50 protein-coding genes (1 of these 50 cut by a window edge) are annotated in these 57,671 nt (G+C 65.0%); 33 read left to right on the forward strand and 17 right to left on the reverse strand.

Annotated features, from left to right (window positions below; all coding sequences use genetic code 11):
• Positions 1-16 precede the first annotated feature (16 nt).
• Entirely contained in the window at positions 17-808 is a 792-nt protein-coding gene (locus tag HV753_RS28665; RefSeq protein ID WP_175177955.1) for an AraC family transcriptional regulator, read from the forward strand.
• Between the two features lie 125 nt (positions 809-933).
• Positions 934-1,452, forward strand: coding sequence for a hypothetical protein (locus HV753_RS28670; RefSeq protein ID WP_175177956.1), 519 nt, complete (start codon positions 934-936; stop codon positions 1,450-1,452).
• Between the two features lie 571 nt (positions 1,453-2,023).
• On the opposite strand, the gene HV753_RS28675 is transcribed toward HV753_RS28670, so the two are convergent.
• The 6 genes from HV753_RS28675 to HV753_RS28700 form a co-directional block, all read right to left on the reverse strand.
• Positions 2,024-3,019, reverse strand: coding sequence for an ABC transporter ATP-binding protein (locus tag HV753_RS28675; protein ID WP_175177957.1), 996 nt, complete (start codon positions 3,017-3,019; stop codon positions 2,024-2,026).
• Positions 3,016-4,068 carry an ABC transporter ATP-binding protein gene (locus HV753_RS28680; RefSeq protein WP_175177958.1) on the reverse strand — a complete coding sequence of 351 codons (1,053 nt, stop codon included), beginning with the start codon at positions 4,066-4,068 and terminating at the stop codon, positions 3,016-3,018. Before HV753_RS28680 ends, HV753_RS28675 begins: the two co-directional genes overlap by 4 nt.
• A gap of 7 nt (positions 4,069-4,075) precedes the next feature.
• Positions 4,076-4,990 carry an ABC transporter permease gene (locus HV753_RS28685; protein ID WP_175177959.1) on the reverse strand — a complete coding sequence of 305 codons (915 nt, stop codon included), beginning with the start codon at positions 4,988-4,990 and terminating at the stop codon, positions 4,076-4,078.
• Complete coding sequence (locus HV753_RS28690) at positions 4,990-5,979, reverse strand: ABC transporter permease (RefSeq protein WP_175177960.1); 990 nt, start codon at positions 5,977-5,979, stop codon at positions 4,990-4,992. The genes HV753_RS28685 and HV753_RS28690 overlap by 1 nt, the downstream gene beginning before the upstream one ends.
• A gap of 139 nt (positions 5,980-6,118) precedes the next feature.
• Positions 6,119-7,690 (reverse strand): ABC transporter substrate-binding protein, encoded by a 1,572-nt coding sequence (locus tag HV753_RS28695; protein ID WP_175177961.1) that lies wholly within the window; start codon positions 7,688-7,690, stop codon positions 6,119-6,121.
• Positions 7,691-7,873: 183 nt separating this feature from the next.
• Entirely contained in the window at positions 7,874-8,380 is a 507-nt protein-coding gene (locus HV753_RS28700; protein ID WP_175177962.1) for a MarR family winged helix-turn-helix transcriptional regulator, read from the reverse strand.
• 368 nt (positions 8,381-8,748) lie between these two features.
• Here HV753_RS28700 and HV753_RS28705 point away from each other — a divergent pair, with 368 nt between their 5' ends.
• The 14 genes from HV753_RS28705 (at position 8,749) to HV753_RS28770 (ending at position 26,017) form a co-directional block, all read left to right on the forward strand.
• The gene (locus HV753_RS28705; protein ID WP_175177963.1) at positions 8,749-10,986 is read left to right on the forward strand and encodes a ferredoxin family protein; all 2,238 of its coding nucleotides are present in this window, start codon (positions 8,749-8,751) and stop codon (positions 10,984-10,986) included.
• A gap of 13 nt (positions 10,987-10,999) precedes the next feature.
• Positions 11,000-12,544, forward strand: coding sequence for an indolepyruvate oxidoreductase subunit beta family protein (locus HV753_RS28710; protein ID WP_175177964.1), 1,545 nt, complete (start codon positions 11,000-11,002; stop codon positions 12,542-12,544).
• A gap of 26 nt (positions 12,545-12,570) precedes the next feature.
• Positions 12,571-13,548: a PDR/VanB family oxidoreductase gene (locus HV753_RS28715; protein ID WP_175177965.1), complete on the forward strand. Its 978-nt coding sequence runs from the start codon at positions 12,571-12,573 to the stop codon at positions 13,546-13,548.
• A 24-nt stretch (positions 13,549-13,572) separates the two neighbouring features.
• Complete coding sequence (locus HV753_RS28720; RefSeq protein WP_175177966.1) at positions 13,573-14,892, forward strand: aromatic ring-hydroxylating dioxygenase subunit alpha; 1,320 nt, start codon at positions 13,573-13,575, stop codon at positions 14,890-14,892.
• On the forward strand, positions 14,889-15,380 hold the full coding sequence (locus tag HV753_RS28725; protein ID WP_175177967.1) for an aromatic-ring-hydroxylating dioxygenase subunit beta: 492 nt from the start codon (positions 14,889-14,891) through the stop codon (positions 15,378-15,380). Before HV753_RS28720 ends, HV753_RS28725 begins: the two co-directional genes overlap by 4 nt.
• A gap of 9 nt (positions 15,381-15,389) precedes the next feature.
• Positions 15,390-17,024 (forward strand): AMP-binding protein, encoded by a 1,635-nt coding sequence (locus HV753_RS28730; protein ID WP_175177968.1) that lies wholly within the window; start codon positions 15,390-15,392, stop codon positions 17,022-17,024.
• Positions 17,021-18,190: a thiolase family protein gene (locus HV753_RS28735; RefSeq protein WP_175177969.1), complete on the forward strand. Its 1,170-nt coding sequence runs from the start codon at positions 17,021-17,023 to the stop codon at positions 18,188-18,190. The genes HV753_RS28730 and HV753_RS28735 overlap by 4 nt, the downstream gene beginning before the upstream one ends.
• A complete protein-coding gene (locus tag HV753_RS28740) occupies positions 18,187-19,428 on the forward strand; it encodes an SDR family NAD(P)-dependent oxidoreductase (protein ID WP_175177970.1) in 1,242 nt (413 codons plus the stop codon). Before HV753_RS28735 ends, HV753_RS28740 begins: the two co-directional genes overlap by 4 nt.
• 45 nt (positions 19,429-19,473) lie before the next feature.
• Positions 19,474-20,259, forward strand: coding sequence for a cyclase family protein (locus HV753_RS28745; protein ID WP_175177971.1), 786 nt, complete (start codon positions 19,474-19,476; stop codon positions 20,257-20,259).
• A 32-nt stretch (positions 20,260-20,291) separates the two neighbouring features.
• Complete coding sequence (locus HV753_RS28750) at positions 20,292-21,020, forward strand: SDR family NAD(P)-dependent oxidoreductase (RefSeq protein WP_175177972.1); 729 nt, start codon at positions 20,292-20,294, stop codon at positions 21,018-21,020.
• 172 nt (positions 21,021-21,192) lie between these two features.
• A complete protein-coding gene (locus HV753_RS28755) occupies positions 21,193-22,344 on the forward strand; it encodes an ABC transporter substrate-binding protein (protein WP_175177973.1) in 1,152 nt (383 codons plus the stop codon).
• 93 nt (positions 22,345-22,437) lie between these two features.
• Entirely contained in the window at positions 22,438-23,478 is a 1,041-nt protein-coding gene (locus HV753_RS28760) for a branched-chain amino acid ABC transporter permease (RefSeq protein ID WP_175177974.1), read from the forward strand.
• Positions 23,475-25,268, forward strand: coding sequence for a branched-chain amino acid ABC transporter ATP-binding protein/permease (locus HV753_RS28765; RefSeq protein WP_175177975.1), 1,794 nt, complete (start codon positions 23,475-23,477; stop codon positions 25,266-25,268). Before HV753_RS28760 ends, HV753_RS28765 begins: the two co-directional genes overlap by 4 nt.
• The gene (locus HV753_RS28770; RefSeq protein ID WP_175177976.1) at positions 25,268-26,017 is read left to right on the forward strand and encodes an ABC transporter ATP-binding protein; all 750 of its coding nucleotides are present in this window, start codon (positions 25,268-25,270) and stop codon (positions 26,015-26,017) included. The genes HV753_RS28765 and HV753_RS28770 overlap by 1 nt, the downstream gene beginning before the upstream one ends.
• A 24-nt stretch (positions 26,018-26,041) precedes the next feature.
• Here HV753_RS28770 and HV753_RS28775 read toward each other — a convergent pair whose 3' ends face one another.
• Positions 26,042-26,977, reverse strand: a complete 936-nt coding sequence (locus tag HV753_RS28775; RefSeq protein ID WP_175177977.1) for a glycosyltransferase family 2 protein — start codon at positions 26,975-26,977, stop codon at positions 26,042-26,044.
• 223 nt (positions 26,978-27,200) lie between these two features.
• Between HV753_RS28775 and HV753_RS28780 the strand changes: the two genes are divergently transcribed.
• Positions 27,201-28,181, forward strand: coding sequence for a LysR family transcriptional regulator (locus tag HV753_RS28780; RefSeq protein WP_175177978.1), 981 nt, complete (start codon positions 27,201-27,203; stop codon positions 28,179-28,181).
• Between the two features lie 83 nt (positions 28,182-28,264).
• Here HV753_RS28780 and HV753_RS31310 read toward each other — a convergent pair whose 3' ends face one another.
• The 4 genes from HV753_RS31310 to HV753_RS28795 all read right to left on the reverse strand — a co-directional run bounded on the left by HV753_RS31310 (position 28,265) and on the right by HV753_RS28795 (position 30,972).
• Positions 28,265-28,393: a hypothetical protein gene (locus HV753_RS31310; protein ID WP_006226408.1), complete on the reverse strand. Its 129-nt coding sequence runs from the start codon at positions 28,391-28,393 to the stop codon at positions 28,265-28,267.
• A 198-nt stretch (positions 28,394-28,591) separates the two neighbouring features.
• A complete protein-coding gene (locus tag HV753_RS28785; RefSeq protein WP_175177979.1) occupies positions 28,592-29,524 on the reverse strand; it encodes a sugar kinase in 933 nt (310 codons plus the stop codon).
• Entirely contained in the window at positions 29,517-30,164 is a 648-nt protein-coding gene (locus HV753_RS28790) for a bifunctional 4-hydroxy-2-oxoglutarate aldolase/2-dehydro-3-deoxy-phosphogluconate aldolase (protein ID WP_175177980.1), read from the reverse strand. Before HV753_RS28790 ends, HV753_RS28785 begins: the two co-directional genes overlap by 8 nt.
• A 22-nt stretch (positions 30,165-30,186) precedes the next feature.
• The gene (locus tag HV753_RS28795) at positions 30,187-30,972 is read right to left on the reverse strand and encodes an IclR family transcriptional regulator (RefSeq protein WP_246288418.1); all 786 of its coding nucleotides are present in this window, start codon (positions 30,970-30,972) and stop codon (positions 30,187-30,189) included.
• Positions 30,973-31,212: 240 nt separating this feature from the next.
• Here HV753_RS28795 and uvrA point away from each other — a divergent pair, with 240 nt between their 5' ends.
• The 3 genes from uvrA to HV753_RS28810 all read left to right on the forward strand — a co-directional run bounded on the left by uvrA (position 31,213) and on the right by HV753_RS28810 (position 38,952).
• Entirely contained in the window at positions 31,213-36,996 is a 5,784-nt protein-coding gene (gene uvrA, locus HV753_RS28800; protein WP_175177982.1) for an excinuclease ABC subunit UvrA, read from the forward strand.
• Positions 36,997-37,001: 5 nt separating this feature from the next.
• Positions 37,002-38,138, forward strand: coding sequence for an aminodeoxychorismate synthase component I (locus tag HV753_RS28805; RefSeq protein WP_175177983.1), 1,137 nt, complete (start codon positions 37,002-37,004; stop codon positions 38,136-38,138).
• Positions 38,139-38,319: 181 nt separating this feature from the next.
• Positions 38,320-38,952 (forward strand): aminotransferase class IV family protein, encoded by a 633-nt coding sequence (locus HV753_RS28810; RefSeq protein ID WP_175177984.1) that lies wholly within the window; start codon positions 38,320-38,322, stop codon positions 38,950-38,952.
• Positions 38,953-39,033: 81 nt separating this feature from the next.
• On the opposite strand, the gene HV753_RS28815 is transcribed toward HV753_RS28810, so the two are convergent.
• Positions 39,034-39,936, reverse strand: coding sequence for a LysR family transcriptional regulator (locus tag HV753_RS28815; protein ID WP_175177985.1), 903 nt, complete (start codon positions 39,934-39,936; stop codon positions 39,034-39,036).
• A gap of 160 nt (positions 39,937-40,096) precedes the next feature.
• Here HV753_RS28815 and HV753_RS28820 point away from each other — a divergent pair, with 160 nt between their 5' ends.
• From HV753_RS28820 to HV753_RS28830, 3 genes are read left to right on the forward strand one after another with little or no spacing between them, the layout of a single operon-like run.
• Positions 40,097-41,341 (forward strand): aromatic ring-hydroxylating dioxygenase subunit alpha, encoded by a 1,245-nt coding sequence (locus tag HV753_RS28820; protein WP_175177986.1) that lies wholly within the window; start codon positions 40,097-40,099, stop codon positions 41,339-41,341.
• A 2-nt stretch (positions 41,342-41,343) separates the two neighbouring features.
• On the forward strand, positions 41,344-41,817 hold the full coding sequence (locus tag HV753_RS28825; protein ID WP_175178023.1) for an aromatic-ring-hydroxylating dioxygenase subunit beta: 474 nt from the start codon (positions 41,344-41,346) through the stop codon (positions 41,815-41,817).
• Between the two features lie 16 nt (positions 41,818-41,833).
• On the forward strand, positions 41,834-42,151 hold the full coding sequence (locus tag HV753_RS28830; protein WP_175177987.1) for a non-heme iron oxygenase ferredoxin subunit: 318 nt from the start codon (positions 41,834-41,836) through the stop codon (positions 42,149-42,151).
• Between the two features lie 22 nt (positions 42,152-42,173).
• Here the strand turns inward: HV753_RS28830 and HV753_RS28835 are convergent, their stop codons facing one another.
• Positions 42,174-43,013, reverse strand: coding sequence for a tRNA threonylcarbamoyladenosine dehydratase (locus HV753_RS28835; protein ID WP_175177988.1), 840 nt, complete (start codon positions 43,011-43,013; stop codon positions 42,174-42,176).
• Positions 43,014-43,112: 99 nt separating this feature from the next.
• Here HV753_RS28835 and HV753_RS28840 point away from each other — a divergent pair, with 99 nt between their 5' ends.
• Both HV753_RS28840 and HV753_RS28845 read left to right on the forward strand, forming a co-directional pair.
• A complete protein-coding gene (locus HV753_RS28840) occupies positions 43,113-44,060 on the forward strand; it encodes a DMT family transporter (protein ID WP_175177989.1) in 948 nt (315 codons plus the stop codon).
• Positions 44,047-44,646: a TetR/AcrR family transcriptional regulator gene (locus HV753_RS28845; protein ID WP_175177990.1), complete on the forward strand. Its 600-nt coding sequence runs from the start codon at positions 44,047-44,049 to the stop codon at positions 44,644-44,646. The genes HV753_RS28840 and HV753_RS28845 overlap by 14 nt, the downstream gene beginning before the upstream one ends.
• A gap of 33 nt (positions 44,647-44,679) precedes the next feature.
• Here HV753_RS28845 and HV753_RS28850 read toward each other — a convergent pair whose 3' ends face one another.
• From HV753_RS28850 to HV753_RS28860, 3 genes are read right to left on the reverse strand one after another with little or no spacing between them, the layout of a single operon-like run.
• Entirely contained in the window at positions 44,680-46,074 is a 1,395-nt protein-coding gene (locus HV753_RS28850; RefSeq protein WP_175177991.1) for an efflux transporter outer membrane subunit, read from the reverse strand.
• A 5-nt stretch (positions 46,075-46,079) separates the two neighbouring features.
• Entirely contained in the window at positions 46,080-48,038 is a 1,959-nt protein-coding gene (locus HV753_RS28855) for a MacB family efflux pump subunit (RefSeq protein WP_175177992.1), read from the reverse strand.
• A gap of 1 nt (position 48,039) precedes the next feature.
• A complete protein-coding gene (locus HV753_RS28860) occupies positions 48,040-49,227 on the reverse strand; it encodes an efflux RND transporter periplasmic adaptor subunit (protein ID WP_175177993.1) in 1,188 nt (395 codons plus the stop codon).
• Positions 49,228-49,603: 376 nt separating this feature from the next.
• Here HV753_RS28860 and HV753_RS28865 point away from each other — a divergent pair, with 376 nt between their 5' ends.
• From HV753_RS28865 to purU, 6 genes are all read left to right on the forward strand, one after another.
• Positions 49,604-50,812, forward strand: coding sequence for an MFS transporter (locus HV753_RS28865; RefSeq protein WP_175177994.1), 1,209 nt, complete (start codon positions 49,604-49,606; stop codon positions 50,810-50,812).
• A gap of 2 nt (positions 50,813-50,814) precedes the next feature.
• The gene (locus HV753_RS28870) at positions 50,815-51,477 is read left to right on the forward strand and encodes a gamma-glutamylcyclotransferase (protein ID WP_175177995.1); all 663 of its coding nucleotides are present in this window, start codon (positions 50,815-50,817) and stop codon (positions 51,475-51,477) included.
• A gap of 115 nt (positions 51,478-51,592) precedes the next feature.
• Positions 51,593-52,222, forward strand: a complete 630-nt coding sequence (pdxH, locus tag HV753_RS28875) for a pyridoxamine 5'-phosphate oxidase (RefSeq protein WP_175177996.1) — start codon at positions 51,593-51,595, stop codon at positions 52,220-52,222.
• A 39-nt stretch (positions 52,223-52,261) separates the two neighbouring features.
• Complete coding sequence (locus tag HV753_RS28880; protein ID WP_175177997.1) at positions 52,262-52,786, forward strand: flavin reductase family protein; 525 nt, start codon at positions 52,262-52,264, stop codon at positions 52,784-52,786.
• Entirely contained in the window at positions 52,783-53,892 is a 1,110-nt protein-coding gene (locus HV753_RS28885) for an NAD(P)/FAD-dependent oxidoreductase (protein ID WP_175177998.1), read from the forward strand. Before HV753_RS28880 ends, HV753_RS28885 begins: the two co-directional genes overlap by 4 nt.
• Positions 53,893-53,934: 42 nt before the next feature.
• Entirely contained in the window at positions 53,935-54,789 is an 855-nt protein-coding gene (gene purU, locus HV753_RS28890; RefSeq protein WP_175177999.1) for a formyltetrahydrofolate deformylase, read from the forward strand.
• A 3-nt stretch (positions 54,790-54,792) separates the two neighbouring features.
• On the opposite strand, the gene HV753_RS28895 is transcribed toward purU, so the two are convergent.
• Positions 54,793-55,695 (reverse strand): LysR family transcriptional regulator, encoded by a 903-nt coding sequence (locus HV753_RS28895; RefSeq protein ID WP_175178000.1) that lies wholly within the window; start codon positions 55,693-55,695, stop codon positions 54,793-54,795.
• Between the two features lie 118 nt (positions 55,696-55,813).
• On the opposite strand from HV753_RS28895, the gene HV753_RS28900 reads away from it, so the two are divergent.
• Together HV753_RS28900 and HV753_RS28905 are read left to right on the forward strand one after the other, a co-directional pair.
• The gene (locus HV753_RS28900) at positions 55,814-57,526 is read left to right on the forward strand and encodes an acyl-CoA dehydrogenase family protein (protein WP_175178001.1); all 1,713 of its coding nucleotides are present in this window, start codon (positions 55,814-55,816) and stop codon (positions 57,524-57,526) included.
• 47 nt (positions 57,527-57,573) lie between these two features.
• Positions 57,574-57,671 carry the start of a Bug family tripartite tricarboxylate transporter substrate binding protein gene (locus HV753_RS28905; protein WP_175178002.1) on the forward strand. It continues 883 nt past the right edge of the window, so the window shows 98 of its 981 coding nt (coding positions 1-98); its start codon is at positions 57,574-57,576; its stop codon lies beyond the right edge, outside the window.

Genomic DNA, 57,671 nt, shown 5'->3' on the forward strand with positions numbered 1-57,671 from the left:
CGCACGAACTTCCGACATGGAACTTGCCGATACCGCCCCCCAGTTGGCCGGCCATCTGCCCTACCCGCTGGCCTGCCGCATTCTGCACTTCACGCCGCATTCGAGCATGCAGCGTCACACCTCGCCTTGGGCCGAGCTGAATTTCGCGCTGTCGGGCATCATGGAAATCGGCATCAATGGCGTCACCTACCTGTCGCCGCCACAATACGCCATCTGGATACCGCCGCACGTGGAGCACTGCTGCCAGAACGAAGGCGAGGTGCATTACGCCTGCATCGATATCCCGGCCGAAGCCTGTGCCGGCCTGCCCGACACGCCCTGCACGCTGGAGATCAGCCCGGTCCTGCGAGCAGTCCTGGCCGACTTTGAACGGCGTGGCATCCGCTATCCGGCCACCCCGGAAGACCGGCGCATGGCACAGATCGTCATCGATCAGCTGCGCCAGGCGCGCGCCTACGCCAGCTATCTGCCCTCCACCACCGAGCCCGTGCTGGCCCCCATTCTCTCGGCCTTGCAGCATAGTCCCGGCGATAAACGCGGCGCCGCGCACTGGGCCGCCAGCGCCGGCATCACCGAACGCACGCTGCTGCGCCATTGCCAGCAGCACCTGGGCATGTCATTTAATGAATGGCGCCAGCGTCTGCGTGTGGTGTCGGCGCTAGGCATGCTGGAAGCCGGCCACCCCGTGCAGGACGTGGCCCGCAAACTGGGCTACAGCACCCCCTCCGCCTTCATCGCCATGTTCCAACGCCTGACGGGCGAATCCCCGGACAGCGCCCGCAAACGCGCGGCGCCCGCCGCGTCCTGAACCCCTTGTATCGTTCGGTCATCCAAGCGTCCGATGCACGGCGACGCCGATCGCGCGACAATACTGTCTGACTTTATGTATTTTGCCGTGCCGTCGCGGCTTCATCGCGCCCAGGAATCCTCTTCATGTCCGCCTCAGCAACTCCCCCCGCCTCCGTGACCCACTTCAGCGCATCCGAATTGGACATGCTGGCCAAGACCGCCGACGCGCTCAGCGCCTACCTGGGCAAGCCCGTGCTGGCGGAAGTGATCCTGGGCGATGAAGGCACCGAGTGGGTGACCTACGGCGTCCCGCTGGACGAAAACGCCCAGCCCGAAGAAGACCAGACCCACGTCCAGCTGGGCGGCCCTGGCTCCCGCATCCTGGGCAACCGTGGCGGCCTGTCCCATTCCGACGACGACAGCTACGACTGCCTTTACCTGTGGGCCGTGCAGATCTCGTTGAACGAAGGCGAGCGCTTCATCAAGCTGGACCACGACGGCGAAGAATCCGCCTGGTCCGACAATCTGGAAGATGTCCTTCCCTTCGCCTTGACGGAAGAGCCGCAGGCGGCCCCGGGTGAGGAAGAAGAGGAAGAGGACGATGAGGAAGACGACGAGGACGACGACACGCCTTATGACTCGGTGGATGAACCGCGTCATTGAATGACGGTGATGGGTTGGGGGTGTTGAGTGGTGGGGTGCTTGCTCTACGTGTGGGGTGCTTGCGTTAAGTGATGGGGTGGTTGCGTTAAGTGATGGGGTGCTTGCGCTCAGTGATGAGTTGCTTGCGCTCAGTGATGGGTTGCTTGCGCTCAGTGATGGGTTGCTTGCGCTCAGTGATGGGTTGCGCGCGTTGTTTGTCAGCTCAGTGGCTACGGCGTCCGCGCGCTACACCCATCCTACGGGGCTGCGATCGCTAGGGGACCAAAAGAGGCCGCCGGCTTTGGCGGGCCTGCAAGGCCAGGCCCCTCCCCCCGATCACGGATAGAACGCCAAGCACATGACGCGCCCCGGCATCCGTCATGCTTCACGCGATGCAGCCCGGCCAGGCGGGGGCACGCGGTGCGCGGGGAGTCGATGCGCCCGAGGGAATCTGAAGGAAAGGTCAACGGCCTGGACGAAGATGACGAAGGGGCAGTCCAGAGCGGAGGCTCTGGACCGCAATCGTTGACCCGCGCACCGCGTGCCTCCGCCTGGCCGGGCGTCTCCAGCACCGACAACGCCGAACCAGCGATCACCCCGTGATCCTCCCCTCCTGCACGGCATGGCAAGCCACCACGGACACTCCCGCCAGCATGGCAACAGGCGCCTCTGCCCGGCATCGGTCATTGACATGCGGGCAGCGAGGATGAAACGTACACCCTGACGGCGGATTCAATGGGTTTGGCACTTCGCCAGCCACCGCGGTGCGCGGCTTGCCGGCCCCGTTGATATCCGGAATCGCCTCCAGCAGCATCCGCGTATACGGATGCCGAGGCCGCGTGAACAGTTCGTCCCGTGGCGCCACTTCCACCATGCGCCCCAGATACATCACCCCTACCCGGTCGGCCACGTGGTGCACCACCGCCAGGTTGTGGGAGATGAACAGATACGTCAGCCCCAGCTCCCGTTGCAGGTCCTTCATCAGGTTCAGCACCTGCGCCTGCACCGATACGTCCAGCGCGGACGTCGGCTCATCGCACACCAAAAACTCAGGATTCACCGCCAGCGCCCGCGCAATCGAAATGCGCTGACGCTGACCGCCAGAGAACTGGTGCGGATAACGGCTCTGGTCCGCCGGGTCCAGCCCGACCTGCTTCAGCAGATCGCTGACCCGCGCCACGCGCTCGGCCGGTGTCATCCGTGTGTGCGTCAGCATCGGTTCCGCAATGATGCGGCCCACGCGCCAGCGCGGATTCAGGCTGGCATACGGATCCTGGAAGATCATCTGCAAGCGCTTGCGCAATACGCGCCCGCCCGGCTCCGACATGCGCGACAACGGTTGCCCGTCAAAACGGATATCGCCGCGCGTCAGACCGTACAAGCCCACCAGCATGCGCGCCACCGTGGATTTTCCACAGCCCGATTCGCCCACCAGCGCCAGCGTTTCACCACGCGCGATCTCGAACGAAATGCCGTCGACCGCTCGCAGCATCACCTTGGGCTTGCCGGCCAGCTTGCGTTCCAGCCATGGCGGCGACACATCGAACCAGCGCGCCGCGTCCTTTACTTCTACCAAGGGCGTGCTCATGCGGCCTCCTGTGATCTTTTGTCGCCGGGCTGCCCCAAGGCAAATGAGCCGCCTTGGGGGGCAGGCGGATGCGGCGTGGGGGCCTTTCCATCGTCATGCAACCAACAGGCCGCGCGGGACGTGCCCGCCGGCAGCAATTCGGGACGCTCCGTCGCACAACGCGGCAGCCGCTGGCCGCAGCGCGGATTGAACGCACAGCCCGGCGGAATCGCGTTCAGACGCGGCATGCTGCCGTCGATCTGCACCAGCCGTTCCGCATGGCCTTCCAGCGATGGGATCGACCCCATCAGCCCCAACGTATAGGGGTGACGCGGCTTGTGGATCACATCCGCCACCGGCCCGATTTCAGCGACGCGGCCCGCGTACATCACCGCCACGCGGTCAGCGGTTTCCGCGATCACGCCCATATCGTGCGTGATCAGCATCACCGCCGTGCCGTGTTCGCGGCACAAGCGCTTGAGCAATTCGATGATCTGCGCCTGGATGGACACGTCCAGCGCGGTGGTCGGTTCGTCGGCCACGACCAGCTTGGGTTCCGCCGCCAGCGCCAAGGCGATCACCACCCGTTGGCGCATGCCGCCGGAGAACTGATGCGGATAGTGGTCGATGCGCTCGCGCGCCGCCGGAATGCCGGTGGACGCCAGCAGATCGACGGCCCGGTTGCGCGCCTGCGACCACGTCATGTCCAGATGCGTGACGATGGTTTCCGCCAGTTGCCGGCCCACCGTGTACAGCGGGTTCAAGGACGTCAACGGATCCTGGAATACCGCCCCGATCTCGCGGCCGCGCACACGGCGCATCTGCTCGTCGGGCAGGTTGTCGATGCGGCGGCCCGCCAGCAGGATCTCGCCCGCGGCGATGCGCCCGGGCGGTTCCAGCAGGCCGATGATGGACGCGCCGGTCAGCGATTTGCCGGCGCCCGATTCCCCTACGACGCCCAGGACTTCGCCGGCCTGGATGGAAAAGGACACATCGTCCAGGGCGCGTAGCGTGCCGCGGCGCGTGGGAAACTCCACGCGCAGATTGCGGACTTCTAGAAGTGCGCTCATGGTTACCTCAATTCAGCCGCGGGTTGAGCGCATCGCGCAGCCAGTCACCCAGCAGGTTGACCGACAGCACCAGCAGCACCAGCGCCGCCCCCGGGAAAATGGTGATCCACCACTCGCCGGAAAACAGGAAGTCGTTGCCGATCCGGATCAGCGTGCCCAGCGACGGCGCCGTCGGCGGCACCCCCACCCCCAGGAACGACAGGGTCGCCTCGGTGATGATGGCGGTGGCCAGATGCACCGTGGCCAGCACCAGCACCGGCCCCAGCACGTTGGGAAGCACGTGGCGGAACATGATCACGGGCGAGGACACGCCGATCACGCGGGCGGCCTGCACGTATTCGCGGTTTTTCTCCACCAGGGTGGAACCGCGAACGGTGCGCGCATATTGCGGCCAGCCGGCCAGCGCGATCGCACCGATCAACACCGGGAACGCGATCAGCTCATGCAGCTCGCGCGGGACGGCGGCACGCGCCACCCCATCGATCAGCAACGCGATCAGGATGGCGGGGAACGACAACTGCACGTCGGCAACCCGCATGATGAAGGCGTCAACGCGACCGCCCGCATACCCCGAGATCAGCCCCAAGACGATGCCGATCAACATGGACAGCAGCACCGACGCCAGGCCAATCAGCAGCGACACGCGCGTGCCGTACAGAATGGCCGAATACAGATCCCGCCCCTGACTGTCGGTGCCCAACAGATAGGTCTGCTGGCCATTGGCCTCCCAGGCGGGCGGCAGCAAGGCGTCCAGCAATTCCACCGTGGTCAGGTCGAAGGGGTTGTGCGGCGCGACCCACCCGGCCCCGAAGGAACCAATCAGCAAGGTTGCCAGCAGCAAGGTCGCCACGATGGCCACGGGAGCCCGGCGCCAGGCCCAGGCTATATCGCTGTCCCACCAGCGTTTGAGTACGGCGCGCATCAGTGAGCCCCCCCGCCGCGAGTCAGCCCGGAGCGCAAGCGCGGGTCCACGACAAAATACAGAAGATCGACGACCAGGTTGATCACCACGAACACCAGCGCGATCAGGCACAGGTACGCGGCCATCACCGGCACGTCGGCGAATTGAACCGCCTGGATGAACAACAGGCCCATGCCCGGCCACTGGAACACGGTCTCCGTGACAATCGCAAAAGCGATGATGCCGCCCAGCTGCAACCCGGTGATCGTGATGACCGGCACCATCGTGTTCTTCAGCGCGTGGCCAAAGTGGATGGCGCGGCGCTTCAGGCCGCGGGCGCGGGCGAACTTGATGTAATCCGAACGCAGCACTTCCAGCATTTCGGAGCGCACCAGACGCAGCACCAATGTCATCTGGAACAGCGACAAGGTGATGGACGGCAAGATCAGGTGCTTCCAGCCGGTGGCCGTGAACAGCCCCGATGTCCACCAGCCCACGCTGACGGTATCGCCGCGCCCGTAGCTGGGCAGCCAGCCCAGTTGCACGGAAAACACCAGAATCAGCAGGATGCCGATCAGGAAGGTGGGCAACGACACGCCCAGCAAAGAACCCGCCAACAGCATCTGAGACACCAGGCTGTTGCGCTTGAGCGCCGTATACACGCCCAACGGCACACCCACGACCAGCGCCAGCAAGGCCGCCACCATGGATAGCTCCAGCGTGGCCGGCAGGCGGGATTTCAGCAGCGTGGAAACGGGTTCGCTCTGGCGCAGGGAAATGCCGAAATTGCCCTGCGCGGCATTGACCACGAAATGACCGAATTGAACGATGGCGGGCTCGTTCAGCCCCAGGCGTTCACGCAACTCGATTCGCTCGGCATCGGTGGCGTCCTGCCCCAGCATGATGGTGACAGGGTCGCCGACGTATTGAAAAAGCACAAAGGCCAGTAGCGCGACGGTGAGCATCACCGCTACGGCCTGCAACAGGCGACGCAGAATGAAAGCAAACATAGATGGAAATACCCCCACGCCGCGCACGCACAACGTGCTTGCTGCCGCCCCAGGGGGTGTTTTTACCTTGGGGCGACGCGGCGGAAAAAATCAAAACGGCGGGGGCCGATCAGGCCCCACGCCGTTTGGTTAGCCAGGATCAGTCAACCTTGACCCAATCGGCAACAAGGCGATTGTCGGCACGGTGGATAACCGTGACGTTCTTGCGCATCGCCCAGGGGATGACCTGGTCATGCAACGGGATGTGGCCAAAGTCCTTGGCATGGCCTTGCAGCACGGTAATGATGTCGGCATCACGCTTGGCGGGGTCGGTCTCGGTCTTGATGCGATCGATGATGGCGTCAAGTTCCTTGTTGCTGTAGCCGCCCAGGTTGTACATGCCGTCAGCGCCTTCGCCCTTGGTGCGGATCAGGTTCTGCAAGGAGTACATGGCGTCGAACGTAGGCACGCCCCAGCCGGACAGATAGGCGCTGGTGTCGAACGACTGCACCTTCGGGAAGTAGGTGGAACGCGGCATGGCGTTCATCGTCGCCTTCACGCCGACCTTGGCCCACATGCCGACCACGGCCTGACAGATGGCTTCGTCATTGATGTAGCGGTTGTTCGGGCAGTCCAGCGTGAAGTTCAAGGTGCCGTCATAGCCGGCTTCCTTCAACAGGGCGCGGGATTTTTCGGGATCGTAGGGCACGCGCTTGTGCACCGATTCCGCCCAGCCATGCACCTGCGGCGCGATCATCGTGCCAGTGGGTGCGGACAGGCCGCGCATCACGGCGCGCTTGATGGCGTCCACGTCGATGGCGCGGTACAGCGCTTCACGCACGCGGATGTCCTGGAACGGGTTCTTGCCCTTGATGTTGGAGTACTGAAGCTCCGGACGCTTCTGGTCCAGGCCCAGGTAGATGGTGCGGTATTCGTTGCCTTCCACCACCTTTTGCGCCTGGCGCAGACGCTCCAGATCCTGCGCGGCAGGGTCCAGCACGAAGTCGATCTCACCGGACAGCAGCGCGGCCGTGCGGGTGGCGTTCTGCTTGATCGGCGTGAACACCACTTCGGTCACGTTGCCGACCTTGCCGGCCTTGTTCCACCAGTCCTTGTTTTCTTCAAAGACCGTGCGCACATCCACTTCGCGCGTCTTCAGCTTGTAGGGGCCGGTGCCGTTGGTGTTGCGCGCGCCGTAGGTCTCTTCCTTGTTGACGTAGTCCTGCGGCTTGGCGATGTTGTTCTTTTCCGACCAGGCCTTGTTCATGATGAACACGTTGGTCAGTTGGCGCAGCAGCACGGGGTTGGGCGCCGAGGTTTCGATTTCGATCGTCAGATCATCGATCTTGCGCGCTTCCTTGATACCCGTCGTGTAGGCCTTGTAGTTCGACGTGGGAGCCATGGCGCGGTGAATCGAGAACACCGCGTCGTCCGCCGTGAAAGCGGCGCCGTCATGGAACTTCACGCCAGAGCGCAGCTTGAATCGATACAGCGTCGGCGACAGTTGTTCCCACTCCGTCGCCAGGCGCGGCACCACCTTGAACGTCTTGTCGTAATCCACCAGCGGTTCATAGATGTAGCTGTTGGCGGCGATCGTCATGCCTTCGTTCTGCGAATGCGGATCAAAGGTGAGGATGTCGCCCTGGGCAGCCCAGCGGAAAGTCTTGGCTTGCCCGATCGAGGGCACGGCCACGGCGGCGGCGATCGCGATAGCAATCAAAGTGCGGCGCATAGGGGTCAACTCCTGACATTAGTCTGAATACCGGCGCGAGTGTGCCTATGCGCCAGACCCCCGTCAATTCAGGGTTTATACGTACCGGAGGGGGTTTTCACAGAGAGGAAACAATGGGGGACATATATGCTTGTAACAAAATAATTGAAGCAAACAACGTTCGAGTGCGCGCCAGCAACGGACTTACTCGTCCGCGTCGATCGGCAGCTCCAGCGGCACGTGCTCCGTCATCAGCACATCCAGCATCTCGATCAGCAGCGCGGCGCGCTCTTCGCCAAACGGCGCCAGCACCGCCTTCTGATGCTGCAAGGCCTGTTCGCACAGGTTGGCGATCAGGTGAGTGCCCTTGGTGGTGATGCAGACGCGCGTCTGGCGCCGGTCGGCCCGCACGCCCGTGCGCGCCACCAACCCTTCGGCCTCCATCCGTTGCACCACCTTGCTCAAGGTCGGCTGCTTGGTGATGGCCAGCACCGCCAGCGTGCCGATGGTTTCGCCCGGGCTGCCCTCCAGGCTGGCCAGCACCCGCCATTCGGTCACCGACAATCCGGCCGCCTTCACCTGCATATGGAATTCGGCCGAAATGCGCTGGCTGGCCTGCGCCAGCAGATAGGCCAGATAGCCATCGACGAAACGCGGCCCCGCCGTGCCTCGACCTGTCAGAAGCGTTTCCCGCTGCTTGTCCAACCGCATGTTGCTTTGCTCCCACGCACCGGAATTCATGAATGGCCGACGGCCGAAAAGCGCATTGCACCACGACGGCGCAAACGCGCGCCATGATGTGCCGCAATGCTGTTGCGCAGCACAGGGTATACCCGGAATCGCAACCCGTTTTTGCACCATGACGGCGCTGAATATCCGTCATGGAGCTAGAGAACAACCAGTATATACACCCTTGTTTTAGCGTGATATTTTTTGAGTTCCATGAAATTTCATCTTTTTTGTTGACAGCTAAAACGTTGACTCCTAAAGTATTTTTCAGGCGAAGATTTCGTGGCATGACGATGCTGCATGGCAGCAAGGCTTGAGGACCGGTTTGCCGGCCCGCACAGGAGTTCGAGATGGCTGAAAGGTCTTTCAAAAAAGAAGTCCAGCAGTTGCGCATCGGCGAAGGCGAAGAGTTTCGCGGCGAGGGCATTCTTGCCGTCACCAAAGGGCTGCTGCAATCCGGCGTGGGATATGTGGCCGGCTACCAGGGTTCACCGATTTCGCACTTGATGGACGTGCTGGCCGACGCCAACGACATCCTGCAAGAGCTGGGCGTCCACTTTGAAGCCAGCGCCTCGGAAGCCACCGCCGCCGCCACGCTTGCGGCCTCGGTCATGTACCCGATCCGAGGCGCCGTCACCTGGAAATCCACCGTGGGCACCAACGTCGCCTCGGACGCGCTGGCCAACCTGGCTTCCGGCGGCGTCACGGGCGGTGCGCTGGTCATCGTCGGCGAAGACTACGGCGAAGGCTCGTCCATCATGCAGGAGCGTTCGCACGCTTTCGCCATGAAATCGCAGATCTGGCTGCTGGACCCGCGCCCCAACCTGGAAAGCATGGTCAAGGCGGTGGAAGACGGGTTTGAATTGTCGGAAGCCAGCAAGACGCCCGTGATGCTGCAACTGCGCATCCGTGGCTGCCATGTCCATGGACGCTTCATCGCCAAGGAAAACAAGCGGCCGACCTTTTCGCTGGCCGAAGCGCTGGAAAGCCCGGCGCGCGACACCAGCCGCATCGTGCTGCCGCCCGCCTCCTTCCTGCACGAGCAGGAAAAAATCAAGGAACGCTGGCCCGCCGCCATCCGCTACATCAAGGAACACAAGCTCAACGAGCATTTCGACGGCGACCAACAGGACATCGGCCTGATCCTGCAAGGCGGCCTGTACAACGGCGTCATCCGTTCCTTGCAACTGCTGGGTCTGGCCGACAATTTCGGCAACAGCCGCATCCCGCTGTACGTCATGAACGTGACCTACCCCGTCATCGAGGACGAGGTCATCGATTTCTGCCGCGACAAGCGCGCCGTGCTGCTGCTGGAAGAAGGCCAGCCCGACTATATCGAACAGAATCTGCACGCGGTGCTGCGCAAGGCCGGCATCAATACCCACCTGTCCGGCAAGGACGTGCTGCCCATGGCGGGCGAGTACACCACGCAGGTCATGCGCGACGGCCTGCGAGAATTCCTGAAACGCCAACGCCCGGAATCGCTGCAAACGCATCCGGCGGTCGCCGCGGATGCACAAGCCCAAGCCCTGGCGCATCAGCCGGAAATCACGGAAGTCTCGCGTCCGAAGCCGGCTAAACCCCCCACCCCCGCGGAACAACCCATCACCTTCCATAAGCAGGTTGACGGCCTGGCCTCGGTGGTGCCGCCGCGCCCCGCCGGCTTCTGTACGGGCTGTCCCGAACGCCCCATCTTTTCCGCGCTGACACTGGCGCAGGAATCGCTGGGGCAGCACCACATTTCCTGCGACATCGGTTGCCACCTGTTCTCCATCCTGCCGCCCTTCAACCTGGGCGCCACCACCATGGGCTACGGGCTGGGCGCCTCCAGCGCGGCGGCCTTCAACGTGCCCGCCGCCAAGCGGCCCATCTCCATCATGGGCGACGGCGGCTTCTGGCATAACGGCCTGTCCTCCGGCATTGGCAACGCGGTGTTCAACAAGTACGACGGCGTCATCGTCATCGTCGACAACTTCTACGCTTCGGCCACCGGCGGACAGGATATCCTGTCCTCGCGCGCCGACAACCCCGATCGTTCCACCAACAATCCCATCGACCACGCCGTGCGTGGCGTGGGCGTGAAATGGGTGCGCACGCTGGACCGCACGTATGACGTCGCGAAGGTGCGCGCAACCATCGAAGAAGCACTGACCACCGACATCAAGGGCCCGAAAGTCATCATCGCGCAGTCGGAATGCATGTTGAACAAGCAGCGCCGCATCAAGCCGCTGTTCAACAAGGCCGTCAAGGAAGGCCGCCGCATGGTGAAGGAACGCTTCGGCGTGGACCCCGACGTCTGCACCGGCGACCATGCCTGTATCCGGCTGTCCGGTTGCCCCTCGCTGACCGTGAAGGACAGCGGCGACCCCTTGAAGGAAGACCCGGTGGCGCACGTGGAAAGCAGTTGCGTGGGCTGCGGCAACTGCGGCGAAGTTGCCCATGCCGCCGTGTTGTGCCCGTCGTTCTACCGTGCCGACATCGTGCATAACCCGACAGGCGGCGACCGCTTCCTGGCGCGGGTGCGCGGCGCGGTCATCGGCTTCCTGCAACGCCGCCGCGCAGCGCGGTTGGCTCAATACGCCCTGTAAGGACAACCGTTTCATGAACCCGGTGGCATTGCAACAAGGCAACCCGATCAAGATCGCCATCCTGGCCATGGGCGGCCAGGGCGGCGGCGTATTGGCCGACTGGATCGTCGACATGGCCGAGCACGCCGGCTGGTGGGCGCAGACGACCTCGGTGCCGGGCGTGGCCCAGCGCACCGGCGCGACCATCTATTACCTGGAACTGCTGCCCGAAGCCGACGTGGCGCGCGCTGGCCGTCCTCCCGCCTTAGCGCTGATGCCCACGCCGGGCGATGTGGATCTGGTGGTGGCGGCCGAACTGATGGAAGGCGGCCGTGCCATCCAGCGCGGCCTGGTCACGCCGGAACGCACGGTGCTGCTGTCCTCGTCGCACCGCAGCTATGCGGTCAGCGAAAAATCCGCGCCTGGCAACGGCATTGCCGACCCCAACAAGGTGCTGGAAGCCGGCCGTGCCGCGGCCAAGCGCTTCTTGTGCTTCGACCTGCAAGACCTGGCCGACCGTGCCGGCAGCGTCATCAGCGCCAGCCTGTTCGGCGCCGTTGCAGGCAGCGGCGCCCTGCCGTTTGCCCGCGAAGACTATGAAGCCACCGTGCGCCGCGCGGGCCTGGGCGTGGACGCCAGCCTGCGCGCCTTCGCACTGGGCTTCGATACTGCCCGCGAAGCGCCCGCACAACCTGCCGCCATCGATCTGACGCGCCCGGTTCCTGCGCTGCCTGAGCGCGCCGCGAGCCCCAAGGCGCAAGCGCTGCTGGACACGATCAAGCGTGATTTTCCCGCCTGTGCGCAGCCCATGTTGGCCGCCGGCGTGCGCCGCCAGCTGGAATTCCAGGACGCTGCCTACGCCGCGGATTACCTGCGCCGCATGAAGGCGCTGCGCGACCTTGACGCCCAACACGGCGGCGATGCCCAGCAATGGGCGCTGACCTGTGCCGCCGCCCGCTACGTGGCCACCGCCATGGCCTATGACGACGTGATCCGCGTCGCCGACCTGAAAACGCGCGGAACCCGCTTTGACCGCATCCGCCAGGAAGTCGGCGCCCGCCCCGAACAGTTGGTCATGACAACCGACTACATGCACCCGCGGCTGGAGGAAATCTGCGGCACGCTGCCCACCGGGCTGGGCCGTTGGCTTGAAGGCTCCAAGGCATTCGGCGGCTTTGTCGAACGCCGGCTGGGCAAGGGCAGGCTGATGAAAAGCGGCACCCTCGGTGGCTTCCTGATGCTGTACACGCTTGCCGGCATGCGCCGCTTCCGGCGCAGCACGCTGCGCCATCAGATCGAAATGAAAGGCCTGGAACAGTGGCTGGACCTGATCGCCGGTCTTGCGCCGAAGGACTACGCGCTGGCAGTGGAGACCGTCAATTGCCGCCGCCTGGTCAAGGGCTATAGCGACACGCATGTACGCGGCGGCGGCAAGTACCGCCAATTGATCGCCGCAGCCGCGCAACTTGTGGGACGCCCCGACGCTGCCGCCACGCTGCGCGACTTGCGCAACACCGCACTGGCCAACGAGCAATGCGGCCCGATGGAACGCCAGTTGGCCGACAAGCTGGCTGCTTGATCCGAATACCGAAAGAGACAAACGCCGTGCAGACATTGAAACTGATCGTCCGGGAAGTCCGACAAGAATCGCCGCTGATCCGATCCTTCCGCCTGGTGCGCGAAGACGCCGGCCCGCTGCCGGCCTTTGGACCCGGCGCACACCTGAAAGTGACGGTGCCGGGCCTGCGCGACCCGCGCTGCTATTCGCTGGTGCAATTGGCGCCCGAGGCCGGGCAGTTTGCCCAGCCCATGGAATACCGATTGGGCGTGCGGCTGGAAGAATCCAGCCAAGGCGGCTCCCGTCACATGCACGCGCTGGCCGAAGGCGACACGCTGACCGTGGAAGGCCCCAAGAACGATTTCCCCTTGCATGAATCGCCCGCCGGGGACGAACCCGTCGTGCTGATCGCCGGCGGCATCGGCATCACCCCGGTGGCATCCATGGCCGCCGCGCTGAAGGCGGCCGGACGCGCCTTCCATCTGCATTACTGTGGCCGCAGCAAGGACCAGTTGGCCTTCGTCCCTGAACTGGAAGCGCTGGCTGGCGCCAACCTGACGCTGCACGCCGACGACGATCCCGCCTGCCGCTTCGACCTGCAAGCGCTGCTGGCGGCGGCAACGCCGCGCCAGCACCTGTATGTATGCGGCCCCAAGGGCCTGATCGACGCCGTCATCCAGCAAGCCCGCGCACGCCACTGGCCCGATGCTCACATCCATTTTGAACTGTTCGTGACCGCCGCCCCGCAAGCCGGCGACCAACCGTTTGAAGTCGAACTGCGCCAATCGGGCCGCACGCTGACCATCCCCGCCGACAAGACCATTGTCGACGTCATGGAGGAAGAAGGCTGCGACCCGATGTATGACTGCAAGCGCGGCGAGTGCGGTGTCTGTCAGGCAACCGTCCTGGAAGGCGAACCCGATCATCGCGATTACTACCTGTCGGACACTGAAAAGGCCAGCGGCAAGATCATCCAGATCTGCATCTCGCGCGCGAAGTCGGCGCGGCTGGTGCTGGACCTCTAGGGCCCCGACGACAAGGAAGCGACCATGGCCAAATACCGCGACAATCCCGACGCCATCCGCGCCCTGCTGCGCGAGACCGAAGTCCACAAGGACTTGTTCATCGACCAGGAACTGTTCGACCTGGAGATGGAGCGCCTGTACGCCAACACGTGGGTCTACGTCGGCCACGACAGCCAGGTGCCCAACCCGGGCGACTACATCACGACCACGGTCGGCAATCAGCCAGTGGTGATGGTCCGCCACAGCGACAAGAGCGTGCGCGTGCTGCACAACCGCTGCCCGCACAAGGGCACGATGGTGGCAGGCGACGCCTGCGGCAACACCGGCAAGTTCTTCCGCTGCCCCTATCACGCCTGGACCTTCAAGACGGACGGCAGCCTGCTGTCGATTCCGCTGAAGAAAGGCTACGAAAACACCGGGTTGGAGCACTGCGAAGCCAGCCAGGGCATGGCCGCCGTCAAGGATGTGAAGAACCATCGCGGCTTCGTGTTCTGCCGCCTGAACCCGGAAGGCCAGTCATTCGAGGACTTCTTCGGCGAATCGCTATCCACCCTGGACAACATGGTCGACCGTTCGCCAGAGGGCCGTCTGGAAGTCGCCGGCGGCGTGTTGCGCTACATGCACCGCTGCAACTGGAAGATGCTGGTCGACAACCAGACCGACACCTGCCACCCCATGGTGGCGCACGAATCGTCTGCGGGCACGGCGGTGAAGGTCTGGGAGCAAGCGCCGGAGGGCACGCCCAAGCCGATGGCGGTTGAACTGTTCGCGCCCTTTATCTCGCCCTACGAGTTCTTCGAGAACATGGGCATCCGCGTCTGGGAGAACGGCCACGGGCATACCGGCGTGTCGGACTCCATCCATGCGTCCTACTCCGGTGTTCCGGGGTATTGGGACGCGATGGTCTCAGCCTACGGCGAAGACCGCGCCAAGCAGATCCTGGGGGACGTCCGCCACAACACCGTGTACTTCCCCAACATCATGGTGAAGGGCCCCATCCAGACGCTGCGCATCTTCAAACCCATCGCGGCGGATCGCACGCTGGTGGAGTCGTGGACGTTCCGCCTGGTCGGGGCGCCGGACCTGCTGCTGGAACGCACGCTCATGTACAACCGGCTGATCAACGCACCGACCTCGGTCGTCGGCCATGACGATCTGGAAATGTACGAACGCGCGCAGGATGGCTTGAATTCGCGCGCGCGTGACTGGGTGAACGTCGGCCGGCTGTACACGCCGGACGAAGTCGGCCAGAAGAACGTGGCCACCAATGGCACCAATGAATGGCAGATGCGCAACCAGTACCGCGCATGGGGCCGCTACATGACCGGATCGGAGTCGGTATGAGCGCAAGCGACCGCGAGTTGATCGATTTTGTCTACGCCGAAGCACGCTTGCTGGACGAGCTGCGTTTTGAAGACTGGCTGAACCTGTACACGGAAGACGGCCACTACTGGATGCCGTTGGCGCATGGGCAGACGGACGCCAAGCTGCATGCATCACTGATGTACGAAGACAAGTTGCTGCTGCGCGTGCGCGTGGAACGGCTGGCCGGCCAGCGCACGTTTTCGCAGCAGCCCAAAAGCCGCTGCCACCATCTGTTGCAAGCGCCCACCGTGGAACACGGTCATCCGGACGCCGCGCCCGCCGACGGTCTGCATGTGGTGCGCACCGCCTTCCACTATGTCGAGACCCGGCAGGACGCGCAGACGCTGTACGCCGGTTGGACCACCCACCACCTGGTGGAGCAGGACGGCGGATTGCGCATCCGCCTGAAGCGCGTTGACCTCGTCAACTGCGACGCCGCCTTCGGCAACATCCAATTGTTCATGTAGGAGCGGCTTGTGAGCACCACTGTCCATCAGGCATTTCGCGACACGGCGTCGCGCCACGGCGCCCTGCCCTTTCTATGCATCCTGCCTGAGACGGCCGAAGTCTATGGCATAGAAGCAGGCGAGCTTACCTACGGCAAGGCCGCCGACGCCATCGAAACGCTGCGCGCGGCCTATGCGCACGCCGGGTACGGCCACGGCCACCGCGCCGGCCTGCTGCTGGAGAACCGGCCCTCGTTCTTCCTGCACTGGTTTGCACTGAACGCGCTGGGCGTGTCCGTCGTGCCGATCAACCCCGACCTGCGCGCAGCGGAACTTGAATACCTGGCGGGCCACTCGGAAATCGCGCTGGCGATCGCCTTGCCGGAGCGCCACGCCGACCTGCTGGCCGCTGCCGAACGCGCCGGCCGCGCCTTGCGCGTCATGGGTCCGGATGACACGCCGCCCGCCGCGCCCTTCGCGGCCCCCTTGGGCGATTCCGCTCCCGACGAACTGAGCGAGTGCGCGCTGTTGTATACGTCCGGCACCACGGGCCGCCCCAAGGGTTGCATTCTGCCCAACCGCTATTTCCTGCATGCCGGCGGCTGGTATGCGCGCATCGGCGGCCTGGCTGCGTTGCGCCCCGGCCAAGAGCGCATGTTGACCCCGCTGCCGCTGGTCCACATGAATGCGATGGCGTATTCGGCGATGGCGATGGTGCTGACAGGCGGCTGCCTGATTCCGCTAGACCGCTTTCACCCCAAGACCTGGTGGCATACCGTGCGCGAATCCGGCGCCACCGTGCTGCACTATCTGGGCGTCATGCCCGCCATCCTGATGAAGGCGGCGCCTGCCGACAACGACCTGCAACCGGCCATCCGCTTTGGCTTTGGCGCAGGCGTGGACCGCAAGCTGCATGCCCCCTTTGAAGCGCGTTTCGGCTTCCCCTTGCTGGAAGCCTGGGCCATGACCGAAACCGGCGCGGGCGCCGTCATCATCGCCAACCAGGAACCGCGCCACATCGGCACCAGCAGCTTCGGCCGCGAAGAAGACGATGTGGAAGTGCGCATCGTGACGGATGCCGGCCAACCCGCCGCCGACGGCGAACATGGCGAGCTGCTCGTGCGGCACGCCGGCGACGACGCACGCTACGGCTTCTTCGCCGGTTACCTGAAGGACGAGGCCGCCACCACCGAGGCATGGCAGGACGGCTGGTTCCACACCGGCGATATCGTTCGCCGCGAGGCCGACGGCGCGCTGCGCTTCGTCGACCGCAAGAAAAACGTGATCCGTCGCAGCGGCGAGAACATCTCGGCCGTGGAGGTGGAAAGCGTGCTGATGCAGCACCCGCTGGTCAAGTCCGTGGCCGTCGCCGCCGTGCCTGACGCGGTGCGCGGCGACGAAGTCCTGGCCTGCGTGGTGCCGGAAACGCTGCCCGTTGGCGACGCCGCCATGGCCCAGGCGGCACGTGGCATCGTCCAATGGTGCCTGGAGCAACTGGCCTATTACAAGGCGCCCGGGTATGTGGCCTTTGTGGATAGCTTGCCGCTGACCACCACCAACAAGATCCAGCGTGGCGAAATGAAAGCGCTGGCGCCAACCCTGCCCGGCACGGCGCGTTGCGTCGACACCACCCATCTGAAGAAACGCCAGGAGGCTCCCCGATGAGCCGCCTGGGTTATGACGGCATCGTGGCGGCCTTGCCCGTCACGATCCCCTATGAACGCTATTCCACGCATGCCGCTCACTGGTGGCTGGGCCGCGCGCTGGGCGCGCTGATTCGGCAATCCGGCGTGGCCAAGACCGATGTCGACGGCCTGTGCGTGTCCAGCTTCACCCTGGCGCCCGACACCGCCGTTGGGCTGGTCCAGCATCTGGGCATGACGCCACGCTGGCTGGACCATATCCCCATGGGCGGCGCCAGCGGCGTCGCGGCATTGCGCCGCGCGGCCCGCGCCGTGCAGGCGGGCGATGCGAACATCGTGGCCTGCATCGCGGGCGACACCAACCATGTGGATTCCTTCCGCAACACGGTCAGCCAGTTCTCGCGCTTTGCACAGGACGCCGTCTACCCCTACGGCGCGGGCGGTCCCAACGCCAGCTTCGCCTTGCTGACCACGAACTACATGCGCACGTTCGGCGCCACGCGCGAAGACTTCGGCAAGCTATGCGTGGCACAACGCGACAACGCGCTGCGCTATCCGCACGCGCTCATGAAAAAGCCGCTGACACTCGCCCAGTATCTGGAGGCCCGCGTCATCACCGACCCGATCCATCTGTTCGATTGCGTGATGCCCTGCGCCGGCGCGGATGCTTTTCTGGTCATGCGCGAGGAGCAGGCGCGCGCACTGAACCTGCCGCATGCCCGCATCCTGTCCACCATCGAACGCCACAACGCCTGGATCGACGACCCGATCCAGACGCGCGGCGGCTGGACCATGGACGTGGACGAGCTTTACGGCCAGGCCAACGCCGCGCCCGCCGATATGGACTTCCTGCAAGCCTATGACGACTATCCCGTCATCAACCTGATGCAGATCGAAGACCTGGGCTTCTGCGACAAAGGCGCTGCTCCCGCGTTTGTCCGCGACAACACGTTCACGGTGGACGGCAGTTTCCCCTTCAATACCAACGGCGGCCAGTTGTCGGTCGGCCAGGCCGGCGCCGCGGGCGGCTATCTGGGCATGGTCGAAGCCTTGCGGCAGTTGACCGGCACGGCAGGCGGCACGCAGGTGGCCGACGCCCGCCTGGGTCTCGTCAGCGGCTTCGGCATGATCAATTACGACCGCGGGCTGTGCACCGCCGCGGCCATCCTGGCAAGGAGCGACGCATGACCGAGCCGCTATCCAGGCCGCCCCGGAAGAACCCGGTTGCGCGCACCCGCCAGCCCACGCTGCCACCCGGCTGGCGCAGCCGCAGCGCGCTGGGGCTGACCGCCGCCGCCGCCCTTGGCCGCTTTGACCTACAGACCTGCGCCGACTGCGGCGCGGTGCAGTACCCGCCTCGCGAGGTGTGCGGCGATTGCCTGTCCGAGCACCTGCCCTGGCGCCCAGCCGATCCGAACGGCGTGCTGCTGGTCAGCACCACCCTGCACCACAGCAACGACCTGTACTTCCGCGAACGCCTGCCCTGGCGCGTGGGCACCGTGCGCATGGACGCCGGCCCTTCCGTCGTGGCCCACGTCCACCAGGACTGCACCGACGGCGCCCGTGTGCGGCTGACGCTGAAGCTGGACCGCAGCGGCCAGGCCGTGATGATCGCTCTGCCTGAAAGGAATACCCCGAACATGGAAGACGACAAGACCCTGCGCGAAACGTCGTGCGACCCGAAGTTCCGCCGCGCGCTGGTCACGGACGGCAAGTCCGCGGTTGGCCAGGCCGTGGCGCGCGCCCTGCTGGACGCGGGCTGCCCCACCGTATTCCTGGGCGATCCGCAAGCCTGGAAGCGCGACGACGCCTTCGAGGCCCTGGCCGCCGACCCGCGCGTGCAGACCGTCACGCTGGATGTCACCGACACGGATTCCGTTGAGCGCGTGGCCGCCTCCATCGGCGGCAAGGTCGAGATCCTGGTGAACACGGCCGACCTGGAACGCGAAGGCGGCCTGCTTGACCGCAAGGACGTCAACACCGCGCGCGACGCCATGGATGTCAACGTGCTGGGACTGATGCGCCTGGCGCAGAGCTTCGGCCCGGCCCTGTGCGGCCGCGCCGCCGATGGCGTGAATAGCGCCACGGCCTGGGTCAACGTGCTGTCGATCTACGCGCACATGAACCTGCCGTCGCGCGGCATGTGGTCGGCGTCCAAGGCCGCCGCGTTGTCGCTGGCCCAATGCTTGCGCGCCGAGATGCGCGGCGCGGGCGTCCGGGTAGTGAACGTATTTCCCGGCCCCGTGGATCACGAATGGGAACAGCGCACGCCCCCGCCGCGCGTGGCCCCGGCAGCGATTGCCGCTGCCATCGTGCGCGCATTGAAGGACGGCGTTGAAGACGTTTATGTCGGCGACGTCGCGCAGGAATTCCGCGCTCGGCTGGCCGAGAACCCCAAGGGACTGGAACGGGAACTGGGCGCCTGACGCCCCGCCCGCCCCGATCAAGCACGAACCAAGAGGAGCAACAGCATGAGCCAGAACATTCTTGCCCAATTCATGACGGAACTCGTGTCGGGCCGCATTGGCCTTGTCGACCTGACCGAGACCCTGACGCCGGAATTCCCCACCATTGTGCTGCCGCCGGAATTCGGCCAGGCCTGGCCCTTCCGCATGGAGGAAATCTCGCGCTATGACGAGCGCGGGCCAGCCTGGTATTGGAACAACTTCTCTTGCTCGGAACATACCGGCACGCACTTTGACGCGCCGGCCCACTGGGTCACGGGCAAGGACCAACCCGACAACACCGTCGACACCATCCCGATCGAGTCCTTCATCGCCAGCGCCTGCGTCATCGACTGTTCGGCCGAAGCCCGCGGCAACCCGGACTTCCTCTTGACCATCGATTTCGTGAAGGCCTGGGAAGAAAAGCACGGCCGCATTCCCGCGCGTTCGTGGGTGTTGATGCGCACCGATTGGTCCAAGCGCGCCAAGCCCGCCGAATACTTGAACATGCAGGCAGACGGCGCCCATTCGCCCGGCCCGGACGCGGACGTCGTGCCCTGGTTGATCAAGGAACGCGACGTCCACGGCTTTGGCACCGAATCGGTGGGCACCGACGCGGGTCAGGCTCATCACCTGAATCCGCCCTACCCCTGCCATTACTACATGCACGGCAACAACCGCTACGGCCTGCAATGCCTGACGAACCTGGATCAGTTGCCGCCCACCGGCGCGGTGATCTTCTCGGCGCCGCTGAAGATTCGCAGCGGTTCGGGCAGCCCCTTGCGCGTGCTGGCACTGGCGCCCAAGGCCTGACCGGCCCCGGCCTCTACGAACAAAGGGATTCCATGACACAAACGAATGTTGCCCTCGTCACCGGCGGCAGCGCCGGCATCGGGGCGGAAATCTGCCGCAGCATGCTGGACGCCGGCTATGAAGTGATTTCAATGGCACGCCGTGCGGCCGACTTCAGCCATCCCCGCCTGCACAACATGCAGGTGGATCTGCTGGACGCCGACGCCACCGCGCAAGCGGGCGCGGAAGCCGCGTCCAAATTTCCCATCAGCCACGTTATCCACAACGCGGGCGTCATCTGGCCCAACCTGCTGCCGCAGGTCACGCAGGAAGAACTGCACGGCCTGACGCAAATCCATCTGGGCGCGGCGATCAGCCTGGTTCAGGCAGCGCTGCCCGGCATGCAGGAACGCAAATTCGGCCGCATCGTGATGATGTCCTCGCGCGGCGCGCTGGGGCTGCCCACGCGCACCGCCTATTCGGCCACCAAGGCCGGCATGGTCGGCATGGCGCGCACCTGGTCGCTGGAACTGGCGCCCTATGGCATCACGGTCAATGTGGTGGCGCCCGGCCCGATTCAGACGGACATGTTCTACGAAGTGATCGAGCCCGGCAGCGAACGTGAAAAGCAGCTGGCCAACGGCATTCCGGTCAAACGCCTGGGCCGTTCGGACGATGTGGCGCGCGCCGTGATGTTTTTCGCGGATCCCGCCAACAGTTTCGTCACTGGGCAGACGTTGTTTGTCTGCGGTGGCGCCAGCGTCAGTTCCATCACCATCTAAGCCCGCATTCTCACCGCCCGTTCGGGTTTTGACGGATAGGTAAGCACGGGGACCGGGTCTACAGTGCTGAGCCTTGCCCATAGAAAGTTTAAGCAACAAGTAATTCCCGCTGTTCCCCGTTTTCTCCGTTTTCCAGCCGCACGTCCATTGCTCCCTATCCGGAGGTTTTGCCATGCTGTCGAAGAAACTCCCCCTGGTCACGGTCGCCACCGTCGCCGCCCTGTTCGCCCTGCCTGCCCTGGCTCAAGTCAAGGTTGGCGTCGTCACGTCCTCCACGGGACCGACCGCGCTGGTCGGTATTCCGCAGAAGAACTCCGTGCCGCTGCTGCCCAAGAAGATCGGCGACTTGACCATCGAGTACATCTCGCTGGACGACGCCAGTGACTCCACCAACTCGGTCACCGCGTTCAAGAAGCTGATTTCCGAACAGAACGTGGACGCGCTGATCGGCCCTTCGGGTTCGCCCAACGCCATGGGCGTGATCCAGTTCGCGGCGGAAGCCGGCGTGCCGATGCTGGCGCCGGTGGGCACGGCGGCCGTCGTGCTGCCCATGAACGACCAGAAGAAATGGGTGTTCAAGACCACGCAGAACGACGACATCATCGCCCGCGCCCTGGTGGACCACATGGTCAAGACCGGCGTGAAGACGGTCGGCTTCATCGGCCTGAACGATCCTTACGGCGAAAACTGGTCCAAGGTGTTCTCGAGCCTGGCCGCCGAAAAGGGCATCAAGATCATCGCCAACGAACGCTATCTGCGCTTTGACAGCTCGGTCACGGGCCAGGCGCTGAAGATCCTGGCCGCCAAGCCGGACGCCGTGCTGATCGCCGCCCCGGGCGCAGCCAGCGTGCTGCCGCAGACCACGCTGTTCGATCAAGGCTACAAGGGCAAGTTCTACCAGACCCACGGCGCCGCGCTGCCCGACTTCCTGAAGCTGGGCGGCAAGAAGGTCGAAGGCACGGTGCTGGCCGCCAGCCTGATGCTGGTGCTGCCGGAAATGCCGGACAGCAACCCGTCCAAGAAGGTCGCCAGCGACTACATCGCGGCCTACGAGAAGCTCAATGGCTCCAAGCCCGCCACCTTCGGCGCCAACGTCTACGACGCTGGCCTGCTGCTGGAGAAGGCCGTGCCGCTGGCGGAAAAGGCCGGCAAGCCGGGCACCAAGGAATTCCGCAGCGCCTTGCGCGATGCGTTGGAGCAAACCAAGGAGCTGGTGGGCACGCAAGGCGTCTACAACATGTCCGCCGCCGACCACAGCGGCTTCGACGACCGTGGTCGCGAACTCATCACCGTGAAAGACGGCAACTGGACGCTCGTCAAGTAAGGCCTTAACCGCGACGCGAGCGGCGAAAGCCGCCCGCGTTGCGCGGGCAGTCTTCGGGCCGCCCGGCGTTTCCCGTCCCTGTCGGAATTCCGCATGAATGCTCAGATCGCCTTGATACTTGGGCAGGACGGCATCACCAACGGCGCGATCTATGCGTTGCTGGCGTTGTCGATCCTGCTGGTCTTTACCGTTACCCGCGTGCTGTTCATCCCCCAAGGCGAATTCGTCGCCTTCGGCGCGCTGACCATGGCCGCCATCCAGGGCGGCAAACCGGTGCTGCTGGTCTGGCTGCTGCTGGCGTTTGCGCTGGCCGAAGCCGTGGCCGACCTGATGTCGCGCGCCAAGCGCCCCGGTCGCGCGCGTGGCCTCTGGCGCATCGCGGCCAAGGTGATCTATCCGCTGGTGCTGGCCGCGCTGCTGTATCGGCTACCCCTGGCGCAATTGCCCATGGCGGTGCAAGCGCTGCTGACGCTGCTGCTGGTGGTGCCGATGGGCCCGCAGTTGTACCGCCTGTTCTACCAGCCCATCGCGTCGGCCTCGACGCTGGTGCTGTTGATCGTTTCCATCGCGGTCCATCTGGCGCTGGTGGGCCTGGGGCTGCTGGCCTTCGGCGCCGAAGGCGCCCGCACCGCCCCGTTCAGCGACGCCAGCCTGGCACTTGGCCCCATCAACATCAACAGCCAGGCGCTGTGGGTGGTGGCGGTGTCGGCCGTGCTGATCGTCGTGCTGTACCAGTTCTTTGAACGCTCGATGTACGGCAAGGCCTTGCGCGCCGCCGCCTTCAATCGGCTGGGCGCGCGCCTGATGGGTATTTCCCCCATCTTCGCCGGCCGAGCCACTTTCTTCCTGGCCGCGTTGATCGGCACGGTGTCGGGCATTCTGATCGCCCCCATCACCACCATGTACTTCGACTCCGGCTTCATGGTCAGCCTGAAAGGTTTCGTGGGCGCCATCATCGGCGGACTGGTCAGCTATCCGCTGGCCGCGGCCGGCGCAATCCTGGTGGGCCTGATCGAAGCGTTTTCGTCGTTCTGGGCCAGCGCCTACAAGGAAATCATCGTATTCACCCTGATCATCCCCGTGCTGCTCTGGCGCTCGCTGAAAAGCCATCACGTCGAGGAAGAAGACGAATGAACCCCCGCATCATCCTCTTCGTGTTCCTGGCGCTGCTGGCGCTGGGCCCGCTGGCCTTGCCGCCGTTCTATGTGACGCTGCTGAACTACATTGGCCTGTACGCGCTGGTCGCGCTGGGACTGGTGCTCTTGACCGGAGTCGGCGGGCTGACCAGTTTCGGGCAGGCCGCCTTCGTGGGCGTGGGCGCCTACACCACGGCGCTGCTCACCACCCGCGCCGACTCCCTGCCCACGTGGCTGGCGTGGCTGGGCGCGTCGCCCTGGCTGACCTTGCTGGCGGGGCTGGTCTTGACGCTGGTCATCGCCTATCTGCTGGGCGCGATCACGCTGAAGCTTTCCGGCCACTTCCTGCCGCTGGGCACCATCGCCTGGGGCCTGTCGCTGTACTTCGCCTTCGGTTCCGTCGAGGGCCTGGGTGGCCACACCGGTATTCCGGACATCCCCGCCATCAACCTGTTCGGCTGGTCGCTGAACCAGGGCGGCAGCATCTATTACCTGATCTGGGCATTCCTGCTGGCGGCCGTCTGGTCCACGCAGAACCTGTTGGATTCACGCGAAGGCCGCGCCATCCGCGCGCTCAAGGGCGGTCGCGTGATGGCCGAATCGATGGGAGTGGACACCGCGCGTTCGCGCATGGTGATCTTCGTCATCGCCGCGTTGCAGGCCTGCGCATCGGGTTGGCTGTATGCACACATGCAGCGCTTCGTGAACCCCAATCCCTTCGGCTTGCAGATGGGCATCGAATACCTGTTCATGACCGTCATCGGCGGCGCGGGCCAGGTCTGGGGGGCACTGGTCGGCGCAGGCGTCTTCACGGTGCTCAAGCAATGGCTGCAAGACTGGATGCCCAAGCTGCTGGGGCAGACCGGCAACTTCGAGGTCATTGTCTTCGGCTTCGGCATGGTGCTGCTGCTGCACCGCGCACGCAGCGGCCTGTGGCCGGTGCTGACGCGCTGGATACCCGTCAAGAAGGCCGTGCGCCATGTGGACATGGATGCCGAGCCGCTGCCGCGCAAACCCATGCCGCCGCGCGGCGAGGTGGTACTGCAAGCCGTGGACGTCACGCGCAAGTTCGGCGGCCTGGTCGCCAACAACGCGATGAACCTGGAGATCCGGGCCGGCGAGATCCTGGCGCTGATCGGTCCCAACGGCGCAGGCAAAAGCACGATGTTCAATCAGATATCGGGCGTGGACACGCCCACGTCGGGACAGGTCACGCTGCGGGGCCAGCCCGTGGCGGGCGCTGGCGCGCGCAAGATCGCGCGGCTGGGCCTGTCGCGCACCTTCCAGCATGTGCGCCTGCTTTCCCGCATGAGCGTGCTGGAAAACGTGGCCATCGGCGCGCATCTGCGCGGCCATCGCGGCGTGCTGCCGGCCGCCTGGCGGATGGACCGTCCCGAGGAATCCCGTCTGCTGGCCGAGGCCGCGCGCCAAGTCGAGCGCGTGGGCCTGGGCAAACATCTGCACGACGAAGCCGGTTCGCTCGCGCTGGGACAGCAACGCATCCTGGAAATCGCGCGCGCCCTGGCGTCCGACCCTTGCATTCTGCTGCTGGATGAACCCGCCGCCGGCCTGCGTTATCAAGAAAAGTGCGAACTGAGTGAATTGCTGAAGAAGCTGCGCGCCGAAGGCATGGCCATCCTGCTGGTCGAGCATGACATGGACTTCGTGATGGGCCTGGTGGACCGCGTGGTGGTCATGGACTTCGGCGAGAAGATCGCCGAGGGACTGCCCGCCGAAATCCAGCACAACCCCGCGGTGCTTGAAGCTTATCTGGGCGGAGTGGAATGATGACTGCGAATTTGCTGGAAGTGCGCGACCTGCACGTCGCCTATGACAAGGTGGAAGCCGTTTCGGGCATCAGCCTGACAGTCGGCGAAGGCCAGATCGTGACCGTGATCGGCCCGAACGGCGCAGGCAAGACCACTCTGCTGTCCGCCATCATGGGGGTCCTGCCGTCGACCGGCCAGATCGTCTTCGGCGGCAAGGCCCAAGCGCACGCCGAGATCGAGGAAATGGTGGCGGCAGGCATGAACCTGGTGCCCGAAAAGCGCGAGCTCTTTGCCGAAATGACGGTGGAAGACAACCTGATGCTGGGCGCATTCCATCGCTTTCGCTGTGGCCTGCGCGATCAGGACAAGACGCTGGCCGAAGTCTATGAGCTGTTCCCGCGCTTGAAGGAGCGGCATGCCCAACTGGCCGGCACCCTGTCTGGCGGCGAACGCCAGATGCTGGCGGTGGGCCGCGCGCTGATGGCCAAGCCACGGCTGCTGATGCTGGACGAGCCCAGCCTGGGGCTGGCGCCACGCATCGTGCGGGAAGTGTTCCGCATCGTCGCGCGGCTTCGCGAGATGGGGGTGTCCATCCTGCTGATCGAGCAAAATGCCCGCGCCGCGCTGCAAGTGGCCGATTACGCTTATGTGTTGGAAACCGGCACCGTCACGCTGGAAGGCCCGGCCGCGGAAGTGGCGGTGGATCCGCGCGTGATCGAGGTGTATCTGGGGCTGGGCCACGGCGCACCGGCCGCAACACCCGTCTGAATCCCCCGGCGTGCGTGCGTGGCCCTAGGCCACGCCGCGCCGGCGGTCGCGGCGGTACAGCGCATAGCCCACGGGCCACATCGCCGCCACCATGAACGTCGCCCACGGATTCGTCAGGCGATAGGCCTGAACCGCCGTCGGCACACCGGAATGCTTCAGATGCAGGCGGAACCGCGTGTAGCGGGCTGCCGCCATGATGAATTCTCGCGGCCGGAAGCGGAAGAATTCCAGGTGATGCTGCAACATGTCCCAGGCCAGCAGGTACAGGCCTTGCGCATTGTTGGCCACCGAAACCGCGCCCTGGCTCAGTCCGCCCGGGGTGTCGTGATAGGTGCGCACCACGCGGTTGATGAAGCGGCTGAGGTAACCCGCGCGGGCCACGGCCCACCACACCAGGCTTTCCGGCACAAAGCCGGCCACATCTTCGGGAAACGGATATTTCCTGAGAATGTCAGTGCGCATACAGCCGAATTTCTCTCCCTTGATGCGATAGCGGAAATACACGTCCACCGCCGTGCTGTCGAATACGTCCTGCGGATAGCGGTCGCCAACGATGCTGCCGTCGGGCCGGGCACACAAGCCGGTCACGGCCACGTAGGAGTCGCGCCGCGCGGGCGGGATGGCGTCCCATGCGTCTTTGAATGTGGCCAGCGCGTCGGGCGGCATCTCATCGTCGCTGTCCAGGGCAACGATCAATTGGCCGCGCGCTTCCCGCACTCCCCGGTTGAACGCGGTTTTCTTATGCTGATTGTTCTGCCAGACATAGCGGATTGGAAAATCGGCACGCGCCTGCCAATCCAGAATGGAATCGTGGGTGTTATCCGTGGAACCATCGTCCACCACCACCCATTCAAAGTCCCTGAATGTTTGCCGAGACAACGATTCGTACACCCGGTGCAACGTGCCCGCACGGTTGTAGGTGGGCGTCAGAACAGTGAAAAATGTTGGTGTATCGGTCATGCCTGCTATGCCCCTTTGCGATCTCCGTGCCACCGCTGCGGTCTTGGTCTATCTGTTTTCGCCTGAAGTGTAGGGGATATGCCTGCGCTATCCGATGCCATCGCATTCGAATTTGCAATCAAATCTGACAACCAATGCATTTTTCAGCGGATATCCCAGAATTTTGTGCATTGGGCGGCGCGCGGGAGTGGCGTAAACTCGGGCGGCCAAATCCGGAACGCCTATGGAAGCTTCGACCGTCCAGCTCAATGACATCGCCTTGTTCGTAGAGGTTGCCAAGCGCAAGAGCTTCAGCCTGGCCGCACGCGCGCTGGACATGCCCACGTCCACACTGTCGCGCCGCATCAACGAACTGGAGCGCGCGATCGGCCTGCGGCTCATCAACCGCAATACGCGCAGACTGGACCTGACCGAAGCCGGCGCTGCCTACATGCGCCGCTGCCAAGGCCTGATCGACGAGGCGCGTCTGGCGCACGAGCAGTTGCTGTCACTGTCGGGCGGCCCGTCGGGCAACCTTCGGGTATCCATGCCATATAGCCTGGCGATCTGGCTGCTGCCGGAAACCATCAACGACTTCACCGACCGCTATCCGGAAGTGGAGTGCGAATTCGACCTGAGCATGATGACGGCGTCCGATGCACAAGGCACGCCGTTCGATGTGGTGCTGCGCTTTGGCCGCAACACCGACTATCCGCTGTCCACGGCGGACTCGGCCAATGGCAACGGCGCCGCTGTCGCGCGCAACGACGGCGCCGTGGTGCAGGAACTCGTGTCCCTGGACAACTACTTGTACGCCTCCGACCGCTATCTGGAACGCTACGGCGAACCCAAGACGCCCGCCGACCTGACCCAACACCAATGCCTGCGCACGACCATCGACGACGCACATTCGCACTGGACGCTGCACAACGGCACGGTCAGCGAACGGGTGCCCGTCAGTGGCCACCTGGCCGCCAATAACATGAGCATCGCAGGCACCCTGGCCGGCCTGGATTTGGCGATCACGCGCATGCCGCACTGTCAGGCGCTGGACCCGATCATCAAGCGCAACTCGCTCAGGCGGGTGCTTGCGGGCTGGTCGGTAGACCCGATTTCCATCTATGTGGTGTATCCGTCCAGCATCCAGCCGGCCAAGACCCGGGCGTTCATGGATTTCATCCTGCCAAAGCTGGGCCCGGCCCAGGACGCGCCGTCGCCGGGTTGAATCAGCGGCGCCAGAGCGGACATGCAAAAAAATCCCCGCCAGGCTTGCACCCGGCGGGGATTTTTTTAGATCAGAAGCGTTGATTAGACGCGCTTGATCTTTTCCAGCATCTTGAACACACCCTTGGGCGACTTGACGAACAAGCGCTTGAAGGCCTTGCCCAGGCAACGGCGTTCCAGGGTGTTACGACGTACGCGTTTGCGTTCAGCCATGTTGATTCTCCAGTTGAATTCGCGGAAATGAATTTGCGAAAAAATCGCCCGCACAACCGGAAACAGGGCTGGCGGAAAAAATTCGGACAACTTGGCATTTTAGCCTGAAATGCCAAGGCTGCGCCAATTGGGCGAAAAGCAGTGCGCAGGAAGGGAACTGCCATGCGTCCCTGAATTCCCCGGCCGCCCTTTCCGCCCTTAGCCTGCCACTGATTTCAGCCGTTCCCGGACCTGTTCAGCGCGCGGCAGCGGATCAACCGCGCCATAGCCCAACGTGGATAGCGCCGCGGCCGCGTTGGCATAGCGCACGGCGTCTTCCCAGGAATCGCCCTGGCAACGCCGGGCAAGCAGGCTGCCCGCGAAGCAATCGCCCGCACCGGTGGCGTCCACCGCCTCCACGCGCAAGGCCGCGACAGGCGTCCGGGCCTGGCCGTCGTCGATGATGGAACCGTCCTTGCCCAGTTTCAGCACCACCACGCCAGCCGCCCCGCCGTCGCGGATCCAGTCCAGCGTGCGTTCGGGATCGTCGTTGCCGGTCAGGTGCTGCATGTCGTCCATGCTGGGCAGGAACAGATCGGCTTCACGCATGGCTTCGCGCAAAGTGGCGCGGGCGCGGTCCACCGGCCACAGCCGCAGGCGCAGGTTGGAATCCAGGCTGACCTGCGTGCCGGCGGCGCGCGCCCGCGCGATGGCCGCGAACACCGTATCGCAGGCGCTGGTGCTGATCGCCATGCTGATGCCCGACAGGTGCAGGAACCGGGCGCGTTCGATCAAGCCGCTGTCCAGCAGGGCCGGCGACATCAAGCTGGCGGCGGACCCCCGGCGCAGGTAGCTGAAGGCATGGCCGTCCGGGCCATGCTGCACGAAGTACAGGCCGGTATGCGCGTCGTTGTCCGTCTGCACGCCCGCCGTGTCCACGCCTTCGGAGCGCCACAAGTCCAGGAACTGCGCGCCGAAGGTGTCATTGCCCACGCGGGTCAGGTAGGCGCAACGCGCGCCTTGCCGGGCTGCGGCGATGACTGCGTTGGAGGTGTCGCCGCCAAAACCTTGCAGATATTGCAGTTGGCCCTTCTGCGTCTGGTTCAGTTCGACCAGTGGCTCGCCCAGCGCGACGATATCGAAATCAGCCATGAGCGGCCTCGCGCGTGCGGGTGATCTGCGCGACCAGCGCCGCCGTGTCGCGCGCGGCGAATGCCGCCTTGTCGTACAGATTGCTGCCGATGCCCACCAGCCCTGCGCCAGCCGCGAAATAAGCGTTCATGTTGTCTTGAGTGATGCCGCCGGTGGGGCAGAAGATGGTGTCCGGGTAGACCGACTTCAACGCAGCCAGATGCTTGGGGCCGCCGGTGTCGGCCGGGAACACCTTCACCACGTCCACGCCGGCGCGGCGCGCGGCCAGCACTTCGGTGGGGGTGAAGGCGCCCAGCAGGCACAGGGCGTCTGCCGCATGCGCCAGGTCCACGATTTCGGTCGCCAATGCGGGCGACACCAGGAAGTCGGCGCCGGCCACCAGCGCGTCACGCGCCTGGGCCTCGTCCAGCACGGTGCCCACGCCCAGCAGCAGGCTGGGGCCGTGCTTGTCGCGCAACGCGCGCACCAGGTCGGTGACACCGGGGATCGTCCAGGTCAGCTCCAGCGTGGTGCAGCCGGCCGCCACGGCAACTTCGGCGGCGTAGGCCGCGGTGGCCGCGTCCGTATAGCGCAGCACGGGCACGACCCGGGCGGCCAACAGGGCGGATAGCTTGGAGGCGATGGGAGCGGATGCGGTCATGGAATTCCTCTGAGGCTGACGGTCAGACGCCGCCGGACGATGCCGGCAGGACGGCAAGTTTGGCCGCGGCGGCATCGCGCAGCCGCAGCAAGGGATCGATATAGGCGGCTTGCGGGTCGTCGCGCCGCCGGAACAGCAAGGTACTGACGCTGACGCCCGCCACGGGCCGGCCGGCGGCATCGCATAGCGCCACGCCGTAGCAAACGATGCCGGCTTCATTTTCCTCGTTGTCCATGGCGTAGCCGCGGGCGCGGTCTGCATCCAGCACGGCGCGCAGCGCCGGCAGGCTGGTCACGGTGCCGGGCATGCGCGCCGGCAGCGGCAAATCGCGCAGCAGGCGTTCGCGCGCAGCCTCATCCAGCGCGGCCAGATAGGCTTTGCCGACCGCGCTGGAATGCAGCGCCACTGAAGCCCCCACGCGCGACACCATGCGCACCGGGCCGGGGCTTTCCAGCTTGTCGATATAGATCATTTCCTGGCCAGCCGGCACGGCCAGGTGCACGGTTTCGCCGGTAGCGTCACGCAAAGCCTGAAGATCGGGGGCCAAGGCGGCGCGCAGGTCGAACTGCGACCAGGCGCGGCTAGCCAATGACATCAGGCGCGTGCCCAGGCGGTACACGCCGCCGGTTTCAGCCACCATGCCCTGCTCGGCCAGCGCCGCCACGATCCGATAGACGGTGGGACGGGGGTATCCGCAACCGCGCGCAAGCTGGGCGGCCGTGGGCGGGTGCGGCGCGTCGGCCACCGCCTGCAACACCGTCATGAACTTGGCAAACGCCGCAGCGCCCGCGACCTTGGTTTCCGACAAGAACGTCCCCAAATGATGGCAATCAGCCATCAACAATGAATACGCAGAATTCGCAAGGCAAACAGCGCGAATGTCAGACGAATCTGCGATACTGTTTATTTGTACAGCTACTCCGCCTATTGCTGTCCATATTATGGACAGCTGACTCACAATATAGGCAATTATTCCATATCGCCGCGCTTGAAACCAGCGAAGGGTTATCGCTCGGACAGGCACCTACCTCAGGCTACGATACCGTCCATGAGCTCCCAAATCCGCATCGTTGGCGCACGCCAGAACAATCTAAAAAACCTGGACCTGACCATCGCCACCGGCGAATTGGTCGTTGTGACGGGGGTATCGGGGTCCGGCAAGAGTTCGCTGGCCTTCGACACCCTTTACGCCGAGGGGCAGCGGCGCTACGTGGAAACCTTCTCGCCCTATGCGCGCCAGTTCCTGGACCGCATGGACAAGCCGCAGGTGGACCGCATTGAAGGCATCCTGCCGGCCATTGCCATCGATCAGACCAACCCGGTGCGCAGCTCGCGCAGCACGGTCGGCACGATGACCGAACTGAACGACCACCTGAAGCTGCTGTTTGCTCGCGGCGCGCGGCTGTACTGTCGCGGCTGCGGCAAGGTGGTGCGGCGCGACACGCCAGATTCCATCTACCACTCGCTGGCCGAACGCGCCGCCGTGGCAGGCGATCCGCGCCTGGTCGTGACCTTCCCCATTGCCGTGCCGGCCAACTTCACCGAAGAAGAAGTTCGCGGTTTTCTTGAGCAACAGGGCTACACCCGCGTGCATGCCGAAGAAACGGCCGTGCCGCGCGCGACCGCCGTGGCCAAGGGCGCCAAGGGTGCAAAAAAGGGCAAGGCCGCGAAAGACGCCGCCGAGGAACGCCGCATCCTGCATGTCATCCAGGATCGTTTCCGTTTCGCCGGCACCGAGCGCGAGCGCGTGATGGAAGCGCTGGATACCGCGCTGCGCATGGGCGCTGGCCACCTGGCTGTCTACGTTGTGGACGCCGAAGGCGGCAACGCGGAAATCTGGAAATACAGCGACCGCCTGCATTGCGCCGACTGCAACATCGAATACACCGATCCGCTGCCCAGCAGTTTCTCGTTCAATTCGCCGCTGGGCGCCTGCGAATCCTGCCGTGGCTTCGGCCGCGTGATCGGCATCGATTTCGGCCTGGTCATCCCGGACGAAAGCAAAACGCTGCTGGAAGGCGCGATCAAGCCGTGGACCACGCCGTCCTACAAGGAATGCCAGGACGAACTGCAAAAGTACGCGCCGCGCGCGGGCGTGCCGCTGGGCGTGCCCTGGAAGAGCATGAGCGAAGAGCACAAGCGCTGGGTGCTCTACGGCACCCCTGACTGGAAGGGCGGCAACGACGCCTGGAAACACCAGTGGTACGGCGTGCAGCGCTTTTTCGACTGGCTGGAAACCAAGGCCTACAAGATGCACGTGCGCGTGCTGCTGTCGAAGTACCGCAGCTACACGCCCTGCCCCACCTGCAACGGCGCGCGGCTCAAGCCCGACGCGCTGCTGTGGCGCCTGGGCACCAAGGAAGAAGCCGACACGGTGCTGCCGCCGGAAGATGGCCGCTACCAGCGCTTCATGCCGGTCGGCGCCAATTGGACGCGCGATCAGTTGAACCATCTGGGCGGGCTGTCGATCCACGACGTGATGCTGCTGCCCATTGAACGGGTGCGGCGTTTCTTCGACGAGCTGTCTTTCTCGGGCGCGCTGGACGCGGCCACCGATCTGCTCATGACGGAAGTGCGCGCCCGCCTGAAATTCCTGTGCGACGTGGGTCTGGGCTACCTGACGCTGGATCGCCAGAGCCGAACGCTGTCAGGCGGCGAAGTGCAGCGGATCAACCTGACGACCGCGCTGGGCACGTCGCTGGTGAATACGCTGTTCGTGCTGGACGAGCCGTCCATCGGCCTGCACCCGCGCGACATGCATCGCGTGGTCGAAGTCATGCATCGCCTGCGCAACGCGGGCAACACGCTGGTGGTGGTGGAACACGATCCGCAGGTCATGGTGGCCGCGGATCGCATCATCGACATCGGCCCCGGCCCGGGTGAACGCGGCGGCTACATCGTCTTCGACGGAACGCCTGCCCAACTGCGCGCAGCGAACACGCTGACGGGCAATTACCTGGGCGGCCGCCAGCGCGTGGAAGCGCCGCGTCCGATGCCGGTTGCCAAGAACACGCCCCGGCTGCTGCTGGAAGGCGTCAAGGCGCACAATCTGAAGAACGTCTCGGTGGAACTGCCGCTGGGCCGGTTGGTCTGCGTGACCGGCGTGTCCGGTTCGGGCAAGTCCACCCTGGTGCAAGACGTGCTGTACCCGGCGTTGCTCAAGCAAAAGGGCAAGCCGTCGGAAGCGCCGGGCGCCTTCGATCGTCTGTTGGGCGCCGAGCAGATCGCCGACGTGGTCATGGTGGACCAGACGCCCATCGGCAAGACGGCGCGATCCAACCCCGCCAGCTACGTAGGCGCTTTCGACGCCATCCGCAAGCTGTTCGCTCAAGCCCCGCTGGCGCGCGAACGCGCCTATACGGCTGGCACGTTCAGCTTCAACGGCGGCGACGGCCGTTGCCCCACTTGTGGCGGCACCGGTTTTGAACACGTGGAAATGCAGTTCCTGTCCGACGTGTACCTGCGCTGCCCCGATTGCGACGGCAAGCGCTTCCGCCCCGAAGTGCTGGAAGTGCGTGTCGAACACCTGGGCAAGAGCGCGTCCATCGACGAAGTGCTGGCCATGACGGTCAGCGAAGCGCTGGACTTCTTCAAGGGTCTGCGCGATGTGCAGACGGGCCTGGCGCCGCTGGCCGACGTGGGCCTGGAGTATGTGCGGCTGGGCCAACCCGTTCCCACCCTGTCGGGCGGCGAAGCGCAGCGTTTGAAGCTGGCCGGCCACTTGGCCGAAGCCGCGCGCAGCGGAATCTCCACTGCCAAGGTCGCCAAGAAGGGCAGTCTGTTCCTATTCGACGAACCCACCACCGGCCTGCACTTCGATGACGTCGCGCGTCTGATGCGCGCCTTCCGCAAACTGCTGGCGGCCGGCCACACGCTGCTGGTCATCGAACACAACCTGGATGTGATCCGCGCGGCCGACTGGCTGATCGATCTGGGCCCGGAAGGCGGCGACGCCGGCGGTCTGGTCCTGGGCGTGGGCACGCCGCAGGACTTGATGGACAACCCCAAGTCCCACACGGGCGCCGCGCTGCGCGACTATGAAGTCAGCATCCTGCCCGTCGATGTGATCGTGACCAGTGACGCCGACGCGCAGGAAGTCGAGCAGGCAGGCCTGACGGCCCGCATCGCCGAACCCGCCACAACCTATGGCGATGTGAACGGCGCCGGCGAAGGCACGCCGCTGCAATCCGTGATGCGCTCGCGCCGCCAGGGCAACATGGCGATCGAGATCCGCAACGCGCGCGAACACAACCTGAAGAACATCAGCGTCGAAATCCCGCACGACAAGTTCACCGTGATCACCGGCGTGTCCGGCTCCGGCAAGTCGACGCTGGCGTTCGACATCCTGTTCAATGAAGGCCAGCGGCGCTACCTGGAATCGCTGAACGCCTATGCGCGCGCCATCGTGCAGCCGGCTGGCAAGCCGGACGTGGATGCCATCTTCGGCATTCCGCCCACCGTCGCCATCGAACAGCGCACCAGCCGTGGGGGCCGCAAGTCCACCGTGGCCACCATGACGGAAATCCACCATTTCCTGCGCCTGCTCTACGTCAAGCTGGGCACCCAGTACTGCCCGGATTGCAACGTGGCCGTCGAACCGCAGAACACGGATCAGATCGTGGCCCGTCTGCTGCGCGACCACAAAGGCGAACACATTGGCCTGCTGGCCCCGCTGGTCACGGCCCGCAAGGGTTACTACACGGATCTGGCCAAGTGGGCGGGTTCCAAGGGCCATACGCATCTGCGCGTGGACGGCGAGTTCATCCCGGTGGCCCCATGGCCGCGACTGGACCGCTATAAGGAACACACCATCGAACTGCCCGTGGCGGACGTGGTGGTGGACCCGGCCAACGAGGCCGGCCTGCGCGCAGCCGTCAAGAGCGCGCTGGAAAACGGCCAGGGCGTGATGTCGATGGTTTGGCCCGTGAACAAGCTGCACGAAGCGCTGAACAGCGAATTGCAGCAGCAGCATTTCTCGGTCAAGCGCGCGTGCCCATCTTGCGGCACCAGCTTCCCCGAACCCGATCCGCGCCTGTTCTCGTACAACTCCAAGCACGGCTGGTGCACGGGCTGCTTCGGCACGGGCCTGCAATTGCAGGGCTTCGACGAAGAGCAGACCGGCGAGGAAACCGCCTGGAACGCCTGGTATGAAGGCGAGGCCAAGGCTTGCTCGCAATGTGACGGCCAGCGCCTGAACCGCGTCGCCCGCGCCGTGCGTTGGCGCGACAAGTCGATCGCCGAACTGGCATCGCTGCCTGTGTCGGACGCACACACCTTCTTCACCGGATTGGTGGCGCGTGGCCGCGAGGGCGAGATCGCCCGCGACATCCTGACCGAAATCCGCGGTCGCCTGAACTTCATGCAGGAAGTGGGCCTGAACTACCTGGCGCTGGATCGCGCTGCCCCGACGCTGTCCGGCGGCGAGGCGCAGCGCATCCGACTGGCCGCGCAGCTGGGTTCCAACTTGCAGGGCGTCTGCTACGTGCTGGACGAACCCACCATTGGCCTGCACCCGCGCGACAACCGCATTTTGCTGGACGCGCTGGCGCGCCTGGAAGGCAACGGCAACACGCTGGTGGTGGTGGAGCACGACGACGACACGATCCGCCGCGCCTCGCATGTGATCGACATCGGGCCGGGCGCGGGTATCCGCGGCGGCCGCGTCGTCGCGCAAGGCACGGTGGAAGACGTGATGAATGCGCCGGAGTCCATCACCGGCCGCTATTTGAAGACACCGCTTGCGCATCCGCTGCAAGGCCGTCGCCCGGTCGAAGCGGACACGCCCATGATTGAAATCCGTGGCGCGCGCCTGCACAACCTGCGCAGCGTGGACGCCAAGATCCCGGTGGGCCGCCTGAGCGTCGTGACAGGCGTATCCGGTTCCGGCAAATCCACCCTGGCCCGCGAAGTGCTGCTGGACAACCTGACCCAAGCCGTCTCGCAAGGCCGCGCGCCGGGCTGGGCGGGCTGCGAGAGCATCAAGGGTTGGGAAGCCATCGACCGCGTGCTGGAAGTGGACCAGACCCCCATTGGCAAGACTCCGCGCTCGTGCCCGGCTACCTATGTGGGTTTCTGGGACGACGTACGCAAGCAATTCGCCGATACCCGCGAGGCCCGCATGCGCGGCTGGACGGCGGCACGTTTTTCGTTCAATACCGGCGATGGCCGCTGCCCGATCTGCGAAGGCCAGGGCATGCGCACCATTGAAATGAACTTCCTGCCGGACGTGAAGGTGCCTTGCGACGCCTGCAATGGGGCACGCTTCAACAGCGATACGCTCAGCGTGCAGATGCGTGGCAAGAACGCGGGCGAACTGCTGTCCATGGAAGTGGACGACGCCATCGGCTACTTCGCCGCGCACCCGAAGATTCACCGGCCGCTGCAACTCATGCAGGACGTGGGCCTGGGCTACCTGACGCTGGGCCAACCGTCGCCCACCCTGTCCGGCGGCGAGGCGCAGCGTATCAAGCTGGTGACCGAGCTATCCAAGGCACGCCTGACCGACGGTCTGATCAAGACCGGCCGCGCCTCGCGCATCCCCCACACCTTGTATGTGCTGGATGAGCCGACCGTGGGCTTGTCCATGGCCGACGTGGAAAAGCTGATCCACGTACTGCACCGCCTGGTGGAGGCGGGCAATACCGTCGTCGTGATCGAGCATAATCTGGACGTCATCGCCGAAGCCGACTGGCTGCTGGATCTGGGCCCCGAAGGCGGCACGGGTGGCGGCAAGCTGGTGGCCGAAGGATCGCCGGAACATGTGATGACCCTGGCCGACCACTCCCACACGGGTCGCGTCCTGACGGAATTCCTGGCACATCAATCGCAGTAATACGCATGGAATGTCGTTTTGAAGACCGGCTGGCTGGCCGCGCGCTGAGACTGGAGGGCTTTTGCTCCCGCATCGAAGCGCGCGCCGCCGCCGAAGTCGCCCCCGCGCTGGCGGCCATTGAAGCCGCGCGGCAACAGGGGCGATGGGTCGCCCTGTTGCTGGACTATGAACTGGGCGAATGGCTGCTGCCCGAGGCCACCTTGCCCGCGCCGGCAGGCCCCTGGACGCCTCCGCGCAACGACGGCAAGCCCCGCCTGACCGCGCTGGTGTTTGAGCGCAACGTGGACGAAGCCCCCTGGGATACGCCGGACGCGAACAGCGCGCCTGCGTCCATCAGCCTGCCCGCGCCCCGCATGACCGAAGCCGACTATGTGCGCCAGATCAGCGCCATCCGTGGCCTGATTGGCGACGGCGAGCTTTACCAGGTCAATTTCACGCAGCCGCTGGACTTGCAGTTCCAGGGCGATCCGGCCACGCTCTACCGGCGCATCGCCGCCCGCAATCCGGTCGCCCACGGAGCGTTCATCCAGGACGGTGACCGCACCGTGCTGTCGTTTTCACCCGAGCTCTTTGTACGGCGCGACGGCCCGCGGCTGACGGCTCGCCCCATGAAAGGCACTGCGCCGCGTCACACCGACCCTGCCGTGGATGCACGCCTGGGCCAGGAACTGCTGGCCAGCGAAAAGAACCGCGCCGAAAACCTGATGATCGTGGACTTGCTGCGCAACGACCTGGGCCGGCTGGCCGAGCCCGGTTCCGTCAAGGTTGATGCGCTGTTCTCGCTGGAGCGCTACCCCACCGTCTGGACCATGACATCCACCGTCTCGGCGCTGGCGCCCACGGCCACGCTGCAAGACGTGCTGACGGCACTGTTTCCCTGCGGCTCCATCACCGGCGCCCCCAAAGTGGCCGCCATGCGCCGCATCCGCCAGATGGAGACCGCCCCGCGCGGGCTGTACTGCGGCAGCGTGGGCTGGCTGGCGCCAAATGGCGATTTTTCATTGAATGTGGCGATCCGCACCCTGGTGCTGGACACCGCCGGCCATGGCGTCTACAACGTCGGCGGCGGCATCGTGCACGACTCGGACCCCGCCGAGGAATGGCAGGAATGCCACTGGAAAGCCCGAATCCTGCGCGCGTAACACCGCAAGTCCACCGCAGGCTGGGTGAAAGACGCAAGGCCACCGTAGGATGGGTGAAGCGCGCGGACAAAAAGAAAAGAACACCGCCCTCCCAACGCGCGCAACCCATCAACCACCCCCCAGCCGACAACCGGTAGTAGCATAGAACGCGGCCCTGCCCGCCATTTCCCAAGAGAATCCCATGCAACCCGAATTGATCGAGACCATCCTGGTCGATGCCGAACAACGTGTGCCGCTGCTGGCTCGCCATCTGCAACGCCTGGAGGCATCCTGCAAGGCGTTGGGTTATGCATGGGGCGGACACTCCGTGGAAGGCGACATCATGATCGCCGCCATCGGCCTGGTCACCCCCGGCCCGCACCGCCTGCGCCTGCTGGTGGCCCGCGACGGCAGCCGCCATATCCAGACCGCCCGGCTACCGCCGTTGCCGGCGGTGCAGGAAGTCATGCTGGCGCCCGAGGCGCTGCGCTCCTCGGAACCGCTGCTGCGCTACAAGACCACGCACCGCCCCTGGTACACCAAGACCATCGAATGGCTGCCCGCGCACCCGCATATCTTCGACTTGCTCTACCTGAATGAACGCGGCGAACTCTGCGAAGGCAGCCGCAGCAATGTCTACCTGCTGATGGACGGCCACTGGTACACACCGCCGGTCGATAGCGGCTGCCTGCCCGGCGTGCAGCGCGGCGAACTGCTGGACACCGGCAATGTGAAAGAACGTGTGCTGACACTCGCCGACCTGCACGCGGCGGACGAGATCCGCCTGTCCAACGCCCTGCGCGGCTGGTTCACCGTGACGCTGCGCGACGCCTGAAGCCAACCTCCCTGCCGAGGACGGCTTTCAGCACCGCGCCGACGTCTTGCGCAAGGGCCAAGTGACGGCGGCCCGGCCGGCCTAATCCGCGAACTGCTCCACCACCACTTGCCGCAGCCATTGGTTGGCCGGCTCACGGTGGTTGCGGGCGTGCCAGAACACATTGATGACGGATTCTGGAATCTTCACCGGACAGGGCGCGGTCGCCAGTCCGAAGGGCAGACAGGCGCAATCGGCGAACCGCCGTGGCACCACGGCGATCATGTCGGTGGCTTGCAGCACCGGCCCCACCGCCATGAAATGCGGCACGGTCAGGCGCAGGCGGCGACGAATGCCGGCGCGTTCGATAACCTCGTCCACCACGCCGTGGCCCGTGCCCTCCGAAACGATGGCCACATGCTCGGCCGCGCGGAACTGCCGGGCTGACACGCCGGACGCGGCCAGCGGGTGGTCGCGGCGGAAGATGCAGACATAGGGTTGGCTGAACAAGCGACGCTGGAAGAAGCCGCTTTTCAACGCAGGCAAGAACCCCATCGCCAGGTCCATGCGGCCGCGCTCCATCTCGTCCCGGACATCGATCGACGTCGTGCGCACCGTGCGGATGGTGACGCCGGGCGCCACGCGCTCCAACGCCTGCATCAGACGCGGCAGGAAGTAGGTTTCACCGACGTCGTTCACACCAATCACGAACGCCCGCTCGCTGCGCGCCGGGTCGAACGAGACACGTGCGCTCAGGGTGCTGTGCAGCGCGCCCAGGGCATCGGCAATCGGCTGCGCCAGCGAATCGGCATACGGCGTGGGCACCATGCCGCGCGAGGTCCGCAGAAAAAGTTCGTCGTCCAGCAACTTGCGCAGCCGCCCGAGCGCATTGCTGACGCCGGGTTGCGATAGCCCCAAACTTTGCGCCACGGCGGACACCCGCCCATGCTTGTGCAATTCGTTGAAGACGACCAGCAGATTCAGGTCCACGTCTTTCAGGTTCATGCTTGTCTCCACCAATATTGATTTTGGTGATTTATCTCATCAAGCAGATTCTATTTATTTATCTCACTGCCTGCCCGATGATGGCGCTACAACTGCCAGCGCCCACGCCGCGCCTGGCGCTTTCCGGCCCCAAGAGGCCAGATCGAATCGGAGACAAGACATGCCCCTTCCCCCCACCGCGCCCTGGCAGGGCGACGGATCCCATCGCATCCCCTTCGGCGTCTACACCGATGCGGCGCTGCATCAACGAGAACTGGATCGTTTTTTTTATCGTGACCACTGGTGCTACGTGGGTCTGGAGGCGGAAATCCCGAATCCCGGCGACTTCAAGCGCACTGCGGTGGGCGAGCGATCGGTCATCTTGCTGCGCGACAACGATGGCCAGGTGCGCGTGGTGGAGAACGTGTGCGCCCATCGCGGCGTGCAGTTCTGCCGCGAACGCGCCGGCAACCGCAGCGAATTCGTCTGCCCCTATCACCAGTGGAACTACGACCTGCAAGGCAATCTGATCGGCGTGCCCTTCCGGCGCGGCGTCAAGCAGGACGGCAAGGTGAACGGGGGCATGCCGCCCGACTTCAAACCCGAGGATCACGGCCTGACCAAGCTGGCGGTGGCCTGTAGGAACGGGGTCGTGTTCGCGTCGTTCGACCACGACGTGGAACCCTTGGAAGACTATCTGGGCCCGGACATCCTGCACTACTTCGACCGCGTGTTCGACGGCCGCGAACTGGTGATCCACGGCTACAGCCGCCAGCGCATCCCTGGCAACTGGAAGCTGATGCAGGAGAACATCAAGGATCCCTACCACCCCGGCCTGTTGCATACCTGGTTTGTCACCTTCGGCCTGTGGCGCGCGGACAACCGCTCGGAACTGAAGATGGACCGGCATTTCCGTCACGCCGCGATGATCTCCACGCGCGGCCAGGGCGGCAAGGGCAGCGTCACCAGCGGCGTGTCCAGCTTCAAGGAACAGATGTCGCTGAACGACGACCGCTTTCTGGACATCGTTCAGGAACCCTGGTGGAACGGCCCCACGGCCGTGCTGATGACCCTGTTCCCCAGCGTCATCATCCAGCAGCAGGTGAATTCGCTATCCACCCGCCACATCCAGCCCGTGGGCCATGACGCCTTCGATTTTGTCTGGACCCACTTCGGCTTTGCCGACGACACGCCCGAGATGACGCGCCGGCGTCTGCGCCAGGCCAATCTGTTCGGCCCGGCCGGCTTCGTGTCGGCGGACGACGGTGAGGTCATCGAGTTCTCGCAATCAGGTTTTGAACAGAAGCCATGGCATCGCAGCGTGGCGGAACTTGGCGGCAAGACCGCCGAGAACACGGACCACATGGTGACCGAAACGCTGATCCGCGGCATGTACGCCTATTGGCGCCGCGTGATGGAGGCATGACGATGTTGGACTTTCCGCTCTATTACCAGCTGACCCGCCTGTATACCGATTACGCCGCCGCGCTGGATGCAGAGGAATGGGAAAAATGGCCGGACTTCTTCCTTGAGGACTGCACCTACAAAGTGCTGCCGCGAGAAAACCACGAACGCGGCTATCCGCTGGCGACCATGGCGTTTGAAAGCCGCGGCATGCTGAAGGACCGCATTTATGGCGCCACCGACACGATCTTCCACGATCCGTACTACCAGCGCCATGTGGTGAGCGCGCCGCGCGTGCTGTCGGTCGACGGCGACCGCATCACATCCGACGCCAACTATGCGGTGTTTCGCACCAAGCCCAACCAACTGACCACCGTGTTCAATGTGGGCCGCTATCTGGACGTGGTGCGCCCAACGCCAGACGGCTTGAAGTTTGAATCCCGGCTGTGCATCTTCGACAGCGAACTGATCCCGAATTCGCTCATCTATCCCATCTGAACAGGAGGCAGCCGCCATGACGACCACCCTGCAATGGATCCCCGCGATTGCGCGGGAAGACGTGCCCGAAGAAGACGTGATCGCGGTGCTTGCCGGCGACCGTGAAGTGGCGCTGTACGGCGTCGACGGCCAGGTCTACGCCACCGCGAACCTCTGTACGCACGGCAACGCCCGGCTTTGCGACGGCTTTTTGACTGGCCATGAAATCGAATGCCCGCTGCACCAGGGACGCTTCGATGTGCGCGACGGCCGCGCGCTGTGTTCGCCGTTACGGGAAAACGTGGCGACCTATCCCGTCAAGATCGAAGACGGCATGGTGTTCGTCGCCCTGTAGCAGCCGCCCGGCAGGCGGTGGATTACATCGCCAACCGCAGCGCTTCGTTGGCGGCCGCCATACCCATGGCAGCCGTCACCGTCACCACCGAGCCGTATCCCGCGCACGACAAACCCTGCGGGGCGATGGCCTGGCCCGACGCACCCATGTCGTCCTCGCCCTCAACCGGTCGCGTCCAGGCATCCGGCAGGATGGCGGGCTGATCGAACCACAAGGCGTGGACGCCCATCTTCGGCACCCGCTTGAGCGCGCGTCCGTTCTGGTCGGAGCCGCGTGGAAAACCGTGCTCTTTCCGCAACTTGTTGCGCAGCTTGGCCAGCAAGGCATCGTTCACGGCGGCCGACAAATCGCCCGCCCGCAAGGCCAGCGGGTCCGTCTTGCCGCCCGCGCCACCGCACAGCAGCATCGGGACGCCCAGCGCACGCGCGTGCAGGATCATGGCGATCTTGGCCGCCGCCTGGTCGGTGCAATCGATGATGACGGTGTAAGGGCCGGGCAGCACCTCCGCCACATTCTCGGGCGACACGAAATCGTCCACCCGCGTCAGCTGGCAGGCGGGATTGATCGCCAGCACCCGCTCGGCCATCGCATCGACCTTGGATTGCCCAAGCGTTGAGCTCAGCGCATGAATCTGCCGGTTGACGTTGGACTCGGCGATGTGGTCCAGGTCGATCAAGGTCAATGCGCCCACGCCGCAGCGCGCCAAGGCTTCCACGGTCCAGGAACCCACGCCGCCCAGGCCAGCGACCGCCACATGCGCGTTTTGCAGACGCGCGGGCGCCTGTGGGCCGTACAGGCGGGAAAGACCACCAAAGCGGCGGTCAAGGTCGGCGGGCATTTGCGGGTCGGCAGGACGGTTCATGGGCGCATTTTAGGGCAGACCGATGCCACCTGTTTATTTTTTAACAGTCGATATAAAATCCGATTTCCGTGACGTTCCGCATGCACCTCGCCTGAATCCATGCCCTCTTCGATCACCTCCACGGGCGGCGACACCCCGCGCAGCAGCCCCGTCGTCGCCGGAATGCTGTGGGCGTGCCTGACCATCGCGATCTTCTCAGGCTGGTTCGTGGTGACGCGGTTCAGCGTCACGCGCGAACTCAGCCTATGGGATGTGACGGCCCTGCGGTACGGGATCGGCGCCATCATTCTGGCGCCCGCCCTGTTCCGAACGAACAAACCCTTGCCAGCCGCGCAGTGGCGCGAGGGATTCCTGTACGCCGTGCTCTGGGGAGCGCCATTCGTGCTGCTGGTGGCGCTTGGCCTGAAGCTCACCTCTGCCGCGCAGGCCGCGTCTGCCGTGCCAACCTTGATGCCGGTCTGTGCCGGAATGATGGCGTGGCTGTTCCTGAAGGAACGTCCGAGCAGGATTCGAGGGCTGGGGTACCTGGCCATCGTGGCCGGGCTGACGTGCATGCTGCTGTTCGGCACCACTGCATCCAGCGCCCCCAGCGCCAAAGGCGTGATCGCTCTGTTGAGCGCCTCCGCCATGTGGTCCGGCTACACCTTGCTTTTCCGCCGCAGCCGCCTGACCGCCATTCAATCGGCGGCGCTGATCTGCTTCTGGTCCGCCGTGATCTTCGTCCCGCTCTACGTACTGTTCGGCCTTAGCCGGCTTGCCCTGGCGTCGTGGCAGGAAATCGCCCTGCAAGCCTTCTACCAAGGCATCCTGATGAGCGGCGTAGCCATCTTTTCCTTCAACCGTTCCGTCACCATCCTGGGCCCTTCCGCCGCGACCTCCCTGGTCGCCCTGGTGCCGGTGGCCGCGCTGTTGCTGGGCATCCCGGTCTTGGGAGAAATTCCATCTGTCGCCGAATGCGCCGCCATGGGGGCGGTGGTCATCGGCGTGTTCCTGGCCGCCCGGCCCGCGAAGCCCTTCCGGGCCCCCCGTCCGCATGGCACGCCCTAGAACGTTCGACGAGTCCACCGCGCTGGACGCCGCCATCCTGTGCTTCTGGTCACGTGGATATGAAGCCACGTCCGTCCGGGACCTTGCCGACGCAATGGGGATATCCGGCCCCAGTCTGTACAACACGTTTGGCGACAAGCGGGCGCTCTACCAGCGCGCGCTGGACCACTACGTGGACCGAGGATTCCGGGATCGGGTCCGGCGCTTCGAGTCGCAACTGCCGCCGCGCGAAGCGATTGCAGCGTTCTTTGACGAGATCATTGAGTTATCGCTGGACGACCCCACCCGCAAGGGATGCCTGATCGTCAACGCCGCATTGGAGCTGGCGCCGCACGATCCGGAATTCCAAAGCGTGCTGGCCGGGGTGCTGCATGACATGGAGGCCTTCTTCCTGCGCTGCGTGCAAGCTGGCCAGGATGCCGGCACCCTCAATGCCACCGTCCCTGCGGCCGACCTGGCCCGCATGCTGCTTGCCACCCTGATGGGCATGCGCGTGCTTGCGCGGGTCAGGCCCGAAGCCGAATTGCTTCGTGGCCTGCTCCGGCCGGTGATGACGCTTCTGGCGCGTCCCCACGCGCAAGGCTAAGCGCGCGTGGGGTCCGCCGCCCCTGAATCACGATCAACCGGCGGCATCATCCCCCCCCAACGCCCGATACACCGTCACCTGGTTCACCAGCCGGTTCAACTCGTTCTCATCCCTGGCGACTTCGGCCGTCCGCCGCTTTTCCTGCGCGTCCAGCCAGTCCTTCAACGACACGGCGCCCGCCCGGTACCGCACCTCGTACAAGCGCTCCGCGTCTCGCGCGGCTCGCACCGACACCGCCAATTGCTCGGCTTGCAACCGCAGCTGGGTCCGGTTCGAGAGCGCATTCTCGACGTCCGCCATCGCCTGATACAGCGACTGCCGGAAGTTGACGACCCGCTCTTCGTAGTCCGCCTTGGAAATCTTGATGTTCAGCTGCATCTGCGTCCATTGCAGGAACGGCAACGTCAGCCCCACCCCCAGCGAGGCAACGGGATTCTGCAAAATATTGGACAGCGAGGGGCTCGCGCTACCTATCGCGCCCGTCAACGTCACGGGTGGATAGAAGCTGGCGCGGGTGGCGTCGACGGTGGCCAGCGATTCGCGCAGGCGCAATTCCGCTGCGCGTAGATCGGGGCGTCGACCCAGCAAATCGGCGGGAACCCCTGCGCGGGCCTCCGGCAACGGATACTGGGGCAACCGGGCCGGGTCGGCCATGCTGCGATCCGGCGGGCCGTCGAACAGAATCGTCAGCGCGTTCGTGTATTCCACGCGCTGCTGCACCAGCAAGGCATGCGCGGCCTGCTGACTGGCCACCGTCTGTTCGGCTTCCGCCAGTTCCAACGCGGACACCCCGCCCGCGGCATACTGCGCGCGCACCAGGTCCTGCGTACGGCGGGCATAGGCGATGCTCTCTTCGCTGCTGGCGATGCGCTGGTTGATGAAGGCCGTCTGCCAATACAACGTCGCGGTGGTACCCACCAGGGACAGGGCCGCGGACTGACGGTCCTGCTCGGTGGCCAGCGCTTCCCATTGCGCCGCATCGCGCTGACGCGACAGCTTGCCCCACAGGTCCACCTCGTAACTGACGGTCAGTTCGGCGGCGTTGGTGCGGGCAATGGCGCGATCCCCATACAGGTTGCGGTTGCGCGTCACATTGGCGTCGCCGCCCAACTGCGGGATCAGCTTGTCCTCGGTCAGCCCTGCCTGGTATTGGGCACGGCGTACCCGGATCGCCGCAGCGGCCAGATCATTGTTGCGCGCCAGCACGGCATCGACCAGACCATTCAAGACTGGATCATTGAAATTGCGCCACCAGGCGCCGCCGTCGGCCAAGGGGGCTTGCGCGCTACCCGGCGCCGCGTGCGTCCAGGCGGCGGGCGCCTGGGTCAACGGCGGTTCGTAGTCGGTGCGCAGCAGGCTGCCACAACCGCCCAGCGCCAGAAGCAGCGCCAGGGCAACGGGTTTGCAGATCAGGGGAACCGCTTTCATCGTCTTCATTCCCGGGCCAAGGCCTCGACGGGATCCAGACGCGCAGCATTGCGCGCCGGCAAATAGCCAAAGAGCACACCAATCAGCGTCGAGCACGTGAATGCCGCCACCATCGATGCCGTGGAATAAATCATCTGGAACGAGCCCCCCGTGGCCTTCGATACAAGCACGCCCAGCACCAGGGACAGAATGATGCCCAGCGCCCCGCCGATCAGGCAAACCAGCACCGCTTCGATCAGGAACTGCTGCATGATGTCGCTGCGCCGTGCGCCCACCGCCATGCGCACCCCGATCTCGCGGGTACGCTCGGTGACGGACACCAGCATGATGTTCATGACGCCAATCCCGCCCACCATCAGCGAAATCAGCGCGATCAGGGACACCAGCAACGTCATGGTGGCCGTCGTGCGCTCGATGGTCTTGCGGATCGCGTCCGTGTTGAACACGAAGAAATCCTTCACCACGTGGCGGCGCATCAACACGCGCTCGATGGCGTGTTCAGCGGCAGCCGGCGGCGTGGCGTCGTTCACGCGCACCGTGATGCTCTTCAGATGCTGCTGGCCCAGCACTCGCGACAACGCCGTGGTGTACGGAATCCAGACATTCAGGGATTCCTTGTTGCCGAATACTGAGTCCTTCTTCGCAGCCACGCCAATCACGCGGGCCGGCATCGCGCCCAGGAACACCACCTGCCCGATGGGTTCCGTGTGCGAGCCGAACAAGGCCCGCCGCGTGCCCTCGTCGATCACCACTTCCTGCGCACGGCGCAGCACGCTGGTCTCGTCGAAGAATTTGCCCTGCGCAAGCTTGATGGCGCGCACCCGGAAGTACTGTTCGCCCACGCCCTGGATCGACCCGTTCACGGACACGTTGCGATAGCGCAGCGTGTTGCTGGTGGCGACTTCAGGCGTCACGCTGTCCACATAGGGTTCACGCGCCAGGGCGTCGGCATCCGCCGCGACCAGCGTGCGAATGCTGATGGCTTTTTCATCGCCGAAGTCCTTGCCGGGAAACACTTCGACGGTATTGGTGCCGATGGCGCTGATGTCTTCCAGGATCTTGCGCCGCGACCCTTCGCCCAGCGCCACCACCGACACCACGGCCGCGATGCCGATGATGATGCCCAGCATGGTCAAGGACGTGCGCAGCCGGTGCGCGTTCATCGCCAACAGCGCCATGCGCAGCGCTTCGCCGCAGCGGTCCAGGTACGACTGCCAGGCAGGCCGCCGGGGCAGTTCCGGTGGCGGATCGCGCTCGGCGTTCACGCGCGGCGCGTCAGGATTGCGCTTGTCCGCGACGATCTCGCCGTCGCTGATTTCAATGATGCGTTGCGCGTGACGCGCCACATTCATATCGTGCGTGACGATGATGATGGTGTGGCCCGCCGCATTCAGCTCTTCAAGAATGCGCAGCACTTCCTGGCCGGTGTGCGTGTCCAGCGCGCCGGTGGGCTCGTCGGCCAGGATGATGTCGCCGCCGTTCATCAACGCGCGCGCGATGCTCACGCGCTGCTGCTGGCCGCCCGACAACTGGCCGGGACGGTGTTCCGTCCGGTCTTCCAGCCCCAGCCGTTTGAGCAAGTCCTCGGCGCGCGCCATGCGCGCCTCGCGACGCTTGCCGGCGTAGACAGCGGGCATTTCCACGTTGCCCTGCGCGGTCAGATCGGACAGCAGGTGATAGCGTTGGAAGATGAAGCCGAAGTATTCGCGCCGCAGCTCGGCCAGTTCGTCCGGCCCCAGCTCGCCCGTGCTGCGGCCACTGACTTGGTAGTCGCCCCGGGTTGGGCGGTCCAGGCAGCCCAGGATGTTCATCAGCGTGGACTTGCCCGAGCCGGACGCGCCCACGATGGCGACCATCTCGCCGGCCTCGATGGTCAGATTGATGTCCTTCAGGACGGCAATGGTCTGTTCGCCTGCGGGAAACTCGCGGCGCACCCCCGAAAGCGAGATTAGCGGCCCGCTCATGTCAGGCCCCAGGCGCCGCGGCGGCCGCAGGCGCGGAATCCGCCGTCACGACCCGCTCGCCCACCTCCAGCCCTTCCAACACCTGCGCCTGCACGTTGTTGTTCATGCCAATCTTGACCTGACGCTCCTCGGTCTTGTTGTCCGCCAGCACCACGCGCACGGCATAGCGGCCGTCTTTGCCGCGCTTGCCCAGCGCCGAGGCCGGCACCACGACCGCGTCCTTGGCCTCGCCCAGCACGATGAAGACCTGGGCTGTCATCGAGATGCGCAGCTTTTCATCGGGGTTGGGCACGTCGAACAGGCCGTTGTAATAAACGGCCGCGGTGGTCGAGCTGCCGCTGGAAGACGTCAGCGACGCCGTGGCGTCATCTTTCTGGATGGAGTCCGGCGCGGGTTCCACCGCGCGCAACGTGGCCTGATAGCGCTGATCGGGCTCACCCAGGATGGTGAAGTACACCGGCAGGCCGGCCTTCACGCGGGTCACGTCCGCCTCCGAGATCTGGGCCTTGATCGTCATGGTGTCCACCTGGGCCACCTTGATGATGGTGGGCGCGCTCTGGATCGAGTTGACGGTCTGCCCTTCCTTGGTCACCACCGCCACCACCATGCCGTCAATGGGCGAAACGATGCGCGTGTAGCCCAGGTTGACGCGGGCGGTATCGACCTGGATCTCGGCCTGCGCGATCTGCGCATCCAGCGACGCGATCTCGGCGCGGGTCACGGCCAGCGTGGCCTCGGCAGTTTCATAGGCTTCGCGCGAACTGGCATCGGCCGCCAGCATCTGGCGCTGGCGCTTGAACGCCAGTTCCGCCTGCTTCAGCGTGGCGACCTTGGCCGCGCGTTCCGCGCGCCGCGTCTGCAAGGCGGCTTCGGCGTTGCGCAGTTCGTTCTGCTGGGTCAGGTCGTCGATCTCGGCCACCAACTGGCCCTTCTTCACGCGGTCGCCCAGGGCCACTTTCAGGGACTTCAACTGGCCTGTCGCCTGAGCGCCCACGCTGACGCGCTCGATCGCGTCAAGGGTGCCACTTGCCAGCACGCTGTCTTCAAGATCCGCCCGGCTGACCTCGGTCGCCGAAAAGGTAGGTGGCGCGGCCGCGGGGAAGAAAATGGCGCGCAAGGCGAACGCCCCAAGCACGACGACAACGGCGATCAGCGCATAACGCTTGAACTTGCTGCGGGACTTTTTCATTGAACCTGATCTTTGAGGCCAGGGCCGCGAGCCCCCGCCGGTATTGCGAAACATAGGTGCCCATCCTAAACGGGCATCCCGGCCAAACCATGCCCAATCTGTCGCTAAACGGTGAAAAACAGTAAAGCGGCACCGGTTCGTCAAGCCTGCAATGGATTGTTCCGTTGTGAGAACGATACAACGACTGCGGGCCATGCGCGGAACCCTGTATTGCGCACATGCCGCGAACGTGCCGCCATCTTGCGCCGTAAGCACACGACTTACCCATTAGATGGCGCCTATCTTGTCACCAAGGCTTGAAACAATTTGCGGCACTGCAAAAAATCCGCGCCTCGACATAGACCGACGATCCGCACAGAATGAATGCAGTTACGCCGTGTCTACCTCCAACAGATCCCCCTCCTCGCCTTCCAGTTCCCCAGAATTTTCCGGGGCGGTACTGCTGTGCCTGCTGGCAATGATGAATCACGTGGCACTGACGGGGGGACGGATCACCGTCTCGCTGACAGCGCTGCAAATGGGCCTGTCCACGTTCAAGGTTGGCACGCTGGTTGCCGTGTTCGCGGTGCTGCCGATGTTGTTCTCGGTGCGCGCCGGACGCTGGGTCGACCGGGTTGGCATTGTCCGCCCGCTCGTCATCGGGACCTCATTGGTAGCGATTGGCACCGCATTGCCCTTTATCTCGCAGACTCAGACCGCGTTGCTGATCGCGTCCTGTTGCATCGGCATCGGCTTCATGTTGCATCAGGTGGCCACGCAGGATTTGCTGGGTCACGCCGAACCGGCGCAGCGCTTGCGCAATTTTTCATTCATGTCGCTGGCCCTGGCAGGGTCGGGTTTCTCGGGGCCGCTCATCGCCGGACTGGCGATCGACCACCTGGGCACGCGCACCGCCTTCGGCCTGCTGGCGCTCGGCCCCTTGCTGTCGGGCATCGGCCTGTACGCCATGCGCCACCAGCTGAAAGCGGTGGACTCCCAACTGTCGGGCGCCAAGGAAGCCCAGCGCCGCCGGGTCACCGAACTGCTTGCCGTGCCCGCGCTGCGCCGCATCCTGATGGTCAACACCATCCTGTCCGGCGCCTGGGACACCCATTTATTCGTCGTGCCGATCTTTGGCGTCGCGATCGGCCTGTCCGCCACCACGATCGGCGTCATTCTGGCGTCCTTCGCGGCGGCAACGTTCGTCATCCGCCTGGTATTGCCACTGATCATGCGCCGAGTCCGCTCCTGGACCCTGGTTCGCGTGGCGATGGCGACGGCGGCGATCGATTTCATGCTTTACCCGCTGTTCACCGACGTTAGCATCCTGATCGTGCTGTCCTTCATCCTGGGGCTTGCCTTGGGGTGCTGCCAACCGAGTATGCTGTCGCTACTGCACCAGCATTCGCCGCCTGGGCGCGCGGCCGAGGCCGTGGGCCTGCGGATGGCGCTGATCAACGGGTCCCAGGTTTCCCTGCCGTTGACCTTCGGCGCGCTGGGTGCGGTCATTGGCGTCGCCCCCTTGTTCTGGGCCTATTCGCTAGCCCTGATGGCGGGCGGCTGGGTCAATCGCAACCCCCCGCTCGAATCAGACCGGAACCCGTAGTCGTGAACACGCAGTCCTCTTCCCCCGCCGCCGGCATCGCCGGCGCCAGCTTGCCCTTTCGCCTTTGGACACCAGAGGAAAGGAAAGCCTCGCTGGATCAAGCCTTGCAACATTGGCAATCCGGAGAAGACGTCTGGGTATATGGGTACGGATCACTGGTCTGGCGCCCTGATTTCGACTTCATGGAACGCCGCCTGGCGACTTTGCGCGGACACCACCGGGCGCTGTGCCTGTGGTCCCGCGTGAATCGCGGCACGCCAGAATGTCCCGGCCTGGTGTTTGGCCTGGACCGTGGCGGTTCCTGCCGGGGCGTGGTCTACCGCCTGGCTGGCGGTCAGGTGCCGACCTATTTCCCAGCCCTTTGGGAACGCGAGATGTCCACCGGCGCCTATCTGCCGCGCTGGATCAACTGCACGACCGACGCCGGCCCCGTCCGCGCGCTGGTTTTCATCATGAACCGGGACAACCCGGCCTATATCCGCGCCCTGCCCGAGGCCGAGCTGCTGGCCATCGTGCGCCGGGCTGCCGGCCGCTACGGCCCCTGCACCGACTACGTGGTCCAGACCGCCCAGGCGCTGCGCGCCGCCGGCATCCATGACGCCCGGCTGGACGCCATCGCCCGCCGTCTGGAACTAGATGGGCGGCCGCTGCCGGAAGGCGGCTGAACGCCAGCCCCCGCCCCCTGGCGGGAAACATGCCTGAGACCTGCGCGGGGTCAATAAGGGAGCGATGCCCCAAGCGGTATAAACTCCCTGTTATCAACGCTGAATCCCACGCCTCATGTCCGTCTCAGATCTGCGTCAAAGCTACGAAAAGAACGTCCTGCTGGAAAGCCAGGCCGCCGCGTCCCCGTTCCAGCAGTTTTCCCGCTGGTTCGACGAAGCCCTGGCCGCCAAGGTTCCGGAGCCCAACGCCATGACCCTGGCCACGGTCGACGCCAGCGGCCAGCCCACCGCCCGCATCGTCCTGATCAAGGGCTTTGACGAGTACGGGTTCACGTTCTTCACCAACTATGAATCCCGCAAGGGGCAAGACCTGCAAGCCGATCCCCGTGCCTGCCTGTTGTTCTTCTGGCAGCCGCTGGAACGCCAGGTGCGGATCGAAGGCGTTGTGGAAAAAGTCGCGCCCGAAGAGTCGGACGCTTACTACCTCAGCCGCCCCGTCGGATCGCGCATCGGTGCCTGGGCCTCGCGCCAAAGCCAGCCCATCACCCGCGAGGAACTGGAAGCCCGCGAGCAGGAATTCCGCGAGCGCTTCGGCGAACAGCCGCCGCGCCCGCCGCATTGGGGCGGTTATCGCCTGAAGCCCACCACTTTCGAATTCTGGCAAGGCAGGCCATCGCGCCTGCACGACCGTCTGCGCTATGTCGCCGACGGCACGGCCTGGAATATCGAACGCCTGTCGCCTTGATGCCGGGCGCCCCGCGCGCCCGCCCGAATTAACGATTGCATGCCCGCCTCCTCCCCTGATTTTGACGCCGCCTTTTTCCGTACCGCGCTGGGCCGCTACGCCACTGGCGTGACGGTCGTGACCGCCGCCGGCCTTGATGGCGCTCCCATCGGGCTGACGGTCAGCTCCTTCAACTCGGTGTCGCTCAATCCGCCGCTGATCCTATGGAGCCTGTCTCGCAGCTCGTCGTCGCTGGCGGCGTTCGAGCAATGCGAACGCTACGTGGTCAACGTGCTTAGCGCCGAACAGATCGCGCTGGCGCGGCGCTTCGCCACAGGCAAGACGCCCGACCGCTATGCCGGCCTGACCGTGCATCACGCGCCGGGGGGAACGCCCATGCTGGACGGCCATTGCGCCGCCTGGTTCGAGTGCCGCAACCGCAGCCGCTACGAGGAAGGCGACCACATCATCATGGTGGGCGAGGTCGAGCGCTGCGGCCATAGCGGCGAACCCCCGCTGGTCTTCCACGCGGGCGGCTTCGACCTGACGCCGGCCGGTTCTCGCTCTGAAAGGAAAACGCCATGAGCGTGGATGTCGATTGCGTCGTCATCGGCGCAGGCGTGGTGGGCTTGGCGATCGCCCGCGCCCTGGCGCAGTCCGGTCGCGAGGTGCTGGTGGCCGAAGCCTCCGAAGCCATCGGCACCGGCACCAGCTCGCGCAATTCCGAAGTCATCCATGCAGGCATCTATTACCCGGCGGGTAGCCTGAAAGCGCGCCTTTGCGTGCGCGGCAAGCACCTGCTGTACGCCTATTGCGCCGAACGCGCCATCCCGCACAAGCGGTTGGGCAAGCTCATCGTGGCCACAGACCGCGAACAGGCCGCCCAATTGGAAGGCATCGCGCAACGCGCCCGCGCCAACGGCGTGGACGACCTGCAATACATTTCCGGCGAAGACGCCATGCGCCTGGAACCCGCGCTGCAATGCACGGCCGCGCTGGTGTCGCCGTCGACCGGCATCGTGGACAGCCACGCGCTGATGCTGTCGTTTCAGGGCGATGCCGAAAACGCCGGTGCCCAATGCGTCTTCCATACGCCGCTGGTCTCTGGCCGCGTGCGCCCCGAAGGCGGATTTGAACTGCAATTCGGCGGCGATGAGGCCATGAAGCTGTCGTGTAACGTGCTGATCAATTCCGCAGGCTTGCAGGCACCCGCGCTGGCCCGCCGCATCGACGGCGTGCCGTCCGCCAGCATCCCCACCGATTACCTGTGCAAGGGCAGCTATTTCACGCTGTCCGGCCGCGCGCCGTTCTCGCGCCTGATCTACCCCGTGCCGCAACACGCCGGCTTGGGCGTGCACCTGACGCTGGACATGGGCGGCCAGGCCAAGTTCGGTCCCGACACCGAATGGGTCGGCACCGAGGACTACACGATCGACCCTTCGCGCGCCGACGTGTTCTACGCGGCGGTGCGCAGCTACTGGCCCGCCCTGCCGGACGATGCGCTGGCGCCCGGCTATACCGGCATCCGGCCGAAGATCTCCGGCCCGCACGAACCCGCCGCCGACTTCGTCATCGCCGGCCCCGCCGTGCATGGCGTGCCGGGCCTGGTGAACCTGTTCGGCATCGAATCCCCCGGGCTGACCTCCAGCCTGGCCCTGGCGGAAGAAACCCTGGCGCGCCTGGCCGCCTGATTCCGCCCTTATCCCTTTCTTACCTCGGCCCACTCTCGCACCATGCAGCACAACGACTACATCCTGACCCTGTCCTGCCCCGACCGCACCGGCATCGTCTACCGCGTCAGCGGCCTGTTGTTCGAATTGGGTTGCAACATCCTGGATTCACAGCAATTCGGCGACGAGGAAACGGGCCAATTCTTCCTGCGCGTGCACTTCGACCTGCCCGTCGCCGTGGCCGCGGATGACCTGCGCGGCCGCCTGAACACGCTGTCGGCCGACTACGGCATGGACCTGAAACTGCATGACGCGCGCCGCAAGGAACGCCTGCTGATCATGGTCAGCAAGCAGGGCCATTGCCTGAATGACCTGCTGTTTCGCGTGCATAGCGGGCATTTGCACGCGGAAGTGGCCGCGATCGTGTCGAACCACAACGACTACGCCAGCCTGGCGGCGTCCTACGGCATCCCGTTCCATTACCTGCCTGTTACCGCCGACACCAAGGCCGACCAGGAAAAGCAGGTGTTGAAGATTGTCGAGGCGTCGAACACCGATCTGGTCGTGCTGGCTCGCTACATGCAGATCCTGTCGGCGGACATGTGCCGCGCGCTGAACGGCCGCGCCATCAACATCCACCACAGCTTTTTGCCCAGCTTCAAGGGCGCGCGCCCGTATCACCAGGCGCACGCGCGCGGCGTCAAGATCATCGGCGCGACCGCCCACTACGTCACGTCCGACCTGGACGAAGGCCCGATCATCGATCAGGACATCGAGCGCGTGGACCACACCATGACCGCCCAGGATCTGACCCAGGTCGGCAGCGACATCGAATCCCTGGTGCTGTCACGCGCCGTGCGCAGCCACGTCGAACACCGCATCCTGCTGAACCGCAACAAGACCGTCGTGTTCCGCTGATCCTCAGCCGGCGGTGGCGACAGGCGGATACTGATGCGCCACCAATGCCATCGCCTTCTGCTGCAAGGGCGAACGCGCCTGGGCCGGCCAGATCACCTGGCTGACCGATCGGGCCTCATGCTCAAAAGCGATGAACCGCGTGCCCGCCAGCCCGCTGCGTGACAGGCAGGCCGGCACGATCGACACCCCCAGCCCTTGCGACACCAGCGACGCCACGCTTAGCCAGTGGCGTACCTCGTGCCGGATCACCGGCATGAATCCCGACCCCACGCACATCGACAGCACCGTTTCGTAATAGCTGGGAGATGCCGCGCGGGCGAAGAACACGAAATCGTCGCCCGCCAGTTCCGCCAATTGCAGCGATCCACGATCCGCCAACGGGTGCGAGTCCGGAAGACAGACAACAAAGGGTTCGGCCATCAGGTCGCGCACGTGAACCTCGTCCGGCACCGGGTTGGCGTGAATGAAACCCAGATCTTGCTCTCCGCGCCGGACGGCTTCGATCTGCTCGTGTGAGTTCAGTTCGGTCAGCACATGCTCTACGTCCGGCAATTCGGCCCGCATGGCGTTCAGTAGCGCAGGCAGGCCCCGATACAACATCGACCCCACGAAACCAATGCGCAGCCGCCCCCGCAGGCCCGCATCCACGCGCTGCACCAGCGTGCGTACCTCTTCGGCCTGGCGCAGCAGGGTCAGCGCCTCTCGGTAGAGCACCTGGCCGGCATCGGTCAGCTCCACATGGCGGCTGGTGCGCGCCAACAGGCGGGCCCCCACGTTGTCCTCAAGCTGACGGATGGCGTAGCTGAGCGGGGGCTGCGAAATATGCAGGCGTGTCGCGGCACGGCTGAAATGGCGCTCTTCGGCCACCGCGATGAAATAGCGCAGCAAACGTGGGTCCAGGTCCATTCTTTGCTCCCAGATCTATATTTTTTTTGGATTGTTCTACACGAAAACGGTATTTGCATAGATTAATCGACCCGCGCAAGATCAGCCATCTTCCCCCCGATTTCCGCAGGATGCCGCCATGGATACCCCCAAGATCGCCGCCCCGACCGCCGTCCCCTCCGCCGTCACGCCCGTTCCGGATTCCCGCGGCCTGAACCTGTTCAACGCCGACCCCTACGCGGCGGCCCTCAGCCAGCGGTACCTGCCGCCCGCGCTGCACGTCCACCTGCTACCCCATCTTGAGCGTTTGGGCGCACTGGCCGGTGGCGTCATGGACGAACTGGCCTCAACAGCGGACAAGCATCCGCCCACCCTGTCTGTGCGCAGCCGCGCCGGCACGGATGAATCCCGCATCGACAAGCATCCGGCCTATGTCGAGCTTGAGCGCCTGGCTTACAGTGAATTCGGCCTGGCCGCGCTGTCGCACCGTGGTGGCGTGCTGGGCTGGCCCGAGCCCATGCCGGCCGCCGCCAAGTACGCGCTGAGCCATCTGTTCGTGCAAGCGGAATTCGGCCTGTGCTGCCCTGTCAGCATGACGGATTCGCTGGCGCGCACGCTTCGCAAGTTCGGCGATCCGGCATTGGTCGAACGGGTGCTTCCGCAAGTGACGTCCCAAGACTTCGACACACTGCGCCAGGGCGCGATGTTCATGACCGAACAGGGCGCAGGCTCGGACGTCAGCGCCACCGAAGTCACGGCAGAGGCCCAGGAAGACGGCACGTGGCGCATCCACGGCGATAAGTGGTTCTGCTCGAACCCCGACGCCGGCTTTGCCATGGTGTTGGCGCGCAGCGAGCCGCAGCCGGGTCTGAAGGGCGTATCGCTATTCCTGTTGCCGCGCGACCTGGCCGACGGCAGCCATAACCACTACCGCATCCTGCGCCTGAAGGACAAGCTGGGCACGCGGTCCATGGCCAGCGGTGAAATCCGGCTCGAAGGCGCCGTGGCCTGGCTGGTGGGCGAACGCGGTCGCGGCTTCAAGCACATGGCCGACATGATCAACAATTCGCGCCTGTCCAACGGCATGCGCGCAGCCGGCCTGATGCGCCGCGCCGTCACCGAAGCCATCTACGTATCGCAGAACCGCCGCGCCTTCGGCAAACGCCTGATCGACATGCCGCTGATGCAGCGCCAACTCGTGAAGATGACGGTATGGGCCGAGCAGGCGCGCAGCGTCATGTTCCAGACGGCGCGCGCGCTGGCGGATGCGGACCACGGCACGGCCGACCCCGCGTTGGCCCGCATCCTGACCCCGCTGATCAAATTCCGCGCCTGCCGGGACGCGCGCAAGGTGACGGGTGACGCAATGGAAGTGCGTGGCGGCTGCGGCTACATCGAGGAGTGGACGGAACCGCGCCTGGTGCGTGACGCGCATCTGGGCTCCATCTGGGAAGGCACCAGCAACATCGTCGCGCTGGACGTGCTGCGCGCCATCAAGAAAGAAAATTCGCTGCCCGCGCTGCGCGCCCACATCGACCGCTTGCTGGCCGACGGCGTGCCCTGCGCGCCCGCCCTGGCCGACACGCAGGCACGCGCGCTTGAGCAGACCTTTGCCCTGGCCGAACATGCCGCCCAGGGCGACCATGCCGAACTCGCCCGCCAGGCAGCATCGCTGCTGTACCACGCGGTATCGATGGCTGCGCTGCGCTGGGAAGCCACAGGCGCCGGCCTGGAAAGCCGCGCGCAATTGGCCGACCAGGTATTGCTGCACCGTCTGGCGCCCCGCGACCCCTACGCCATTCCCCCCAACGAAAGCGCTGCCTGCCAGGCCATCTTGCAGTACGCGCTGTAAACCGACGCCGGCGACACAGCCGGCGCGTCCCCACAGGAGACACCACCATGAAACGCCTTATTGCCCCCTTGATGCTGGCGGCGGCCGCCTTGGCCCCATCCGCCCCCGCCCTGGCCGCGGACGCCTTCCCCACGGCCCGCCCCAT

The organism is Achromobacter pestifer (genome assembly GCF_902859625.1).
Lineage (GTDB): Bacteria > Pseudomonadota > Gammaproteobacteria > Burkholderiales > Burkholderiaceae_B > Achromobacter > Achromobacter pestifer.

Excerpts from the sequence above, each read along its gene's own strand:
- HV753_RS28845 (WP_175177990.1), top strand. The coding sequence starts at position 44,047 with ATGGCACGCCCTAGAACGTTCGACGAGTCCACCGCGCTGGACGCCGCC.
- HV753_RS28695 (WP_175177961.1), bottom strand. The coding sequence starts at position 7,690 with ATGCGCCGCACTTTGATTGCTATCGCGATCGCCGCCGCCGTGGCCGTG.
- HV753_RS28820 (WP_175177986.1), top strand. The coding sequence starts at position 40,097 with ATGCCCCTTCCCCCCACCGCGCCCTGGCAGGGCGACGGATCCCATCGC.
- HV753_RS28835 (WP_175177988.1), bottom strand. The coding sequence starts at position 43,013 with ATGAACCGTCCTGCCGACCCGCAAATGCCCGCCGACCTTGACCGCCGC.
- HV753_RS28815 (WP_175177985.1), bottom strand. The coding sequence starts at position 39,936 with ATGAACCTGAAAGACGTGGACCTGAATCTGCTGGTCGTCTTCAACGAA.
- HV753_RS28680 (WP_175177958.1), bottom strand. The coding sequence starts at position 4,068 with ATGAGCGCACTTCTAGAAGTCCGCAATCTGCGCGTGGAGTTTCCCACG.
- HV753_RS28700 (WP_175177962.1), bottom strand. The coding sequence starts at position 8,380 with ATGCGGTTGGACAAGCAGCGGGAAACGCTTCTGACAGGTCGAGGCACG.
- HV753_RS31310 (WP_006226408.1), bottom strand. The coding sequence starts at position 28,393 with ATGGCTGAACGCAAACGCGTACGTCGTAACACCCTGGAACGCCGTTGC.
- HV753_RS28805 (WP_175177983.1), top strand. The coding sequence starts at position 37,002 with ATGGAATGTCGTTTTGAAGACCGGCTGGCTGGCCGCGCGCTGAGACTG.
- HV753_RS28840 (WP_175177989.1), top strand. The coding sequence starts at position 43,113 with ATGCCCTCTTCGATCACCTCCACGGGCGGCGACACCCCGCGCAGCAGC.
- HV753_RS28825 (WP_175178023.1), top strand. The coding sequence starts at position 41,344 with ATGTTGGACTTTCCGCTCTATTACCAGCTGACCCGCCTGTATACCGAT.
- HV753_RS28675 (WP_175177957.1), bottom strand. The coding sequence starts at position 3,019 with ATGAGCACGCCCTTGGTAGAAGTAAAGGACGCGGCGCGCTGGTTCGAT.
- HV753_RS28885 (WP_175177998.1), top strand. The coding sequence starts at position 52,783 with ATGAGCGTGGATGTCGATTGCGTCGTCATCGGCGCAGGCGTGGTGGGC.
- HV753_RS28775 (WP_175177977.1), bottom strand. The coding sequence starts at position 26,977 with ATGACCGATACACCAACATTTTTCACTGTTCTGACGCCCACCTACAAC.
- HV753_RS28670 (WP_175177956.1), top strand. The coding sequence starts at position 934 with ATGTCCGCCTCAGCAACTCCCCCCGCCTCCGTGACCCACTTCAGCGCA.
- pdxH (WP_175177996.1), top strand. The coding sequence starts at position 51,593 with ATGTCCGTCTCAGATCTGCGTCAAAGCTACGAAAAGAACGTCCTGCTG.
- HV753_RS28765 (WP_175177975.1), top strand. The coding sequence starts at position 23,475 with ATGAACCCCCGCATCATCCTCTTCGTGTTCCTGGCGCTGCTGGCGCTG.
- HV753_RS28900 (WP_175178001.1), top strand. The coding sequence starts at position 55,814 with ATGGATACCCCCAAGATCGCCGCCCCGACCGCCGTCCCCTCCGCCGTC.
- HV753_RS28750 (WP_175177972.1), top strand. The coding sequence starts at position 20,292 with ATGACACAAACGAATGTTGCCCTCGTCACCGGCGGCAGCGCCGGCATC.
- HV753_RS28860 (WP_175177993.1), bottom strand. The coding sequence starts at position 49,227 with ATGAAAAAGTCCCGCAGCAAGTTCAAGCGTTATGCGCTGATCGCCGTT.
- HV753_RS28785 (WP_175177979.1), bottom strand. The coding sequence starts at position 29,524 with ATGGCTGATTTCGATATCGTCGCGCTGGGCGAGCCACTGGTCGAACTG.
- HV753_RS28725 (WP_175177967.1), top strand. The coding sequence starts at position 14,889 with ATGAGCGCAAGCGACCGCGAGTTGATCGATTTTGTCTACGCCGAAGCA.
- HV753_RS28895 (WP_175178000.1), bottom strand. The coding sequence starts at position 55,695 with ATGGACCTGGACCCACGTTTGCTGCGCTATTTCATCGCGGTGGCCGAA.
- HV753_RS28855 (WP_175177992.1), bottom strand. The coding sequence starts at position 48,038 with ATGAGCGGGCCGCTAATCTCGCTTTCGGGGGTGCGCCGCGAGTTTCCC.
- HV753_RS28880 (WP_175177997.1), top strand. The coding sequence starts at position 52,262 with ATGCCCGCCTCCTCCCCTGATTTTGACGCCGCCTTTTTCCGTACCGCG.
- HV753_RS28690 (WP_175177960.1), bottom strand. The coding sequence starts at position 5,979 with ATGTTTGCTTTCATTCTGCGTCGCCTGTTGCAGGCCGTAGCGGTGATG.
- HV753_RS28790 (WP_175177980.1), bottom strand. The coding sequence starts at position 30,164 with ATGACCGCATCCGCTCCCATCGCCTCCAAGCTATCCGCCCTGTTGGCC.
- HV753_RS28770 (WP_175177976.1), top strand. The coding sequence starts at position 25,268 with ATGACTGCGAATTTGCTGGAAGTGCGCGACCTGCACGTCGCCTATGAC.
- HV753_RS28735 (WP_175177969.1), top strand. The coding sequence starts at position 17,021 with ATGAGCCGCCTGGGTTATGACGGCATCGTGGCGGCCTTGCCCGTCACG.
- HV753_RS28705 (WP_175177963.1), top strand. The coding sequence starts at position 8,749 with ATGGCTGAAAGGTCTTTCAAAAAAGAAGTCCAGCAGTTGCGCATCGGC.
- HV753_RS28780 (WP_175177978.1), top strand. The coding sequence starts at position 27,201 with ATGGAAGCTTCGACCGTCCAGCTCAATGACATCGCCTTGTTCGTAGAG.
- HV753_RS28755 (WP_175177973.1), top strand. The coding sequence starts at position 21,193 with ATGCTGTCGAAGAAACTCCCCCTGGTCACGGTCGCCACCGTCGCCGCC.
- uvrA (WP_175177982.1), top strand. The coding sequence starts at position 31,213 with ATGAGCTCCCAAATCCGCATCGTTGGCGCACGCCAGAACAATCTAAAA.
- HV753_RS28720 (WP_175177966.1), top strand. The coding sequence starts at position 13,573 with ATGGCCAAATACCGCGACAATCCCGACGCCATCCGCGCCCTGCTGCGC.
- HV753_RS28710 (WP_175177964.1), top strand. The coding sequence starts at position 11,000 with ATGAACCCGGTGGCATTGCAACAAGGCAACCCGATCAAGATCGCCATC.
- HV753_RS28760 (WP_175177974.1), top strand. The coding sequence starts at position 22,438 with ATGAATGCTCAGATCGCCTTGATACTTGGGCAGGACGGCATCACCAAC.
- HV753_RS28685 (WP_175177959.1), bottom strand. The coding sequence starts at position 4,990 with ATGCGCGCCGTACTCAAACGCTGGTGGGACAGCGATATAGCCTGGGCC.
- HV753_RS28745 (WP_175177971.1), top strand. The coding sequence starts at position 19,474 with ATGAGCCAGAACATTCTTGCCCAATTCATGACGGAACTCGTGTCGGGC.
- HV753_RS28850 (WP_175177991.1), bottom strand. The coding sequence starts at position 46,074 with ATGAAAGCGGTTCCCCTGATCTGCAAACCCGTTGCCCTGGCGCTGCTT.
- HV753_RS28810 (WP_175177984.1), top strand. The coding sequence starts at position 38,320 with ATGCAACCCGAATTGATCGAGACCATCCTGGTCGATGCCGAACAACGT.
- HV753_RS28740 (WP_175177970.1), top strand. The coding sequence starts at position 18,187 with ATGACCGAGCCGCTATCCAGGCCGCCCCGGAAGAACCCGGTTGCGCGC.
- HV753_RS28830 (WP_175177987.1), top strand. The coding sequence starts at position 41,834 with ATGACGACCACCCTGCAATGGATCCCCGCGATTGCGCGGGAAGACGTG.
- purU (WP_175177999.1), top strand. The coding sequence starts at position 53,935 with ATGCAGCACAACGACTACATCCTGACCCTGTCCTGCCCCGACCGCACC.
- HV753_RS28665 (WP_175177955.1), top strand. The coding sequence starts at position 17 with ATGGAACTTGCCGATACCGCCCCCCAGTTGGCCGGCCATCTGCCCTAC.